The sequence below is a fragment of the Paractinoplanes ferrugineus genome, assembly GCF_016862195.1.
GTDB lineage: Bacteria > Actinomycetota > Actinomycetes > Mycobacteriales > Micromonosporaceae > Actinoplanes > Actinoplanes ferrugineus.
In genome coordinates this window covers 1-57671 of record NZ_BOMM01000001.1, presented here as the reverse complement: position 1 = coordinate 57671, position 57671 = coordinate 1, and the positions used below count along the sequence as shown (strand labels likewise).

The 57671-nt window shown below is 67.4% G+C and carries 48 protein-coding genes, 2 tRNA genes, 1 other RNA gene and 2 pseudogenes (1 of these 53 running past the window's edge); 23 read left to right on the top strand and 30 right to left on the bottom strand.

Annotated features, from left to right (window positions below):
- From Afe05nite_RS00260 to sp36, 4 genes are all read right to left on the bottom strand, one after another.
- Positions 1-2140, bottom strand: partial view of an adenylate/guanylate cyclase domain-containing protein gene (locus Afe05nite_RS00260; RefSeq protein WP_203814855.1) — the 5' portion only. The gene continues 1499 nt to the left of window position 1, outside the view; the window shows 2140 of its 3639 coding nt (coding positions 1-2140); it begins with the start codon at positions 2138-2140; its stop codon lies beyond the left edge, outside the window.
- On the bottom strand, positions 2137-2862 hold the full coding sequence (locus Afe05nite_RS00255) for an MBL fold metallo-hydrolase (RefSeq protein ID WP_203814854.1): 726 nt from the start codon (positions 2860-2862) through the stop codon (positions 2137-2139). The genes Afe05nite_RS00260 and Afe05nite_RS00255 overlap by 4 nt, the downstream gene beginning before the upstream one ends.
- A 157-nt stretch (positions 2863-3019) precedes the next feature.
- Positions 3020-3505, bottom strand: a complete 486-nt coding sequence (locus Afe05nite_RS00250) for a RidA family protein (protein ID WP_203814853.1) — start codon at positions 3503-3505, stop codon at positions 3020-3022.
- Complete coding sequence (gene sp36 / locus Afe05nite_RS00245; protein WP_157437327.1) at positions 3502-3657, bottom strand: Sp36 family protein; 156 nt, start codon at positions 3655-3657, stop codon at positions 3502-3504. The genes Afe05nite_RS00250 and sp36 overlap by 4 nt, the downstream gene beginning before the upstream one ends.
- 104 nt (positions 3658-3761) lie before the next feature.
- Here sp36 and Afe05nite_RS00240 point away from each other — a divergent pair, with 104 nt between their 5' ends.
- Genes Afe05nite_RS00240 through bagB form a run of 3 tightly spaced genes read left to right on the top strand, consistent with a single transcriptional unit; the run spans position 3762 to position 6721 of the window.
- The gene (locus tag Afe05nite_RS00240) at positions 3762-4559 is read left to right on the top strand and encodes an Rv0361 family membrane protein (protein WP_203814852.1); all 798 of its coding nucleotides are present in this window, start codon (positions 3762-3764) and stop codon (positions 4557-4559) included.
- A 23-nt stretch (positions 4560-4582) separates the two neighbouring features.
- Positions 4583-5539, top strand: a complete 957-nt coding sequence (gene bagA, locus Afe05nite_RS00235) for an ATPase BagA (protein ID WP_203814851.1) — start codon at positions 4583-4585, stop codon at positions 5537-5539.
- A gap of 24 nt (positions 5540-5563) precedes the next feature.
- Positions 5564-6721, top strand: coding sequence for an ArsA family ATPase (bagB, locus tag Afe05nite_RS00230; RefSeq protein WP_203814850.1), 1158 nt, complete (start codon positions 5564-5566; stop codon positions 6719-6721).
- On the opposite strand, the gene Afe05nite_RS00225 is transcribed toward bagB, so the two are convergent.
- Positions 6718-7020: a WhiB family transcriptional regulator gene (locus tag Afe05nite_RS00225; protein WP_203814849.1), complete on the bottom strand. Its 303-nt coding sequence runs from the start codon at positions 7018-7020 to the stop codon at positions 6718-6720. The two genes, bagB and Afe05nite_RS00225, sit on opposite strands and share 4 nt — an antisense overlap.
- A 295-nt stretch (positions 7021-7315) precedes the next feature.
- On the opposite strand from Afe05nite_RS00225, the gene Afe05nite_RS00220 reads away from it, so the two are divergent.
- Positions 7316-9742 carry a transglycosylase domain-containing protein gene (locus tag Afe05nite_RS00220; RefSeq protein ID WP_203814848.1) on the top strand — a complete coding sequence of 809 codons (2427 nt, stop codon included), beginning with the start codon at positions 7316-7318 and terminating at the stop codon, positions 9740-9742.
- Positions 9743-9804: 62 nt separating this feature from the next.
- Here Afe05nite_RS00220 and Afe05nite_RS00215 read toward each other — a convergent pair whose 3' ends face one another.
- The 3 genes from Afe05nite_RS00215 to Afe05nite_RS00205 all read right to left on the bottom strand — a co-directional run bounded on the left by Afe05nite_RS00215 (position 9805) and on the right by Afe05nite_RS00205 (position 17207).
- Positions 9805-10410 (bottom strand): hypothetical protein, encoded by a 606-nt coding sequence (locus tag Afe05nite_RS00215; protein WP_203814847.1) that lies wholly within the window; start codon positions 10408-10410, stop codon positions 9805-9807.
- Positions 10407-14801, bottom strand: a complete 4395-nt coding sequence (locus Afe05nite_RS00210) for a polymorphic toxin-type HINT domain-containing protein (protein ID WP_203814846.1) — start codon at positions 14799-14801, stop codon at positions 10407-10409. The genes Afe05nite_RS00215 and Afe05nite_RS00210 overlap by 4 nt, the downstream gene beginning before the upstream one ends.
- Before the next feature lie 75 nt (positions 14802-14876).
- Positions 14877-17207, bottom strand: a complete 2331-nt coding sequence (locus Afe05nite_RS00205; protein WP_203814845.1) for an alpha-mannosidase — start codon at positions 17205-17207, stop codon at positions 14877-14879.
- Positions 17208-17560: 353 nt separating this feature from the next.
- Here Afe05nite_RS00205 and Afe05nite_RS00200 point away from each other — a divergent pair, with 353 nt between their 5' ends.
- The 3 genes and pseudogenes from Afe05nite_RS00200 to Afe05nite_RS00190 all read left to right on the top strand — a co-directional run bounded on the left by Afe05nite_RS00200 (position 17561) and on the right by Afe05nite_RS00190 (position 18981).
- Positions 17561-17965, top strand: coding sequence for a hypothetical protein (locus Afe05nite_RS00200; RefSeq protein ID WP_203814844.1), 405 nt, complete (start codon positions 17561-17563; stop codon positions 17963-17965).
- Positions 17966-18067: 102 nt separating this feature from the next.
- Positions 18068-18403: pseudogene (locus Afe05nite_RS00195) on the top strand (LacI family transcriptional regulator); the annotation flags it as partial.
- 365 nt (positions 18404-18768) lie between these two features.
- Positions 18769-18981: a hypothetical protein gene (locus Afe05nite_RS00190; protein ID WP_203814842.1), complete on the top strand. Its 213-nt coding sequence runs from the start codon at positions 18769-18771 to the stop codon at positions 18979-18981.
- A gap of 333 nt (positions 18982-19314) precedes the next feature.
- On the opposite strand, the gene Afe05nite_RS00185 is transcribed toward Afe05nite_RS00190, so the two are convergent.
- Positions 19315-20259, bottom strand: coding sequence for a hypothetical protein (locus Afe05nite_RS00185; protein WP_203814841.1), 945 nt, complete (start codon positions 20257-20259; stop codon positions 19315-19317).
- 760 nt (positions 20260-21019) lie between these two features.
- Here Afe05nite_RS00185 and Afe05nite_RS00180 point away from each other — a divergent pair.
- From Afe05nite_RS00180 to Afe05nite_RS00170, 3 genes are read left to right on the top strand one after another with little or no spacing between them, the layout of a single operon-like run.
- Positions 21020-21493 (top strand): hypothetical protein, encoded by a 474-nt coding sequence (locus tag Afe05nite_RS00180; protein WP_203814840.1) that lies wholly within the window; start codon positions 21020-21022, stop codon positions 21491-21493.
- Complete coding sequence (locus tag Afe05nite_RS44885; protein ID WP_203814839.1) at positions 21480-22079, top strand: helix-turn-helix domain-containing protein; 600 nt, start codon at positions 21480-21482, stop codon at positions 22077-22079. Before Afe05nite_RS00180 ends, Afe05nite_RS44885 begins: the two co-directional genes overlap by 14 nt.
- A gap of 7 nt (positions 22080-22086) precedes the next feature.
- Positions 22087-22524, top strand: coding sequence for a hypothetical protein (locus tag Afe05nite_RS00170; protein ID WP_203814838.1), 438 nt, complete (start codon positions 22087-22089; stop codon positions 22522-22524).
- Positions 22525-22591: 67 nt separating this feature from the next.
- On the opposite strand, the gene Afe05nite_RS44430 is transcribed toward Afe05nite_RS00170, so the two are convergent.
- From Afe05nite_RS44430 to Afe05nite_RS00140, 7 genes are all read right to left on the bottom strand, one after another.
- Entirely contained in the window at positions 22592-22726 is a 135-nt protein-coding gene (locus Afe05nite_RS44430; RefSeq protein WP_275407431.1) for a hypothetical protein, read from the bottom strand.
- The gene (locus Afe05nite_RS00165; RefSeq protein ID WP_239117437.1) at positions 22723-23382 is read right to left on the bottom strand and encodes a hypothetical protein; all 660 of its coding nucleotides are present in this window, start codon (positions 23380-23382) and stop codon (positions 22723-22725) included. Before Afe05nite_RS00165 ends, Afe05nite_RS44430 begins: the two co-directional genes overlap by 4 nt.
- Before the next feature lie 16 nt (positions 23383-23398).
- Positions 23399-23713 (bottom strand): hypothetical protein, encoded by a 315-nt coding sequence (locus Afe05nite_RS00160; RefSeq protein WP_203814837.1) that lies wholly within the window; start codon positions 23711-23713, stop codon positions 23399-23401.
- On the bottom strand, positions 23713-24351 hold the full coding sequence (locus Afe05nite_RS00155) for a YbaB/EbfC family nucleoid-associated protein (protein WP_498371337.1): 639 nt from the start codon (positions 24349-24351) through the stop codon (positions 23713-23715). Before Afe05nite_RS00155 ends, Afe05nite_RS00160 begins: the two co-directional genes overlap by 1 nt.
- Before the next feature lie 67 nt (positions 24352-24418).
- Positions 24419-24664: a hypothetical protein gene (locus tag Afe05nite_RS00150; protein ID WP_203814835.1), complete on the bottom strand. Its 246-nt coding sequence runs from the start codon at positions 24662-24664 to the stop codon at positions 24419-24421.
- 268 nt (positions 24665-24932) lie between these two features.
- Positions 24933-25009 (bottom strand) — tRNA-Pro (locus tag Afe05nite_RS00145).
- 73 nt (positions 25010-25082) lie between these two features.
- A complete protein-coding gene (locus Afe05nite_RS00140) occupies positions 25083-25979 on the bottom strand; it encodes a metallophosphoesterase (protein WP_203814834.1) in 897 nt (298 codons plus the stop codon).
- A 25-nt stretch (positions 25980-26004) separates the two neighbouring features.
- Here Afe05nite_RS00140 and Afe05nite_RS00135 point away from each other — a divergent pair, with 25 nt between their 5' ends.
- Together Afe05nite_RS00135 and Afe05nite_RS00130 are read left to right on the top strand one after the other, a co-directional pair.
- A complete protein-coding gene (locus Afe05nite_RS00135; protein ID WP_203814833.1) occupies positions 26005-26460 on the top strand; it encodes a GatB/YqeY domain-containing protein in 456 nt (151 codons plus the stop codon).
- A 747-nt stretch (positions 26461-27207) separates the two neighbouring features.
- A complete protein-coding gene (locus tag Afe05nite_RS00130) occupies positions 27208-28299 on the top strand; it encodes a DUF4190 domain-containing protein (RefSeq protein WP_203814832.1) in 1092 nt (363 codons plus the stop codon).
- 59 nt (positions 28300-28358) lie between these two features.
- Here the strand turns inward: Afe05nite_RS00130 and Afe05nite_RS00125 are convergent, their stop codons facing one another.
- From Afe05nite_RS00125 to Afe05nite_RS00115, 3 genes are all read right to left on the bottom strand, one after another.
- On the bottom strand, positions 28359-28658 hold the full coding sequence (locus Afe05nite_RS00125; protein ID WP_203814831.1) for a hypothetical protein: 300 nt from the start codon (positions 28656-28658) through the stop codon (positions 28359-28361).
- Between the two features lie 98 nt (positions 28659-28756).
- Positions 28757-30925 carry a putative bifunctional diguanylate cyclase/phosphodiesterase gene (locus Afe05nite_RS00120; RefSeq protein WP_203815216.1) on the bottom strand — a complete coding sequence of 723 codons (2169 nt, stop codon included), beginning with the start codon at positions 30923-30925 and terminating at the stop codon, positions 28757-28759.
- 2 nt (positions 30926-30927) lie between these two features.
- Entirely contained in the window at positions 30928-32088 is a 1161-nt protein-coding gene (locus Afe05nite_RS00115) for an FIST signal transduction protein (RefSeq protein ID WP_203814830.1), read from the bottom strand.
- A gap of 92 nt (positions 32089-32180) precedes the next feature.
- Between Afe05nite_RS00115 and pyrE the strand changes: the two genes are divergently transcribed.
- Positions 32181-32699, top strand: a complete 519-nt coding sequence (pyrE, locus tag Afe05nite_RS00110) for an orotate phosphoribosyltransferase (RefSeq protein WP_203814829.1) — start codon at positions 32181-32183, stop codon at positions 32697-32699.
- 74 nt (positions 32700-32773) lie between these two features.
- Here pyrE and Afe05nite_RS00105 read toward each other — a convergent pair whose 3' ends face one another.
- Together Afe05nite_RS00105 and Afe05nite_RS00100 are read right to left on the bottom strand one after the other, a co-directional pair.
- Positions 32774-33826, bottom strand: coding sequence for an aspartate-semialdehyde dehydrogenase (locus Afe05nite_RS00105; RefSeq protein ID WP_203814828.1), 1053 nt, complete (start codon positions 33824-33826; stop codon positions 32774-32776).
- A 7-nt stretch (positions 33827-33833) separates the two neighbouring features.
- The gene (locus Afe05nite_RS00100; protein ID WP_203814827.1) at positions 33834-35099 is read right to left on the bottom strand and encodes an aspartate kinase; all 1266 of its coding nucleotides are present in this window, start codon (positions 35097-35099) and stop codon (positions 33834-33836) included.
- A gap of 164 nt (positions 35100-35263) precedes the next feature.
- Here Afe05nite_RS00100 and Afe05nite_RS00095 point away from each other — a divergent pair, with 164 nt between their 5' ends.
- From Afe05nite_RS00095 to Afe05nite_RS43555, 4 genes are all read left to right on the top strand, one after another.
- Positions 35264-36046: a hypothetical protein gene (locus Afe05nite_RS00095; protein ID WP_239117436.1), complete on the top strand. Its 783-nt coding sequence runs from the start codon at positions 35264-35266 to the stop codon at positions 36044-36046.
- 188 nt (positions 36047-36234) lie between these two features.
- A complete protein-coding gene (leuA, locus tag Afe05nite_RS00090; RefSeq protein ID WP_203814826.1) occupies positions 36235-37965 on the top strand; it encodes a 2-isopropylmalate synthase in 1731 nt (576 codons plus the stop codon).
- Positions 37966-38068: 103 nt separating this feature from the next.
- Positions 38069-38731 (top strand): HNH endonuclease family protein, encoded by a 663-nt coding sequence (locus tag Afe05nite_RS00085; RefSeq protein ID WP_203814825.1) that lies wholly within the window; start codon positions 38069-38071, stop codon positions 38729-38731.
- Positions 38731-39285 (top strand): hypothetical protein, encoded by a 555-nt coding sequence (locus Afe05nite_RS43555; RefSeq protein WP_239117435.1) that lies wholly within the window; start codon positions 38731-38733, stop codon positions 39283-39285. Before Afe05nite_RS00085 ends, Afe05nite_RS43555 begins: the two co-directional genes overlap by 1 nt.
- A gap of 106 nt (positions 39286-39391) precedes the next feature.
- On the opposite strand, the gene Afe05nite_RS00075 is transcribed toward Afe05nite_RS43555, so the two are convergent.
- From Afe05nite_RS00075 to ffs, 9 genes are all read right to left on the bottom strand, one after another.
- The gene (locus Afe05nite_RS00075) at positions 39392-40429 is read right to left on the bottom strand and encodes an ABC transporter ATP-binding protein (protein WP_203814824.1); all 1038 of its coding nucleotides are present in this window, start codon (positions 40427-40429) and stop codon (positions 39392-39394) included.
- A 15-nt stretch (positions 40430-40444) separates the two neighbouring features.
- Positions 40445-41512 (bottom strand): ABC transporter ATP-binding protein, encoded by a 1068-nt coding sequence (locus Afe05nite_RS00070; RefSeq protein WP_203814823.1) that lies wholly within the window; start codon positions 41510-41512, stop codon positions 40445-40447.
- 11 nt (positions 41513-41523) lie between these two features.
- A complete protein-coding gene (locus Afe05nite_RS00065) occupies positions 41524-42525 on the bottom strand; it encodes an ABC transporter permease (protein ID WP_203814822.1) in 1002 nt (333 codons plus the stop codon).
- Between the two features lie 109 nt (positions 42526-42634).
- On the bottom strand, positions 42635-44410 hold the full coding sequence (locus Afe05nite_RS00060; RefSeq protein ID WP_239117434.1) for an ABC transporter substrate-binding protein: 1776 nt from the start codon (positions 44408-44410) through the stop codon (positions 42635-42637).
- Positions 44411-44518: 108 nt separating this feature from the next.
- Positions 44519-45523 carry an ABC transporter permease gene (locus Afe05nite_RS00055; RefSeq protein ID WP_203814821.1) on the bottom strand — a complete coding sequence of 335 codons (1005 nt, stop codon included), beginning with the start codon at positions 45521-45523 and terminating at the stop codon, positions 44519-44521.
- A 398-nt stretch (positions 45524-45921) separates the two neighbouring features.
- On the bottom strand, positions 45922-46515 hold the full coding sequence (gene recR / locus Afe05nite_RS00050) for a recombination mediator RecR (protein ID WP_203814820.1): 594 nt from the start codon (positions 46513-46515) through the stop codon (positions 45922-45924).
- A 4-nt stretch (positions 46516-46519) separates the two neighbouring features.
- Complete coding sequence (locus Afe05nite_RS00045; protein ID WP_239117484.1) at positions 46520-46831, bottom strand: YbaB/EbfC family nucleoid-associated protein; 312 nt, start codon at positions 46829-46831, stop codon at positions 46520-46522.
- Between the two features lie 203 nt (positions 46832-47034).
- Positions 47035-50814, bottom strand: a complete 3780-nt coding sequence (locus tag Afe05nite_RS00040) for a DNA polymerase III subunit gamma and tau (protein ID WP_203814818.1) — start codon at positions 50812-50814, stop codon at positions 47035-47037.
- A gap of 54 nt (positions 50815-50868) precedes the next feature.
- An RNA gene (gene ffs, locus Afe05nite_RS00035) (signal recognition particle sRNA small type) lies at positions 50869-50965 on the bottom strand.
- 82 nt (positions 50966-51047) lie between these two features.
- On the opposite strand from ffs, the gene Afe05nite_RS00030 reads away from it, so the two are divergent.
- The 6 genes and pseudogenes from Afe05nite_RS00030 to Afe05nite_RS00005 form a co-directional block, all read left to right on the top strand.
- Positions 51048-51135 (top strand) — tRNA-Ser (locus tag Afe05nite_RS00030).
- Between the two features lie 320 nt (positions 51136-51455).
- Positions 51456-53651, top strand: coding sequence for a KAP family P-loop NTPase fold protein (locus Afe05nite_RS00025; RefSeq protein ID WP_203814817.1), 2196 nt, complete (start codon positions 51456-51458; stop codon positions 53649-53651).
- A gap of 414 nt (positions 53652-54065) precedes the next feature.
- Positions 54066-54314 carry a hypothetical protein gene (locus Afe05nite_RS00020; RefSeq protein WP_203814816.1) on the top strand — a complete coding sequence of 83 codons (249 nt, stop codon included), beginning with the start codon at positions 54066-54068 and terminating at the stop codon, positions 54312-54314.
- Positions 54315-54406: 92 nt separating this feature from the next.
- A pseudogene (locus Afe05nite_RS00015) lies at positions 54407-55301 on the top strand (IS5 family transposase).
- 583 nt (positions 55302-55884) lie between these two features.
- A complete protein-coding gene (locus Afe05nite_RS00010; RefSeq protein ID WP_203814815.1) occupies positions 55885-56496 on the top strand; it encodes a hypothetical protein in 612 nt (203 codons plus the stop codon).
- Between the two features lie 779 nt (positions 56497-57275).
- On the top strand, positions 57276-57671 hold a 396-nt coding region (locus tag Afe05nite_RS00005; RefSeq protein ID WP_203814814.1), incomplete at its 3' end, for a YaaC family protein.

Below are 57671 nucleotides of genomic sequence, written 5' to 3'. Positions count from 1 at the left end.
CGAGCGCCGCGACGCCGAGCGGAGCCACGTCGCGGGCCGTCGCGTCGGGCCGCAACCGCACCTGGTCGGCGAGCTCGACCGCGCACTCGGCGTGCGAGGCCACGAAGGCGTCCCGCTCGTTCTCGCTGAGGCTGAGCCGGCTCGCGCCGTCGTAGCCGAGCCGGTTGATCGTCTCGACCGCCGCCCAGTTCGCGAGGTAGGCGTGCCGGTCGGCGAGGTCGGCCTTGCCGATGCCGGCGTAGGCGGCCTCGCGCATCAGCGGCGTGGTGAAGGCGTAGCCGCCGCGCGCCCGGTGCAGCATGCGCCGCTGCAGCAGCTCGTCGATGGAGCGCTCCAACTCGACCGCCGCCACCGCGCCCGGCCGCGCGTCACTGGCCGCTCGCCGCTCCCGCAACGCCTCGATCACCCCGGTCGGCACGGTGTCGCCGACCACGGCCGCGTCGCGCAGGACCGCGCGTGGTTCGGCGGGCAGCGCGTCGATGCGGGCCGCCAGCACCGCCGCGAGGTCGCGGGAAAGCAGCTGGCTGCCGAGCGAACCGGCGGCGAGCTGCCACTTGCCGGCCGCGTTGGCCCCGATCGCCGGGATCAGCGCGCCCCGCTCCATCAGCAGCGTGACCATCTCGGCCAGGTAGAACGGATTGCCCTGGGCGGTGGCGAGCAGCCGGTCGGTGTCCGCCTGGGGCAACTTGCCGCCGTTGAGATAGGAGGTGAGCAGCCGGGACGCGTCGGCGCCGCGCAGCGGGGGCAGGGTGTGCACCTCGGCGTCGGCGAGCCGGGTCAGCGCCCCGGCCGTACGCACCAGTTCGGGGCGGCCCAGCAGCATCACCACGACCGGGCCCTCGATCATCGACAGGGTACGGCCGAGCGCGTCCACCGTCGACGCGGTCGCGTCGTGCAGGTCGTCGACGATGACCACGAGCGGCGCCTCGCCGGCCAGCGCGGTCAGCAGCTCGGCCACCGCGCCGGAGATGGCGTCGGCGTCGAGGCTCTTGGCCGCGGGCTGCCAGTCGGTGTGCGCGGCCGGCCCGACCGGGTTGGCCGGTGCCTCGCCGTAGCCGAGCAGGGCCAGCAGCCGGTCGATGTCCAGCGGCACCGGCCCGAGCCGGTTGGCCAGCTTGCGCAGCCGCTCCTCGACCACCACCCGGCCGACCGTGGAGACCACGTCCTTGGGCAGGCCGACCGACTTGCGGACCAGGTCGGCCAGGGGCGCGAACCGGCGCCGCTCACCGAACGCGCGACAGCGGACCCGCAGCACCCGGGCGCCGGTGTGTGCCGCGTACCGGCCGCCGCTGCCCACGTCATAGCCGGTAGCGAGGCGCTTGACCTCGCCCGCGAAGCGGGATTTGCCGATGCCGGCCTCGGCGGTCATCACCATGACCCGGGGCGTGCCCGAGTCGATCGCCTCGGCGAGCCGGCCGGCGACCCGGCCCAGCTCGGTCTCCCGGCCCACGAACGGCGCCTCGTCGCCGAGACCGGAGCGGGTGCCGGGCGCGTCGTGCAGGCCGAGCAGCTCGAACGCCGGCACCAGCTCGCGTTTGCCCTTGAGCCGAAGCGGGCGCAGCTGCCGCCAGGAGGCGACGTGCCGGGTGCCGCCGCTGGTGCGCGAGCCCGCGTAGACCGCGCCGACCGCGGCCGCGTCGGCGAACCTCGCGGCCGTGTTGACCGTGTCGCCGATGACCGTGTATTCGATGCCGGCCTGGATGCCGGCCACCACCTCGCCGGTGTTGAGACCGACCCGCAGACCGAGCGGGGCGCCGCCGCCCCGCTCGTCGTCAAGCACCCGGCGCACCGCGCGTTGCATGCTCAACGCCGCTCGCACCGCCCGCTCGGCGTCGTCCTCGTGGGCCACCGGGGCACCGAAGACCGCCATGATCCCGTCGCCGGTCAGCTTGTCCACGTGCCCGCCGAACGTCTTCACCGCGCCGGCGAGCGCGGCCAGCACCCGGTCGGTCACCGCGCCGACCCGTTCCGGGTCGAGATCTTCCGACCACGAGGTGAAATCGGACAGGTCGCCGAAGAGCACGGTCACGATGCGCCGCTCGGTGGCGGGCAGGGAAGCCGCGGCCGGCAGGGCGGCGCCGCAGTTGTGGCAGAAGCGCGCACCGGGCACGGCGACGGTTCCACACACCTGGCAGGTCACAGCCGATCCAACCCGTTCGCCCTTGTTCCTGATTCCCGATTTCTGTGACGGAGATAATCCAGCTGGGCCTTGGCCGAGAAGACGGCCGCGAACCGGACCGCCGGATCGATGTCCGGGTAGACGAGGTCGACGACCTGCTCGGGGGTCTCGGCACCGCCCGCCACGGCCGCCTCCACCTGCGCCAATCGCTCGCGTCGATGCGCCAGATAACCCCGGGCGAGGGCGGCCACGTCGTCCTGCGCCGGGCCGTGGCCGGGCAACATCACGACATTTCGGTACGCGGTGAGCGTCTCGAGGCTGGTGAGGTACGACCCGAGATCGCCGTCCGGCGCGGCCACGACAGTGGAGCCGCGACCGAGAATCGTGTCGCCGGTGAGCATCGCCGACGCATTCCCGTGTTCGACGAGAAAACACACCGAATCGGCCGTATGCCCGGGTGTCCCGAGAACACGGAGGTCGAGCCCGTCCTCGCGATGGTCGCGCAACGGCGCGCCGTGCTCGGCGGCGGCCGCCAGCACCGGCGTGCCCCCCAGCAGCTGCGCCAACCGGGCCGCGCCCTCGACGTGATCGTGGTGACCGTGCGTAATCAGGATCGAGCGAAACGGGCCGTGCTCGACTATCCGGGACAGGTGCGACTCGTCCAGCGGACCGGGATCGACCACCACCCCCAGGGCCTCCCCGGGCGCGCGCAGCACCCAGGTGTTGGTGCCGTCGAGCGTCATCGGTCCCGGGTTCGGGGCACGCAACAGCGTCACCCAGTTCGGCAGACCGTCGGCAGCTTCACCCCCCATGCGCGAAATCGTACGTCGCGCATGGGGGTTCAGCCGAGGACCGGATGTGCGATCTCAGCGGCCGCTCAGGTGACTCTGAGCAACCTTTCTACTGAACTTCGGCGATGACCTCGACCTCGACCGGGGCGCCGAGCGGCAACTCGGCCACGCCGACCGCGCTGCGGGCGTGCGTGCCCTGCTCGCCCAGAACGTCACCGAAGAGGTTCGAAGCACCGTTGATCACGGCCGGCTGACCGGTGAAGCCCGGCGCCGACGCCACGAACCCGGTCACCTTGACGATCTTCACGAGGTTGCCGAGGCCGGCCACGAACTCGATCGCCGCGAGTGCGTTGAGCGCACAGACGCGGGCCAGGTCGGCGCCCTGCTCCGGGGTCACCTCGGCGCCCACCTTGCCGGTCGCGGCCAGTTTGCCGTCGACCATCGGGAGCTGCCCGGAGACGTACACGTAGTTGCCCGATTTGACCGCCGGCAGATAGGCCGCCACCGGCGGCACCACCGCCGGCAGGGTCAGACCGAGCTCGGCCAGCCGCCCGTAGGCGTCGACGCCGCCCTCGCCCGCGATCGGGGTCGTCACGACTTCGGTCGCTTCATGTATGCGATCAACTGCTCCGGGTTGGGCCCGGGAACGACCTGGACCAGCTCCCAGCCATCCTCGCCCCAGTTGTCGAGGATCTGCTTGGTCGCGTGGACCAGCAGGGGCACGGTCACGTACTCCCACTTCTGCATCGCCTGGATACTCCCTAATCGTCGGGTACCGCGCCAGCTTAGGGCCCGCGGGAGGGCCCGCTTCGTTAGGCTTGACCACACCAAGTGAGATCACGGAGGGCGATATGACGCACCCGCAGAGCGGCTACCCGGGTCACCCGGAGCCCGCCCCGGTGCCGTCGCCCGATCCGGAGCCACCGCAGCCCGTTCCGCCGGCCGAGCCGATCCCCGTGCCGGAGCCGCCGCACGCCTGGCCGCCCTATCCGCAGCAGGCCTACCCGGATGAGGCACCGACCGACACCATGCCTGTCGTGCCGGCGGAAAACACGCAGGTCATCGGCCCTGAGGGCCAGTGGCACGCGCAGCACGAGGCACCCGGGCAGTGGCAGACGCAGCCACCGGAGCACCCCGCCTGGCCGGCCGATCCGATCTGGGCCGGCCCGCAGCAGACGATCCCCGCCCCGGCCGCCCCCGCGGGAAAGCGCCGGCGCGGAGCGGTGTGGGTCTCGCTCGCGCTCGCCGCCACTCTGCTGTTGTGCGCCGGCGGCGCCGTCTCCGCCTACTTCCTTCTGCGTGATGCCGACAACCCGGGCTCACCCGATCCGGGGACGGCGGTCAACCGTTTCCTGACCGCCGTGTACACCCAGCAGGACGCCCGTGCCGCCGACGACCTGGTGTGCCGGGAGGCGCGCGACAAGACCAAGCTGTCCGACCGGGTGGCCGAGATCAAAAGCTATTCGGACGGCTACCAGGACCCGGTCTACCGGTGGGAGGAGCCGGCGGTGGCGAGCTCGGGGGAGAACCGCGCGGTGGTGGCGGTGCAGCTCACCATGTCGACCGCGGACGAGAAGACGGCCAAGCAAGATCTCGAGTTCACCGTGATCCGCAAGACCGGCTGGCTGGTCTGCGAAGTGACCGGCTGACCGACCGCCGTACCGTTGGGGTCATGGGCGAGCACGTGAGCAGCAATTGGCCGGCGCGGCTGCATGTCGTCACCGGTAAGGGTGGCACCGGCAAGACCACGGTGGCCGCCGCGCTGGCGCTCGGCCTGGCCGCCACCGGGCGCCGCACGCTGCTGGTCGAGGTGGAGAGCCGGCAGGGCATCGCCCAGCTCTTCGAGGTGGAGCCGCTGCCCTACCAGGAGCTACGGATCGCCCAGGCGCCGGGCGGCGGGGAGGTGCGCGCGCTGGCCATCGACCCGGAGGAGGCGCTGCTGGAATACCTCGACATGTTCTACCACCTGGGCGCGGCCGGTCGGGCGCTGCGCAAGGTGGGCGCCATCGACTTCGCCACCACCATCGCCCCCGGCCTGCGCGACGTGCTGCTCACCGGCAAGGTCAAGGAGGCGACCACCCGCTCGCAGGACGGCAAGCGGGTCTATGACGCCGTCGTGCTGGACGCACCGCCGACCGGTCGCATCGGCCGGTTCCTCAACGTCACGGCCGAGACAGCGAAACTGGCGAAGGTCGGCCCGATCAAGAATCAGAGTGAAGGCGTCTCGTCGCTGTTGCGCTCGCCGATCACCGCGGTGCACGTCGTCACCCTGCTCGAGGAGATGCCGGTGCAGGAGACGCTCGACGCGATCGCCGAGCTCAAGGCGCTGAACATCTCGGTCGGCCGGATCATCGTCAACAACGCCCGCCCGGCCCTGCTGGCCGGCGGCAAGGTCACCAAGGCCGAGCTGAAGCGGGGCCTCGCCGAGGCCGGGCTGCCGACCGATCCAACCACGGTGAACGGCTTGGCCACCGAGGCCAAGGCCTATCTGACCCGTCGTGAGCTGGAGGAGTCGCTGCGCGGCGAGCTCGCCGAGGCGGGTCAGCCGGTGATCGAGTTGCCGCTGCTTCCGGGTGGCATCGACCGGGCCGCGCTGGACGAGCTTGCTTCGTCACTCATGCGGGCGTGACCTGTTACGCGTCAGTACGCTCGAATGGTGCCCCTTACGGAAGACACCCCTCGTCTAGACGTGGACGGTCTCCTCGCTGACCCGTCCACCCGGATCATCGTGTGCTGCGGCGCCGGCGGGGTGGGTAAGACGACCACCGCGGCCGCGCTCGGCGTACGGGCCGCCGAGGTGCACGGCCGCCGCACGGTGGTGCTGACCATCGACCCGGCCCGCCGGCTCGCCCAGTCGATGGGCCTCAGCGAGCTCGACAACACCCCGCGCCAGGTCAAGGGCATCGACGCCGAGAACGGCGGCGAGCTGCACGCCATGATGCTCGACATGAAGCGGACGTTCGACGAGGTGGTGCAGCAGCACACCACGCCGCAGCGGGCCGCCGAGATCTTCGCGAACCCGTTCTACCAGGCCATGAGCTCGACGTTCTCGGGCACGCAGGAATACATGGCGATGGAGAAGCTGGGACAGCTGCGGGCCACCGACGAGTGGGACCTGATCGTGGTGGACACCCCGCCGTCCCGCTCGGCGCTCGACTTCCTGGACGCCCCGGCCCGGCTGTCCCGGTTCCTGGACGGGCGGATGCTGCGCCTGCTGCTGGCCCCGGCGCGGTCCGGCAAGAGCATGTTCAGCCTGGTCACGGCGTCGTTCGGGCTGTTCTCCCGGGCGGTGCAGAAGGTCCTGGGCGCCCAGCTGCTGACCGACCTGTCGGGTTTCGTGTCGGCCCTCGACTCGATGTTCGGCGGTTTCCGGCACCGCGCCGACGAGACGTACCGCATCCTGCAGGACCCGCAGACCGCGTTCCTGCTGGTGGCGGCCCCGGAGCGAGACGCGGTGCGGGAGGCCGCCTATTTCGCGGAACGCCTGGTGGCGGAGCGGATGCCGCTTGCCGGTCTGGTCCTCAACCGGATGCACGGTTCGACGGCGGGCGAGCTCTCCGCGGCGCGGAGTGAACAGGCCGCGGCGGCCTTGGCGGCCACCGGCGAGCAGACCATGACGGCCGATGCTCTGCTGGTGCATGCGGCTTTGATGCGGCAGGCCGAGCGGGAGGTACGGGTGGCCGAGACGTTCACCGATTCGTTCCCGGCCGTCCCGACCGTGTCGGTCACGGCGCAGCCCGCCGACGTCCATGACGTCGACGGGCTGCGAACGATCGGCGCATTGCTCGTCAGGCTCGGCGACGAGGCTTAGCGAGTCGGTACCAGCACCTTGTCGGCGCTCTTCTCCTTCAGCGCGGCCTCGAACATCTTCCGCCAGCTCGCCACGTGCGGGTGACGGCGGAGCAGGGCTCGCCGCTCCCGTTCCGTCATACCGCCCCAGACGCCGAACTCGATCCGGTTGTCCAGGGCATCGGCGAGGCACTCGTAGCGGACCGGGCAGCTGCGGCAGATCCTCTTCGCCACGTTCTGCTCGGCGCCCTGCACGAACAGCGCGTCAGGGTCGCCACTCTGACATGCCGCCATGCTTGGCCAGTCGCTGATCATCCCCATCTGTACACGTCCCCCCTTGCGTTCACCCCCTGACGCCTGCCCGCTTATGTCCCCCAAGCACTGCAGACGTCCTGCGATAGCTCGCCGCACCATCATGCTCTGTAGTCGGGTGATTACGCAACGTTGTACGTCAAATACCTACAGCTCGGTCCAACTGGGCAAATGCGGTCGTGGGTAGCTCGAAACTCCGCCCGGAGCGAGGCCGAACGAGGCACAATCAATCTGGGCGAACCGTGACGTTCTCGACGCGCGGCCTCGTGGCGCCTTCGCGTACCCTGCTCAGGTGACCTCCTGGATGCGCAGAAACGATCACAACATCTTCGCTAACGCGTCGTCGTTGCTGGTCTGCGGGCTACTCGCCGGCGTCGTCGTCGCAGCCGCCGCCTTCCCGGCCGCCGCGATGTCGGGCCTCGCCGCCAAGGCCGGCGGCCAGACGTTCGCGAGTCTGCCCAGTGAGCTCAAGAGCTTCAGCTCCCCGCAGATCACCCGGATCTACGCGTCCGACAACAAGACGCAGATCGCGCAGTTCTACGACGAGTTCCGCAGCGACGTACCGCTCAAAGACATGTCGAAATACATGCCCGCGGCGATCATCGCGGCCGAGGACCGGGAGTTCTACCACCACAACGGTGTCGACCTCAAAGGCGTCGCCCGCGCCTTCGTGAGCAACAACAACGGCAGTTCCAAGCAGGGCGCCTCGACCATCACCATGCAGTGGGTGCGCATGTCGCTGGCCTATTCGGCGACCAGCGCCCAGGAGGTGATCGACGCGACCAAGGACACCCCCAAACGCAAGATCACCGAGATGAAGTACGCGATGCAGGTCGAGAAGGAGCTCTCGAAGGACCAGATCGTCGAGCGCTACCTGAACATCGCGCCGTTCGGTAACCAGGCGTACGGGGTCTACGCGGCCAGCCAGATCTACTTCAACAAGAAGCCGAAGGACCTCACGATCGGCCAGGCGTCCATGCTCGCCGGCATGGTCAAGGCACCGACCAGCTTCAACCCGACAAGCGAAGAGGGTTACGAGCAGATCCTCCAGCGCCGCAACAACTACGTCATCCCCGGCATGGTCACGATGGGCGCCATCACCCGGGCCGAGGCCGACAAGGCGCTCAAGGAGCCGATCCCGCGCCAGGTCAAGCCGATCGGCAACGGCTGCGTCTCGGTCGCCAAGAACGCGTGGGGCTTCTTCTGCGACTACTTCTACCGCTGGTGGATGGGGCGCGAGGAGTTCGGCGAGACGACGTACGACCGGGAGCGTCGCCTGAAGAGCGGTGGCTACCGCATCACCACGACGATGGACATCAAGGCGCAGGACGCCGCCCGGAAGAGCATCACCGACGAGATCTCCGACAAGAACAAGAACGCGCTGCTGATCGCCGCGGTCGAGCCCGGCGCCGGCAAGGTGCGCGCGCTCGCCGCCAACCGGCGCTACAAGCTCGACGATCCGTCGAAGCCGCAGAACGAGCTCTCGTCCGACCCGAAGAAGAAGGCGAAGGGGATTCGGGGCACCTACCCGAACACCACCAACCCGCTGCTCAGCGGTGGTGGCGACATCACCGGCTACCAGGCCGGCTCGGTCTTCAAGATGTTCACCATGGTGGCGGCCCTGGAAAAGGGCTATCCGCTGGGCTGGACGTACAACGCCCCGGTTCGCTACAAGTCGGGCTACATCATCGATTCCAGCAACCCGTCCGCCTGCGACGGCACGCACTTCTGGTGTCCCAGCAACGCGGGCGAGGGCGAGGCCGGGGTCTACAACATGTGGACCGGCTTCGGTAACTCGGTGAACACGTTCTTCGTGCCGCTGGAGGAGCAGGTCGGCGCGGAGAACGTGATCGCCGTGGCGAAACGGTTCGGCGTGCAGTTCCGGGTCGCCGACCCCGACGCCAAGTACGCGAACGACCCGGCGTCGGCCCACCAGTGGGGCGCGTTCACGCTCGGCGTCTCGGCGTCGACCCCGCTGGACATGGCGAACGCGTACGCGACCCTGGCCGGTGACGGCATGTACTGCGAGCCGACCCCGATCGAGCAGATCGCCACCCAGACCAACGAGAAGCTCGACGTCGGCAAGTCGCACTGCATCCGGGCGACGAGCGCCGACGTGGCTCGCGCCGCGCTCGACGCGGCCCGCTGCCCGGTGGGTGACTCGGCGCAGCTCGGCCAGTGCCGCGGCACCACCGCCGGACAGACCCGGGGCGTCGTGAAGCACCCGGTCTTCGGCAAGACCGGCACCACCGACCACGACAAGACCGCCGCGCTGATCGCCGGCACGACCTCGCTGGTGGTCGCCGGTTACCTGGTCAACCCCGACTACCAGGACCACCCCGACCGGATGTCGCACGGCGTCGTCAACCCGGCGGTGTGGAACACCCTCGGCGACTTCATGGACGGCAAGCCGAAGGTCCAGTTCAAGACGCCGGACAACAAGAAGATCGCGGTCGGTGACCAGCGCTCGATCCCGGACGTCACCTGCGACTCGATCGACAGCGCCCGCGATCGCCTGGAGGGGGCCGGCTTCGATGTGTCGGTGGGCGGCGACACCGACTCGTCCTGCCCGCCCGGCACGGCGGCCGGCACCAACCCGAGCGGCCGCACCATCAAGGGCGGCGTCGTGGTGATCCAGAAGAGCAACGGCAAGAACCAGCAGCAGCAGCCGACGGCCCCGGAACCGGGCGGCGTGGTTCCGCCGACAAAGCCGAACAGACCGGGCCGCTAGGCAGGCAGAAGACGAAGAGGGCGGGTGCCGTGCGGCACCCGCCCTCTCCCTGTCCTTGCCGGTCAGCGAGCGGCTTCCCGGATGGTCTCGATCCGGGGCAGCGCCGCGCACCAGTCGGTGGCGGCGTGCTCGGCGGGCAGCCGCGGCCGCACCTCCGCGCACATCGTCACCAGGGCGGCGCGCGTGCTGTCCAGCCAGGCTCGGGCGGAGGCGAGCCGCGGCCGGTCGCCGGCCCCCGCCCGCACCCGCTGGAACTCGGTGAGGGCCCAGGTCAGCGTCTCGCGATAGCGGTCGAGGTAGGCCTGCGGGTGGCCACCCAACGACTCGGCGAGATGACCGAACACCAGCTCCGGGTCGCGGACCGGGTCACCGGCCCGCTCCCCGAAGTAGTGCATCGCCGCCGCGCAGGCCATCGTTCGCCGAAGCACCGTGCCGTTGAGGCCGACCGAGGGGCGGCGGGCGGCCGCGTCCAGGGACTCCACCAGCACCGACGCCCACTCCTCGGCGTCGAACTCACCGCTCTCGGCGCCGGCCAGCCCGGCCTGGCCGACCGAGATCACCGCCGACCACCACTGCGAGTCGTCGGGCAGGTCGGCGCGGCGGACGAGATCCCGCATCACCGCGGCCGACCCGATCCGATTCACCTCGGCGAACGAAGGCACTGTCACCGGTTGGGATCCACCGCCAGCAGCCAGTCACCGGTTTCCTCCCAGCGACCGGCGAACATCACGTCGATGCCGGCGTCCTCGAACGCCTGCCGGCCGAGTTCGACCGCCCCGTCGCCGGGTTCGAAGTGACCACTCGAGTTGTTGATTTCCAGGCCGCCGAACAGATCGTCGTAGTGCCCGGTGCCGGCCGCCTTGACCTGGCCGTTCAGGCCACCCAGGACGGTGTGCGCGAGTTCGAGAACCGGCCGGCCGCCACCACCGGCGAAGGCCGGCATGACCTTGAGCTCACCATCCATCGTGATCACCCACTTGAAGTAGCCCTCGGTGCCGGGCGCCGCCTGCCGGATCGCGTCGAGCAGGCCGTTCATCCCCGAGCCCGGCCCGAGCACCACCGGCTGCACCCCGCGGTCGGTCGCCGACTTCAGCTCGATCTTCTGGATCGCCTCGGTGCGGTTGTTCGAGTAGCAGTTGTGCACCAGCACCGGAGTGCCGGCCGCGACCACATAGTACGTGTGCAGGTCGGCAACGGTGAGGTTGTGCATGAACCGGCTGCCGGTGTACGGCTGGACCGCGGTCACCGTGGCCCCGCCGCTCAGCTCGTCGCCCGTACGCAGCTCGCCGGCGTCCGTCCAGTCGTGCGCGGTGGCACTCCAGAACGGGTGGTGCTGGGTCGTGCGTACCGTCTCCTCGCCGATCTCGCTCTTGATCGTGACGTCGGCCAGGTCGGTGTCGAGGTTGCGATGCAGCTCGACGACCGGCTCGGCGAAGTTCTCGCCGGTGCTCGGGTCGGCGGCCAGCACCTGGTCGCCGACCTGGATGTCGACGATCCGGGCGGTGGTGCGGTCAGCCAGCAGCACCAGGGTGTCCGGCGCGAAGCTGTCCCGGGCACACGACTTGAGCAGGTCCTCGAGACCGTCGAGAATGCTCTTGCCGGTGGGCAGTGCGCCGAGCGCCTTCTCCACCGCGGGCAGACCCTTGACGTCGATCGCCAGTTTCAGCGCGCCCAGCTCGTCGGCGTTGAACGTGAACTTCCTCGGCATGTCGACGTTGAGCTCGAGCAGCTTGGTCAGCTTGAGCGCGCCGAGCTTCTTGATCGCGGCGTCGACGGCGTCGATGCCGATGTTCTTCAGACCGGTGAGCAGTTCCCCGGAGATCAGCTTGGCGACGCCCGCGACGATGCCGTCCTTGAGCACGTCGAGGCCCGCGGTGATCTTCCCGATCTTCGGCAGGTCGAGCGTGAGCAGGTCGATCACGGTCATACCGAGCGCCTTGGCATATTCGCCGTTGCGCCACTCGTCGAGGTGGATCAGCGACCCGGGGTTGTCGATGAGGGCCTTGACCCCCTCCTTGAGCATGTTGCAGGCCTCTTCGGAGTCCGGCGTCTGGCCGGGCGAGCCACCCGGGGCGCCGAGTGCGCAGAGGCCGGTGAGCCACGCCCCGCCGACGATGCCGAGCACCGCCTCGCTCTCACCGCGGTAGAAGTTCTTCAGCCACTCCGGGTAGTCCTTGGCGTTGAGCTTGTTCTCGACGTAGTCCTTCCAGGTCTGCATCCAGGAGGTCTGGCTGGCCCGCTTCTCCGCCTCGGCAAGATCAGCAAGCTGCTGTACGGCGGCATGCGTGTCCTGGGCGATCTTGGTCATCTGCACCGCGGTCGCCTTCATCGCGTCCGCGAACTTGTTCGCCGAGTCCGACGCCGCCTTGATCTGCTTGGCGATCGTGTCGGCGTTCGTCGCGGCGGTCTGCGCCTGATTCGCGTAGCCCCGGGCGGCACCGGCCGCCTGCCGGGCCACCGCCGCGTTGTGCCCGGCCTCCACCGCCATGCCCTGTGCGGCATTCGAGTACGCGGTGGCCTGCTGCGCCGACCGGGCCGTGTCCTTGGCGGCCGTGACCGTCGCGTTGGCCTCCTCGGCCGCGGCCCGCGCCGCGTTGATCGCGGCCTGGCTGGCCTTGATCGCCCGGTTCGCCTCCTCGGCCGCCTTCTTCGCCGCCGCATACGCCGGCTTGACCTGCTCCTGAGCCCGCAACGCCTCCTCGGCCGCGTGCACCGCGGCCGCCTCGGCCGCGGCCGCGTGCTGCTCGGCCGCCGCGCTCTGCTCCGCTCCGATGAGGATCGCGCTGTTCGCGATGTCGATCGCCATCGCCGCGTCGTTGTCGGTCTCGCCGTACTGGTCGGCAACGCTGAGCGCGCTCGCCGCCGGATCCGCGATCGCCATCGCGGACGCCCGCGCGTTGATCGCCGCCCGGCCGGCCACCCGGCTCTGGAACGACGCCACCCCGGCCTCACGCAACGCCGAGTCGGCCGCCGAGCGGGTCAGATCGGCGTCGGCCTTGGCGGCCGCCGCCCGGTTGATCGCCTGCCGGGCGATGTTCACCGACTTGCGGGCCAGCTCCTCGGCCCGCTGCGCGTCGTCGATCGCCCGGTTGGCGGCCGCCGCCGCGTCGGTGGCGAGACGTCGGGCGGCCGCCGCGGAAGCGGCCGCCGCTTCGGCCTCGGCCTTGGCCGCGGCCGCCGCCGCACCGGCCCGCTGGGCGGCGGCACCGGCGGCGTCCGCCGCCGCTGCGGCACTGTTCGCGGCGTTCTGCGCGGCTGTCGCCGCCGCGTTGGCGCCGGGCAGCTGAGCCTCGATGATCGCGGCCTGCTGCGCGGCGTACACACCCTCGGCGGTGCCCGCCCTGGCGGCCGCGTCCTGCTTGTAAGCCTCGTACTTGAGCTGCTTGGTATTGCGGTCCTCGATCGCCTTCTGGGAGCGGACCGACGCCGCCTTCGAGTCGTTGACCAGCCCGTCGAACCGGGTGATGGAGTTGGTCACCTCGTCGGCCGCCGCCTTCGCGGTGGCCCCCTTGGCGGCCGCGACGTTCTGCTGCTCGATCGCCCGCCGGGCGGCGTCGTAGGCGGCGGCCTGCTGGGCGACCGCGATCGACGCCTGCTGCATGGCGATGTTCCGCTGCGCCTTGGCGTTCAGGTAGTGATCCTTGGCGTCGGCCAGCCGGTCCCGGGCGTCCCGGGCGTCCTGCTCGGCCCGCAGCCGCTGCTTGTGCGCGTCGGCCTGGGCGGCCTGCGCCGCGGCGGCCAGCTTCTCCGCCTGGTCGGCGAGCTTCGTCGCGGCGGCGGACTCCCGTTCGGCCGCCTGGCGGTACTTCACCGCATTGTTGGCGTCCACAGTCGCGTTCTTGTCGGCGTCCAGAGCCTTCGCCGCGGCCTCGGTCGCCTCGGCCGCGTGACATGCGGTCTCGCTCGCCTGCTTGGCCGCCTCGGCCGCGTCGCCCTGCGCGTTCAGCACGGCCGACCACTCGATGCCGTGCGTCAGGCCGGTGTCGACAAGCGTCCTCGCGGCCGTCGCGGCCACTCCCGCGTGCGCGATCACCTGGTCCGCGTTCCGGGTCGTGGTGGTCCACTCGGCGCACGCGTCGGACCGCGACTTAGTGATGGCAGCCGTGTGGGTGGCCCCGCCCGACTTGCGGATCGGCAGGTCGGACGCATAGGTCGCGTCGGCCTGCTTGGCGTACCTGTTGACCAGCCCCATCGAGTTGGCGGCCACGGTCAGCGACTGGGTGGCGGTCACGCTCTCGGCGATGATCGTGGTGCGCGCGTCCGCCGCCCGGGTGGCCTTCTCGGCCAGGCTCGCCAGGTCGTCGACGGCCTTGTTACGGGCCGCGAGCGCCGCCTCGATCTGCTGCTGGGCGGTGTTGTCCCGGGCCGACGCCGCGGCGTAACCGGTGTTGTAGAAGGCGGCGATGGTGACCGCGTCCTCGGTGTCCAGTGCGGCCTGGCCGGCCCACTTCACCTCGTACCCGCCGGACGCGACGATCTGCTCGACCCGCGCCTTGATGGTCTTGGCCCGCTCGGCCGCGTTCACCTCTTCCTGCTTGTCGGCCGCGACCGCGGCGGCGTGCCCGATCGCCACGAAGTCCGCGATCTTGAGGTCGTTCTTGGTGGCGAGCACCGCCGTCGCCTGCTGCTTCACGACCGGGCCGCCGGTCGTGGCCCACTCCTGCACGGTCGCCCGGTTGGCCTCGGCGGCCCGCTTCTTGCGTTCGGCGGCGGCGGCCCGATAGATCGGCAACGCGTCGTCGAGGAACGCGGCGAACTCGGCCGGGTTGTCGGTGCGCAGCACCTCGGCCGCGGCCGCCCGGACGGCGGCGTCCTCGTCGTAGTCGGCGAGATCCTGCACCAACATCCGGTTGAGCTCGGCGTCGTCGATCGGGCCGCCCTCGGCCAGCTGCCGCTCCATCGCCGCCTCGGCGGCCTGTTGGCGGGCGATCCAGTCCTGCAGCACCGAGGTGCTGCTCTTGGCCGGCGGTGCTTGCGGCACGGCGGCGTTGGCGGCCTCCGGCAGCAGCACGACCGCCAGCAGACCCGCGAGAACCGCGGCTATCCGGTTACGTGGCATGGCGTCTTTCCCCCGTGGAATAAGACAGACCAGGCCCGGACCGTACGATCCGAGCCTGGTCTGCGCCGTTTCGCCTTACTGGGTGATGCGAAGGTCGTCGATGAACCCGCGGTAGGACCCGGTGTTGGGCGCCTGGTCGTAACCCACGTCGACCTTGACGATGCGCTTGCCGTTGGCCACCGAGCCGACCGGCACGACGATCTGCGTCCACGTGTCGAGCGGCAGCTTCCCGCACTGCTTAGCCGGGTGCAGGATGTTGCCGCGCTGGTCCTTGACGTCCGTGTCACGCAGCGAGATCGTGCTCGTCCCGCCGACCTTGTCCTCGAGGATCATGTCGACCGCGACGCATGAACTGTTGTTGCCGGTGACCGTGCTCCACTGGGTCTTGCTCTGCGGGTAGATCCAGTAGGACAGCTTGGTCGCGGCGGTCACGTATGTGTCGGTGAGGGCGAAACCCTTCATGTACGCGTACGACGCGGTGGCGCTGTTGTCCTTGCCGGAGTAGAGCAGCACGTTCGACCCGGTGCGCCCGGTGGTCGCGCCGTACTTGAGCTCCGGCCCGGTGACCGAGGAGACGATCGGCCCGACGTTCGCCGCGTTGCCCGCCGGCTTGGCGTCCGCGTCGACCGTGTTGTTCCAGGTCAACGGGGTGTCGCCGGGCTCCGCCGAGGTGCGCAGCTTGGGCGCGCTCTCCAGGTCGGTGAACTTCACCTCGTCGATGTAACCGCGGTAGCCACCGGTGTTGACCGCCTGGTCGTAACCGACGTTGATGCGGGTGACGGTGCGACCGGCCGCGACCGCGCCGAGATCCACCACCACGTCGTTCCAGGTGTCGAGGGTCAGCTTGTTGCACTGCCCGCCCGGGTGCATCAGGTTGCCGCGCTGGTCCTTGGCGCCCGAGTCACGCAGCGTGCTGCCGTCCGAGAAGACCAGGTCGATGCCCACGCACGTACTGTTGTTGCCGCTGATCCCGGCAAACGTGGCGGCGCTCAGCGGCTGGATCTTGTAGGACAGCTTGGTGGTCGGCCGGACCGAGACCTTGCTCAGCCCGTACGCCTGCAGGTAGGCGAACGACCGGGTCGTGCTGTTGTCCATGCCGGAGTAGAGAAGGACGTTCGTCCCGCCCAGCGCCCGCGGCACGTTCCGTACGCCCAGCTCCGGCACGGTCACCGAGCTGACGATGCCGCCGATGTTGGCGATGCCGCCGTTGCCCGCGGTGTTCTCCCAGTTCGGCCGGGGGTCGGTGGTCTCGAAGCTGGTGTTGAAGTCCAGCCGGCGATCCGCCGCCCGCGCCTCGTCCTGGCCCTTGAGCAGGAAGGTCTGCAGCGCGACAAGGGTGTTGGTGCTCAGCGCCGTGTTGGCGGCGGCGAGCAGCTTGGGCAGGAACCCGTCGTGCTGCGCCTCGTCCCGGATGACGATCGCCCGGGCGCGGTAGCCGGCCAGTTCCCGGGCGGCGGCCGCGTCCTCGTCCCGTTTGTTGGCGGCGGCGCCGCCGGTGAAGATGAAGTCGCTCAGCGCCTGCGCCAGGTCGGCGTCCGGCGCGTTCAGCGCCACCTGGGAGGCCAGCTGCACCTCGGGGCCCTTGGCGTTGTTGTGGACGAACAGCACATACTGCCGGTTGGGCGCGTTCACCAGTTCCTCGGTCACCCCCAGCAGGAGCAGCTGCAGCAGCGACCGCTTGGCGTTGACGAGCTGCCGGGCCCGCAGCTGGGCGGCCAGCTCCTCGTCGGCGTCCGCGATCGCCTCCCGCATGTCCTGGTCCGCGGCGGCGGCCGCCCCGACGTTCAGGAACGCGTCCCAGTCGTCCTGGTCGGTGCCGTCGGCGATGGCGTCCCGCGCCGCCGTCCAGACGTGGCTGCCGGCCGTGGCCCGCTGCCACACGCTGAAGATGAAGTCGCGGTCGGCCTTCTCGATGAGAGCCGTCTCCGACGGGTCCAGCCCGACAGTCACCGCCACCGAACGCCGCCGAGCCTTGGCCGCCTCCTCGGTGATCTTCGCCTGGGCGTCGTCCTTGGCCGCCACGAAGATCCCGGTCACGATGAACTCGTAGGCGGCGCGAGCCTCATCCGACCCGTACGCCCGAAGTGCCTCGGCCTTGACGTAGGCCCCCGCCTCGGTGCGCTCCCAGATCGCGAAGACGAACTGCTGGTCGTTGAGCACGAGCATGTCGATGCCCGGGTTGACGCCGATCGCGCCGGCCGCCTTGACCTTGTCCTCGTCGGTGGCGAGGTTCGTCGGATCGGCGAGCAGAGCGGTGCCGGCCTTGTTGGCCGCCCGCAGAGCTTTGGCGGACGACGACGCGGACGGCGATGGTTGCGGCGCCGCACTGGCCCCAGCGGGCACAGCAAGGACACCGATGACGAGCCCGGCCGCGAGCAGCCCGGCTTGCACCGTTCTTGGTGACATATTTAATTTCCCCCGTGACAAGGCAGAGCCCGGCCTGTCGCACGACCGATCGCCGCCCAGAGTGGACCCTTACGGTCGCCAGCCCAGCCTGCGCCGGGTAGCGACGGTCGCAAATATAGAGGAAACAATCGCTCCGCGTGACCCCGTCACGCCGCCCGCGAGCGCCCCGCCAGGCGGAGCCCCTCTCCCAAGCGGGCCTGATCCGGTCCCGGCCGCGAGAGATCTGGCACGTGACCGTCCGCCTGTACCGCAACGAACTTCGGCGGAATGGGCGGTGGGCAGACAAGCCGAAACGTTCGAAAATCGGACTTTCAAACGGTGCGAGCTAACTGGGTATTACCCAGAGAGGGCCCATGATGCGGGGTCAGGAAAAACCAACAGTACGGCAGCGGCCCAATGGTGATCATGTCGTCGGCGACATGGATCGAGCCGAGCGTCTCTACGCGGCCGGCACCCCGCCGATGCACGGTTTCTCGGCGAAGCACCCGATCTCGTCGAAGGTATCGAAGATCAAGATCGGCGATTCGCTCATTGTGCTCAGGAGAGACAAGGTCTGGGTCGCGAGCAACAACGACGGCGAGATTGGGACGTTGAGGTGGACGCCGGCCACTGATGGCAAGGCGCACGCAGTGACCAGCGACATCATTCGGCTGCCTGCAACCGGGACTCTTCATGTGTGCCAGGTCGTGCAACACCTAGGAAGCGTGAAGGACATCATGGGCTATGTCGTACCGACCAATATCGAACCGACAGGATGACGCCCTTCCGTGTAAGGAATGATCGTGACGGATTGACCTGCACCTGCACCGTTGCTGAGCTGCTGTAACGGTCCACGACGTTCCATGCCCGTCCATCGCTGCGACACGTTCCCGGGTGTCCCGGGCCGGGGCAGAGGTGCAGCGAGCCGTGGCGACTCCTGTTGGGTTCCGATCGCCAGGGGACTGACTCCGCACGGGCTACGGCACTCGCACAAAACGATGATGGAAGAGATCGGCGTACCGAAGAAGTTGCAGGACGACCGCATGGGCCACGCGGACGGCTCGGTTCAGGCCCGCTACTCACACATCACCGCAGCTATGCGGCAACGGCTGATGGACGACCTGACCGGTCAATGGGAGACAGCTCTCCGTGCCCGAAAGATCATGTCGTCAGGCTCGCCAGTTCGGGCACTCGACCTGCTGTTGCGGGCGGTCTAGCGCACCATCCCAGCAAGATCTTCTCCCAAATTTTCTCCCAAACGACAGGGAGAAGCAGTCAGGGCCGGTCTCCCTCAACGGGAGACCGGCCCTGAACTGGTATTTCGTTGGTCGGGGTAGCCGGATTTGAACCGACGGCCTCTTCGTCCCGAATTGGGATCATGACCGGTCGGCATCCTGCGCTCCATCCAAAAGCCCAGCTCGCGACGTTGACGCGCGTCGGGATGAGCAGGCCTGTGGGGGGTCACCTTTTCAAGGTCCACTCCCCGATCACTCCCAAGAGGGAGCTGGACGGACTGGCCGATGAGTAGGCTGCCTGACTCGTCACCCAGCTAGAGTCGCTGATCTCGACGACGGAGGAGCGCATGGATACAACCAACGGGAGCACCGATCCGGAGTACCTGTTACGGATCGAACGACTCTCGCATGCCATCGTCGAGGAGGCCGCGCGGGAAGGATGGCTGGCCTTCGACTCCGCGAAGGGAGTCGGCGCGACGCCGCTTCAGTCTGCCGTCAACGAACTTGCACGCCACCTTCGATTCGTTCACTTCCGAGGCGACGGCTGCGTGGAACATTGAGGCACTGCAAGGGCGCCATAGCGTCAAAGATCGTAGGCCGTCTGGCGATATTTGATCGTGGGGTCACCAACCTGGTGTGCGTGTCCGCTTGTGCCCGCTGAGGGCCCGAGGAGGAGGCTGCTACTGGCGCGGACGACGACCTCCTGATCCGTAGATTTGCGCCGTCGTGTTCCAGCGGTCCGGATCCGTTCGGATCATGCGGTCAACCAGGGCCGTAGCGTTCGATCTTGTACATACCGGTCCGCGCCAGATCAGCCTGGTGGCTCCCTGCCGCGACCATCATCGCGGTCGACCGAGGGCTCGGGCCCCAAATCTCACGGGTAGACGGCGAGCCTAAGGCTGCCGCTGGATGATGCCTGTGGCGAACCAGGTCACCAAAGTGCCGGCGAGATGCACTGCGGCGCGGGCTTGCTCGACCGTCTCCCACACTGTGGGACGCTGTCCTCCATGCCGCGACGTCTGCCCCTTCCAAAGCACATCCATCATCGCGATCACACTTTCGATGCCAGCGGAGGTGCCGGGCTGCCCTACGCCCGCCGTGAAACGATACGGCAGTTTTCGCAGCTCACCAAGCATGGTGCCAAGGGTCGCCTTAGTATTGCTGGGCTCCACGACTGAGTGCGCTGCGGCTTCGACGGCTTTGATTGCGTCGCTGTACGCCCGGGGAGCATCCGGGTGCAGAGCACTTGTCGCGGTCCAAGCTGAACGGAGGAAGTCTGCAGCCGAGCCCGATGCGGGCATCTGATCAAGCGCGTTACACGCATCATCAAGCGCTAGTGCACTTGCGGGGTCTGTGCGGCGTACTAGACGACGCCCGTCCTTCGAGATGGTGTAGATCAGTCTGGCGTCGTTGAGGTGCTGTTGCAGGTTCTTGCGGTGGTCGGGCTTTATCGCTGACATCGCTGCGACGATGCGAAGCGGCATCGAGTCGGTAGCCTTTGGCGCAGGCGAGCGAGCAGGGAGCAAGTCAAGGTACGCATCGACCAGATCAAGTAGGGCGCGGTCCGGCGCAACGCTGGCCAAGGAATGAGAAACCCGGGTGCGGCGGTCGCGGAAAGTGGGCGGGTCGCTGTCCTCGTCGTACGGCCCAGGCTCCCAGTCCACCCGGAGGCCCAGCCGCACAGGTACGCGCTCAAGGTCTGATCTGTCTACGTCATGACCGGCACGGAAGAGCCACTCCCGTAGCCCAGTGGCCAAGGCCGGGGACACCTTTTCGTACCACTGCTCGTTCCCGCTTTGACGAGCAGACAGCGGCTGCCACAGTTCAAACGTCGACACAGGAAGACGGTAGCGCTCCGGATCGACGCGACGCTACGGAGATGCCGCGTGCCCCTGGTGCCCACGCGGCCCGACCGCTGCCGCCACATGACCCAGTGCCCTTGCCGCCATCCCGTCCGCCGTCGACCCACGCCCTGTGGAGTGGGCCTGGCCCAGGGCGCCAAGGTGGAGCGCCCTACTGGACGTACGACCTTGGCGCCCTGGGCCAGGTCTGCTCGGCTTCGCCTGGGTGGACGGTGGACGGGATGGCGCACCATCCCAGAAGCCAGAAGCGCCCCCGCCGGAGGTGAGGACTGGGTCCAGCGCAGCCAGACAGCCTTGGCCGGTGCGCCGGCCGATGCCGGCCGGAGGCCGCCAGCAGGCCGAGCGCGTCCGGCCGCGCCGCGCTTGCGCGGCGCCTTGATTCAGAAGAGATCAATTCGGCAGTAATCCGCGGAAACAACCAGGCAGATAGGCCCGATGGAGCGGCTGGAATCCTGACCGCCGCCGTAGACACGCCAAGGCTACGGACACGCGGTCCGCTGGCAGGTTTGCCCGACCGGGCAGAGTTCGCACCGCCGAAAGTACGGTACCGTGTCGTCCGCATCGACAAAGATCGCTGCCCACAACGGCTGCTTCGAGCGATTTGTCCAGGCCTAGGTGTTGACTCTCCGGAGCGAAAAGGGCACCGTCGGTCGCAGATCAGGGCTGCGTATCCGAGGCGGGGGGTTTACAGTTGGCTAAAGTGACGCGCCGACCGATCTGTGAAGGGGAGTGCTACGTGATCGAGTGCGCGGTTCGAGCCGACGGCGTCACCTCGCCTGCAGCAGCCTTCCTAGATCATCTTAGTCAAGGCACCTGGATCGAAGATCCAGACTTCGGGGACGACTTCCCAGACGACGCGCAGATCAGCGACTACGACAAATTGCTGACATTCTTTCGAATGCTAGCTGATGAAGGTGAACCGCCCTACACTGGCGCGGTTAACGACCTCGACGATGGGATCTGGGAATTTAAGCTGGGAGCTAAGCGCTTATCGTTCTTCGACACTCCAGGTGATGGGACCTTTAACCCTAAGCCGAGACCTGATAGTGCAGGCAAGGCGAGTCGCGGTAGATATTACTGGTTTCCCGATTTTGATGAATACGTTCGTCTTGGACATGCGTTTCCGAAGACTGGCCAACGCACGACGGACGACGATCTAGACATGACGCTCATCGTTCGAGAGGAGGATATCGAGCATGACAAGCGATAACCCGACCGTCTCCTTCTACGAGGAGCGAGCCTCAACACCCCAAGGACGTCTGGGGCTGGCGGCCGCAGCAGCTGCCGCTGGTATCACGCGCCTGCTACACGCGGCAAAAGCCGCGTCCGGCTTAACCTCGAAAGAGGTAGCGGCGGAGTTGGGCGTGACTGAGGGTCGTGTATCTCAAGTATTTTCAGGAGACGGAAACCTACATATCGCCACGATTGCTCGTTTCGTTCGCGCAATGGGCTACGAATTGACGATCGGCGCTGTGCCTGCAGAAAAAAATCGACCGCCACTAGATCTCCGAGGCCGGCGTTCCCGAAGAAGGGCAGCCGAGCAGGCCGAGAAGACCTTCGAGGTTTTCGTTCAGACCTTCTTGACCCATGAGGGTCCCGTGACAGTTCCCATGGTGGTAGCTGCCGATGACATCCTCCGTACGACGCCGCACGGAGCTCCCTCACAGGTCGCACGCGTAAGTGTCTCGCGGACGGGTCATGTTAGGCGCCTTCCGACATCACCTCGTTCAGATAGTTGGACGACGGGAGCGGTTGAACTCACCGGTTCGGTCGAAGCAAACCGTACGGCTTCGTGAGAATACGATGACAGATACCGTAAGCACACTTGTTGACCAGTTAGCGCTGGAAACGCTATTCCTAGATGAATGCCAAGTGGTTCGTGGGGACGCAGATGATGCCACTCCGGGCAAGGTTGATCAGAGCATCGAGGTTGAGTTCTCACTCCAAGAAGCTTTTGTCTTCACCGTCCGTACTAGCTTCAAATTCCTGAATTCAAATGGTGCACTGGTTGCCCAGATCGACGCTAGCTTTGTAGCTTCATTTTCGCACGGTGGCGAAGAACCTGAGCAAGAGGAGATAGAGAAGTATGCAAAAGGTCCTCTCCTCCTTACAGTCGTGCCATTCATACGCGAGTTTTTAGCATCGACGACGAACCGTCTTGCCCTTCCACCGTTCTACCTGCCACTGTTTGCACATCGTGGGGCTGTTCTTCGCGCTCGGGCCCAAAGCGGTGGGGCATAAAGCACCAAAGGTACGGCCATTCTTTGCGGTAGCGATAGCCTTGGCTGAGATTCCCACGGCCAAGGCGTTATTGCTTTCGCAGTGACCAGTCGGCGTCGCCGTCTTTGACGGTGGCGTCGTTGTACTGGGTGGTGTTGGGTTTGGGCCAGGTGCCGGCGGGGAAGCTGGTGGGGTCGACTGCTTCGCCGTGCAGGGTGATCATGGCTGCGGCTGGGCGCCAAGAAACAGGGCGAGCGTTGAGGTTGCGGTGACGATAATTCCGGTGTTAACGCTGGCTTCTTCGAGGACGATCGCGGCGCCGGCCCAGGAGAAGACGGCGGAGCCAAATGCGGCGATGGCGGCGACTGTCGCGGCGATGAGTTTGGCGAGGACGCCGGCGAGGACTATGTAGAACCCCAGCCCGGCCGCGGCGCAACCCAGTAGGTAGCCGGTGGTGTTACCGGCTATGGAGCCGATGCGGGCGGCGGACGTGGATTGGGCGCCGGCGGCAGCGAGGTAGGCGTCTCGGGCGGTGCCGGACCAGTGGGTGTCGTCGACGATGAGGCTCTGGGTTGTCAGGTCGGTGGATACGCCGTTGGCTTTGCCCTTGATGTCCATCCAGCGGTAGGAGTCGATGAACATCCAGATGGGTGCGGTGGCTCCCTTGAGCAGGTCGCGGATCCACCGGAGGATGCTGGTGCCGACCTCGACGGTTTCCTTGGCGATCCAGTTGATCGCTTCGGCTGCTGGTGGGGTGATCCACCAGTGGTTGGTGGGGGAGTGTGCGGCGGGGCCGACCTCGGCGAGTTTGGCTTCGAGGGTCGTCGTGCCGTTTTCGAGCTCGCGGATCACTGCCTCGTACTGCGCTTGACTGAACATCGCTGGGCTTCTTCCGTCAGTAGATGTTCTTGATCCGGTGCATGGCGGCTTTGTCCTCGGCGTCGTAGGTGTCTGCGACGGTCCGCAGCGTCTGACCGATCTGCGTCATCGCGGTGGCACCTTCCTTGGTGCGCGCGGCGACGGCGTTGATGACGTCGTTGTAGGGGCCGACCAGCAGTTGGAACAGTCCGGCTTCGAGCCGGCCAAATTCCATGTCAGTCGCCCTCGTGCTGACGTTCGCTATGGTCGCGCTCTGGGTGTCCCACTCGCCGGCTTCGCTGCGCAGCGCGTTGGTCGCGACCGCGACTTCCTGTGGGCTGGGCTGTGTCATCAGTCCTCGCTTTCGGGCGTCGGCTGGCGGGTCAGAGCGGACAACGTGGCAAGAGCATCGCCCAGCACGCCGTCCAGATCTGCTCCGGATTGGGTAGTGGCGGCGGCGCGCTCAGCGGCGGCGCGGACCAGGGCGGCGGATACGGCCGCGGTGATTGCGGCGCCCTCGTAGCGGGCTGCCCATCGTGGGTCGATGGTGCATCCGGTCAGGCCGCCCAAGCCGAGCTGGACGCTGACGTGCGCTCCGTCGTCGGTTCCCGTGTACTCGGTGGGTTCGGTGGCTGGTGATCGTTGAACCTGCTGCAACGTGACGAGGACTCGTTCGGCAAGCTCGGTGGCCTCGGCTACCTGGCCGTGCGGTAGACGTTCGGCGTCCTCGCTGTCGGGTCTCTCGGCGCGGTGTTGCTGTCGATTTTGCCCTAGGTCTGCGGTCCAGGCGGCAACGGCTCGTTGTACTGCATCGTTCTTGGCTTCGGTCACCGCCGCCGCAAGTTCGTCCGGCTCGCGGAGTCGTCGCCAGCGGTCCAGGATCTGGATCTGCGTGGGCAGACCATCGGCGCCGATAGTGACTTTTACGCAACCTGTCGAGTCGGTGCCTTGCGACGGAGGCGGGGTGGCGTTCGCAACGGCCCGCGCGATCTGCCCGATGTGCTCGACGTGGCGTTGGAGCTCTAGCAGCCCTGGAGGGAACCTTGGGGTGCATCGCTCAGCCCTTCGTCCTGGTCGGCACGCGCAGGGCAGCTCGCGCGATCAACGCGACGAACAACGCGGCGTGGGCCAGCAGGAACGCGAAAATGATGGTGGTGCTCCCGCCTGTCAGGAAGAATAGGGCCATCAATGCGATGACACCTGCACCGGCGGAAACCACGACCGCCACGATGACCCGAACCGTGCCGGAGGTGCCGATCTGGGCAGCCACCGCGCCAGCGAGTGTGACGACGGCGAGCGCCACGGCCACCGCGATCGTGCCTCACCCCGACCATGCGCCTTCAGTTCCTCTCCCAACTGACAGAGCTGTGGGGAGCTGCGTTGGACGAGCGGCTCGCTATGGCGTCGCATTCGCCGGTCGTAGTCCTGGACCGGCTCCTGGAAGCTCGCCGCAAGGAGGTCGGGGAGTGAGTTTGCAAGATCCACTCCCAGATCACTCCCAGACGCGAGCCGGGGAACAAATCAGGGCCGGTCCCCCTTGCGGAGAACCAGCCCTGAGCTGGTGTTTCTAGTGGTCGGGGTAGCCGGATTTGAACCGACGGCCTCTTCGTCCCGAACGAAGCGCGCTACCAAGCTGCGCCATACCCCGAGCTGCCAGGAAATAGTATCCGACGCCGACGCGATCGGCGAAATCGGTATCCCCCTTACGGCAAAACCGCAGGTCAGCGCGGTATCAGTGTCAGCACCGAGGCCTCCGGGCGGCAGGCGAACCGGATCGGGGCGGTCGGGTGGGTGCCGAGGCCGGCCGAGACGTGCAGCCAGGTGTCCGAGCCCGGCCACCGGTGCAGTCCGCGCGCCATCGCGGTGGGCAGGTCGCAGTTGGTGGTCAGGGCCCCGTAGAACGGCACACAGACCTGACCGCCGTGCGTGTGGCCGGCCAGCAGCAGCCCGAACCCGTCCGCGGCCATCGCGTCGAGCACCCGCGTCGCCGGCGTGTGGGTCACGCCGATGTGCAGGTCGGCGCCGGTCGAGATCGGGCCCGCCACCGACTCGTAGTCGTCCCGCTCCACGTGTGGATCGTCGACCCCGACCAGCTCGATCGAGCGCCCGCCGGCCTTCAGGACCGTACGCGCGTTGTTCAGGTCGGCCCAGCCGGCCTCCACGAACGCCGACCGCAGGTCCTCCGTCGGCAGGTCGACGCCCTGCACGTACTCCCGCTCGACCGGCAGGACATATCGCAACGGATTACCCCAGACCGGACCCTGGTAGTCGTTCGACCCGAAAACGAACGCCCCGGGCACCGACAGGAACGGGTCGAGCGCCCGCAGCACGCCCGGCACCGAGTCCGGGTCGGCCATGTTGTCGCCGGTAACGACCACCAGATCGGGGTCGGCACCGATCAGCGAGGCCACCCACGCCTGCTTGCGCGCCTGCGAGGGCATCATGTGCAGGTCGGAGATGTGCAGGATGCGCAGTGGCTCCGCGTCCGGTTCGAGCACCGGCACATCGAAGCGCCGCAGCGTGAACATGTTCCGCTCGATGAGCGACGAGTAGGCGAAGGTGGCGGCCCCGGCCGCGGTGACTCCGGCGGCCAGACCGATAAAGGAGCGCTTGCGCATGACGGCAAGAGTAGTTTCTCCGTCCATGGGAACGCTGAAAGACCGCCTGAACGATGACCTGCACACCGCGATGAAGGCCCGCGACGAACTGACCACCGCCACGCTCCGGATGACGCTGGCCGCGGTCCGCAACGCCGAGGTGGCCGGCAGTGCGGCCCGCGCGCTCTCCGACAACGAGGTGCTGGCCGTGCTCACCAAGGAGTCGAAGAAGCGGCGCGAGGCAGCCACCGCGTTCGCCGACGCGGGCCGGTCGGAGCAGGCGTCCAAGGAGCGTTCCGAAGGCGAGATCATCGACCGCTACCTGCCCAAACCGCTCACCGACGCGGAGATCTCGGAGCTCGTCGCGGAGGCATTGGCGGCCGGCAACTTCGTCGGAAAGGCCCAGCTGGGCCCGGCCATGAAGGCCGCCCAGGCGGCCATCGCCGGCCGCGCGGAAGGCGGTCGAGTGGCGGCTGAGGTGCGCAAACAGCTGGGCATCTGAATCGTACGCGCGTGCGTCGTCGCCAACCGCAGCCGTGGTTGCCCGCTGGCGCACGCGTGAAAAGCAGGCAGTTCTCAAGTGCCGCCGGAAGCAACCGATGTGCTCCCCAGGACTACCCCTGGAGAGCACATGAACTGCGTCAACTGTGGCTCGACCCAACCATGGCCGACCCCCTATTGCGGCACGTGCGGCCAGCGGGCGTCCTCCCTGCCGCCCCCACCCCCGTCCGCACTCCCGGCCACAGCTCCACCCTCACCTCCGCCGCCTCCTCCGTGGCCCCCCATCCAGCCCGGCCCGCCCGCGCCCGCCGCCACCCCCGCCGCGCTCGCCGACACCCCGGCCGCGCCCGCCGCCACCTCGGCCCCGCCCACTGGCACCCCGGCCGCGCCCACCCCGGCCCAGCCTGTCGGCGTCTTCGGCACCGCCCGCCCCTATGGCATCCCCGGCGGCCACCCGTTCGGCACCGCCCCCATGCCGCTCTCGGTCACCCCGCTGTACCCCCCGCTCAGCGAGATGTCGCTTGGCGGCCTACCCCCATTCCCCCTCCCAACCGCCCTCCTTGAGCACGCCGGCGACCCCCCGATCGCCACCGCACCCCTTGCTCCCCCACTGAACCAAGCGCCCCCCAGCCCTCCACCCCACGAGCCTGCGCCCCAAGGGCTCGCCCCCGACCAGGAGCCGGCGCGTCCCCCCATCGCCGAACCCGCATACCCCCTAGCCAGCGAACCCGCGCCCGCATCCCCCCTGATGGACGAGCCCGCGCCCACCTACCCCCAGGCGGATGAGCCCGCACTCGACCACGAGCCGGCATACCCCTCGACCCACGAGCCTGGGCCCCACTACGACTCGGCCGACGAGCCGACGCTCGACTACGAGCTGGCATACGACACGACCGAAGAGCCACCGCCCAGCCACGAACCAGCCGACGAGCCCGCGCTCGACTACCAGCTGGCATACGACACGACCGAAGAGCCGGCACTCGACTACGAGCTGGCATACGACCCGAACGACGACTTGGCGCTCGGCTACGACCCGAACGACGAACCCCCGCTCGACTACGAGCTGGCATACGACCCGACCTACGAACTGGCGATGGGGGAAGAACCCCCGTACCCGCAAGACGGCGAGTCAGGGTTCGATCACGATCCGGTATATCCGCCGTCGAGTTGGCTGTCGTTCGGCACGGCTCCGGTGTCTCCGTCGCCGGGGGGTGTCCCCTATGCGTCCGAACCGATGGCGCCGGCCTCGGGCGACTTCGTGCCGACGGGCGGGGCGATGGACAGGACGATGGACAGGACGGCGGGCGGGCCGGCGGGCGGGCCGGTGCTGCTTGACGGGCCGGAGCCGATGGTCCCGGCCTATGAACAGGTCGGCGGGGGTGTGGCGCTGGCCGTGGATCCGTTTGCCGACCAGCAGACGCTCGAGTTTCCGGCGGTCTCGGTGGCCGTGGCCGAGATGGCCGCTCTCACCGACCTGGCCGCGCCCACCGAGCTTGCCCCGTACACCGGACCGACCAGCCTGCCGGAACAAGCCGCTCTGACCGAGCTGGCCCCACCTGTCGAAAAAGAGGCCCAGCAAACCAGCGAAGCCGAGCTGGCGGCGGAATCACTTCAGCTGGCGGCAACAGCACAAAAAAGCGGCCGTAATGACAAAAGAGACGTCTTAAGCGTCGCGACATTCATCCTGGCCGCGGTGGCGATCCTGTTCTTCCCGATCGGGGCGGCCGCGGTCGCCTGCGGTTTCCTGGCGGGGCGCCGGGCTGAGCAGCTCGGTTCGATTGCGGTCAACGTGGCGGCGGCCTGCACTGTATTCGGGGTTGCGTTGTACGCACTGTCCTGAATGTGCGGAGACCCGGGGACGGCTTTACGCCGTACACCCGGGTCTGTGGAATGGGAGATCTAAAGGGCGAGTTGCGGTCGCACCGGAACCGAAGCCACCGCCGGTCCGACCGTGCGGCCCGGCAGTTGTTGCTGCGGCACGGCGTAGGGGCCGAGCATGGTTTCGACCGCGGGCGCGATGGCGGGGCGGCCGTTCAGTTGGATCAGGCGTGCCGCTCGGGCCAAGGAGCCGGTCTCGCCGTCGCGGAAGCCTTCCCGATATCCCTTTTCGTAGCGTTCGCCGCGGCCCAGAGCACGGCCTAAGGCGAAGCAGGACGAGCCGGCGAGTGCGATGAGGAAGAACAATGCGAAGGGTGTCACGGAATGTTCCTTCCGAGTAATTAGCACCATTTAGGCGAAAAGTACCCCAAAAGGATCTCCGATGTAGTAGACCGCGAATCAAGTACGCGGACGGGTGATCATCGGTGCTCGACCAGCGCCGTGAGCAGGCGCGATGGCACTTCTTCGGGATCGGTCGGCCGACACAGATGGTAGCCCTGGCCATAGCCGCAGCCCAGCCCGCGCAACGCCAGCAACTGGGCCGCGTTCTCGATGCCCTCGGCCACCGTACGCAGGCCGAGGATCTGCGCGAGCTCGACGATCGTGCGCACCAGCGCCAGGTCCTCACCGGTCAGCTCGGCCCGCGCGATGAAGGCCCGATCGATCTTCAGCTCGTCGACCGGCAGCTCACGCAGATAGGCGAGCGACGAGTAACCGGTGCCGAAGTCGTCGATGGACAGCTGGACACCCAGACTCCGCAGGGTGTGCAGGGCGGCCTTACCGAGGTCGGGCTCACTCATCAGCACCGACTCGGTCAGTTCCAGGGTCACCGCGCTGGACGGCAGACCGGCGATGGCCAGCGCACGCATGACGTTGTCGGCGAAGCGCGGGTGCACCAGTTGGTGGCCCGAGACGTTGACGTTCAGACCCAGGTCGGGGAACTCGCGCCGCCACGCGGCCACCTGGCGGGCGCTGGTCTCGAGCGCCCATTGACCGATCTCGACGATCAGGCCGAACTCCTCGGCCATCGGGATGAAGTCGACGGGCGACACGAGACCGCGGGTCGGGCTGTGCCAGCGGATCAGCGCCTCGACCCCGGCCGGCACCCCGTCGGCGAGCCGGACCAGAGGTTGGTACTGCAGGCGGAACTCGCCCTCGCGCAGCGCTCGTTGCAGGTCACCGCGCAGGCTGAGGTGGTCGAGCGCCTCGGCGTGCATGTACGGCTCGTAGACCAGCACCCGGCCCGGGCCGTCCTTCTTGGCGCGGTACATCGCGACGTCCGCGTTGTGCAGCAGGGCCTCGGACTTCTCCGCGGATTCCCGGGACACCGCGACGCCGACGCTGGCACCGATGAAGATCTCCCGACCGGCCACCCGGAACGGTTCCTTGATCGCGGCCACGATCCGGTCACCGACGATGGTGGCGGCCTCCTTCGGGGAGTCGTGCAGGATCGCGGCGAACTCGTCCCCGCCGAGTCGGGCGGTGGTGTCGGACGCCCGTACGCAACCTCGCAGCCGTCTCGCGACCAGCGCGAGCAGTTGGTCTCCGGCCTCGTGGCCGAGGCTGTCGTTCACCGCCTTGAAGCGGTCCAGATCGATGAAGAGCACACTCGTCGGGTCGGTCGAGATGACCCGGGAAGCCAGTACGCGGTTGAGGATCTTGAGGAACAGGGCCCGGTTGGGCAGGCCGGTGACCGGGTCGTGGTGCGCCTCGCGGACCGCCTCGACGGTGCGGGCGTCGGTCAACGCGAGACTCACCTGCTGAGCGAACGCGTCGAGCTGGTCGCGCTCCTCGGCGTGTTGCTCGGTGCCGCCGGGCAGGTGCGCGACCAGGCAGCCGGCCATCTCGCCGGTGACCCGAACCGGGGTCGCGATGAGGGTCCCGGTCTCGTCCGGCTGGATCAGCACCGTGCCGGAGGTCATCGCCGCCCGCGCGGTGGCCTCCGGAAACAGCTCGCCGCCGCAGTTGGAGGCGATGGTGAGCCGCCGGTCCGGGCCGCCCTCGGCGAGCAGCAGCGCCACCGTCGCGCCGGCCAGCAGCTCGGACGCGCCGCCGGTGACCGCGTCCAGGATCTCCGGCAGCGGGCGCCGGGCCGAGATCGCCCGCTGGATCGTGAGCAACGACTCGACCAGCCGCTGCCGGGTCTGCGCGGAAGAGGCCTGCCGTTCCTTCTCCGCCCGCAGATGCCGCTCGGCCGACAGCACCCGGATGCTTCGCAGGGCCAGACCGAGCACCTGGGCCATGCCGAGCAGCAACTGCCGTTCCTCGGCCCGGAACGGCCGGCCCTGCCGGGCCACGATCAGCGCGTCCGCGTCGCCGCTGCCCAGCGGGCTCGGCACGGCATGCAACTCGCCGATGCCGGCGACGTCGAGCAGGTTCTCGCCGGCGGCCACCCCCAGCAGCCGGGCCTGCGGAACGTCCGGCCCGAAGCCGTACGCGCCGAGGACCTTGCCGTCGCGTACGACCGCACCCACCTCGGCCTCGACCATCTCGGTGGCCAGCTCGACCGCGCCGGAGATCGCGTCCCGCTCGTCCTCGGCGGCGTTGACCGCGGTGAAGAACTCGGTGAGCAAACGCGTCCAGGGCATCGTCACGCCAGGGCGAGGGTGACAAGGGTGAGGTGATGCAGGCCACTCGCGCCGCGCACCCGGGCGATCTCGCCGGACGTGTAGAAGCCGGCGAACGGCGCACCCTTGAGCGCGTCCCGCATCACCGCCATCTCCTCGTCCACCCCGCCGTCCATCAGGCCCGCCCGCCGACCGGCGCAGTCGAACGCGATGACGCCGAGCGGGCTGAGTCCGTCGAGCCGGGCCAGCGCCTCGGTGCACGACCAGGTGGCGCCGTCGAGCAGCGCCTGCCGGTCGGCTTCCATGAGCCAGACCAGCGCGCCGTGCGGCACGTCGGCGGTGCCCCATACCGAGCGGGCCTCGTCGTCGCCGGCGTGGATCACCCGGATGTCCTCGCCGTTGCGCCGGGACAGTCCGAGCGGCTGCAGCGACCGGCCCAGGTCGAAGAACTCGTCGGCGGTCCCGGTGAAGTTGTTGCGGCGCAGCAGGACGTCCAGGGCCGGCTCGCCGTCGAGCTCGAAGATGTGCGCGCCGTGGCTCTTCGAGACGATCATCGGCGGTTCCTTGCGGCGCCACCCGTGCGCGACCCCGATGCCGATCGGCCCGTCCGAGCCGAGCGCCAGGCCGACCACCGAGTTGGTGAGCACCTCGTCGCCGTGGAACTGGTAGGTGCGCTCGAACTTCCGGTCGTCCGCGCCGAAGCCGCCGACCAGCGGAACGGTCGCGCCGACACTCGAATAGGCGCCCCGGACGATGTCGTGCGGATGCCCGGTCAGCCCGTCGCAGAGCAGGATCAGCACCTTGTGGTCGTCGTGCAGGCCGCGCAGCGACTCGGCCGCCGCCGCGCCGGCCGCGCGCGGATCCGACTCGTGGATGTGCGCCGCCCGGGTGTGCACGGTGAAGCCGTCCCCGCCGAGCGCCGCCACCGCGACCCCGCCCACGGTCAGCCCGGCGTTGCCGATCTCGCCCATCGTGCTGCTGCCGACGATCGCCGCGTCCGGGCCGGCCTGCTCACGCACGCCGGCGAGCAACGCCGGCAGGTCATGGGCGACCGAACAGAAGACCAAGACCGCTTTGGGCGTACGGCCACCGATCGCCTCCGCCGTGGCCTCGGCACCGGCCTTGGCGGAATCCGCGGCACTGCTCTGCCCGGCGCCGAACCAACGGTGCGGGATGCTCTGCATAACCCTCCAGTCGGCACCATTTGTCGGTTGCTGAGTGGTTGCGTGTGGGGTGCTGTCATCCGTCCCCGAGCGGCCTGACAGGCTTGTTACTTGTGACTTCCTCTGAAGACCTCGCCCGGCAGGTCCGCGACGTCAGCCGGCTCACCGGCGAGTTCGTTCTGCGTTCCGGCCGCACCGCCACGGAGTATTTCGACAAGTACCAGTTCGAGGCCGACCCGGAACTGCTCGACCGGTTGGCCGAGCGGATGGCGGTGCTGATTCCGGAGGGCACCGAGGTGCTGGCGGGACTGGAGATGGGCGGCATCGCGGTGGTGACCGCGCTGGCCCGGCACGCGAAGCTGCCGACCGCCTTCGTGCGCAAGGAGGCCAAGAAGTACGGCACGGCCCGGCTCGCCGAGGGTGCCGAGGTGGCCGGCCGCCGAGTGCTGGTGGTCGAGGACGTGGTGACCTCCGGCGGCCAGGTCGTCATCTCCACAGGTGAGCTGCGCAAACTCGGCGCGCACGTGGACCACGCGCTGTGCGTGATCGACCGTCAGGAGGGCGGCTCCGAGGCGCTGTCGGCCGAGGGCATCCAGCTGCGCGCCCTGCTGACCCGCGAAGACCTGAGCTGATCGCGGCCGGTCCGGCTAGCTGTTCCGTGCGTGCGGGGCGACCCCGAGTTCGCGGTCGTCCCGCCCCGCGGTGCTCACTTCTTCTCCGCGGCGATCAGCTCGGCGATCTGCAGGGTGTTGAGGGCCGCGCCCTTGCGTCGGTTGTCGCCGGTCACGAACAGGTCCAGGGCCCGGGGGTCGTCCATCGCCCGGCGGATGCGGCCCACCCATGACGGGTCGGTGCCGACCGCGTCGATGGGCATCGGGAACTCGCCCGCCTCCGGGTCGTCGACCAGGATCACGCCCGGGGCGCCGCGCAGGGCCTGGCGAGCGCCGTCGGCGGTGACCTCGGACGCGAAGACGGCGTGCACGGCGATCGAGTGGCCGGTGACCACCGGGACCCGTACGCACGTGGCCGAGACCTTCAGCGCCGGCAGCCCCAGGATCTTGCGCGACTCGTTGCGCAGCTTGAGCTCCTCGGAGGACCAGCCGAGCGGCTCGGGGAGGCCGGACCAGGGCACGACGTTGAGCGCGAGCGGTGCCGGGAACGGACCGAGGTCGTCGCCGACCGCCTGCCGAACGTTGCCCGGCCGGGAGCCGAGCAGCCGGTCGCCGGCCACCTTGCTGAGCTGGTCGTGCAGGGTGTCCACGCCGACCTGACCGGCGCCCGAGGCGGCCTGGTAGGAGGCGAGGACCAACTCGCGCAGGCCGTACTCCCGGTGGAGCGGCCCGATCGCCATGATCATCGCCAGCACCGTGCAGTTGGCGTTGGCGACGATGTCGCGTGGGCGGTGGCGCAGTGCTTCCTGGTTGACCTCGGGGACCACCAGCGGGACGTCCGGCTCCATCCGGAACGCGGCCGAGTTGTCGACCACGGTCACGCCGCGCGAGGTGGCGATCGGCGCCCACTCCAGCGACACGTCGTCGGGCACGTCGAACATGGCCACGTCGACGCCGTCGAAGGCCTGCGGCGTCAGCTCCCGCACCGTGAGCTGCTCGCCCCGGCAGCTCAGCACCTTGCCGGCCGAGCGGGCGGAGGCGAGCAGCCGGATCTCCCCCCAGACGTTGCGCCGGGAGGAGAGCAACTCGAGCATGACGGTGCCGACGGAGCCGGTTGCTCCGACGACGGCGAGCGTCGGCTGCGCCATCGAGGACTTACCGGCCGGTTCCGCCGTAGACCACGGCTTCCTCGGTGCCACCGAGCTCGAACTGGTCGTGCACGGCGCGAACGGCGGTGTCGAGATCGGTGTCGCGGCAGACGACCGAGACCCGGATCTCCGAGGTGGAGATCATCTCGATGTTGACGCCGGCCTCACCGATGCAGGCGAAGAAGGAGGCGGCGACGCCCGGGTGCGAGCGCATGCCCGCGCCGATCAGCGAGACCTTGCCGACGTGGTCGTCGAAGAGCAGGCTCTTGAACTTGATCTTTTCCTTGATCTTGTCGAGGGCGGCCATCGCGGTCGCGCCGTCCGCCTTCGGCAGGGTGAAGGAGATGTCGGTGCGGCCGGTGCCCTCGGTCGAGATGTTCTGCACGATCATGTCGATGTTGATCTCGGCCTGGGCCACCGTGTTGAAGATGTGGCCGGCGGAACCGGGCTCGTCGGGCACCCCGACGATGGTGATCTTGGCCTCGCTCCGCTCGTGGGCGACCCCGGTGATCAGCGCTTGTTCCACAGAAGGGTCCTCCATCGATCCGGTGACCATGGTGCCGGGCTTGTTGGAATACGAAGAGCGTACGTGGATCGGCACCTTGAAGCGGCGGGCGTACTCGACGCATCGCAACATCAGCACCTTCGCCCCGCCGGCGGCGAGCTCGAGCATCTCCTCGTAGGTGATCTGCTTGATGTGCTGCGCGTTCGGCACGATCCGCGGGTCGGCGGTGAAGACCCCGTCGACGTCGGTGTAGATCTCGCAGACGTCCGCGTGCAGGGCCGCCGCCAGCGCGACCGCCGTGGTGTCCGAACCGCCGCGGCCAAGCGTGGTGATGTCCTTGGTGTCCTGCGAGACGCCCTGGAAACCGGCCACGATGCAGATCGCGCCCTCGTCCAGCGCCGAGCGCAACCGGCCCGGGGTGACGTCGATGATCCGCGCCTTGCCGTGCACCGAGGTGGTCAGCACGCCGGCCTGCGAGCCGGTGTAGGACCGCGCCTCGTAGCCCAGGTTGTGGATCGCCATCGCGAGCAGCGCCATCGAGATCCGCTCACCGGCGGTCAGCAGCATGTCGAGCTCGCGTCCCGGGGGCAGCGGGCTGACCTGGTTGGCCAGGTCGAGCAGCTCGTCGGTGGTGTCGCCCATCGCGGACACCACGACGACCACGTCGTCGCCGGCCTTGCGGGCGGCCACGATGCGCTCCGCCACCCGCTTGATGCGCTCGGCGGTCGCCACGGAGGAACCGCCGTACTTCTGCACCACCAGTGCCACGGGTAACCAATCCTTCGGCTTCTTCAAAACGCCCGGTCAGGGCAATCCGCCACCACAGTAGTCGCGCCGGAGCCGGAGGCCGACAGCTGATCCCAGAATTCGGCCACGCGACACGCCAGACACGCGAGACGGCCGGTTCGGCACTTGGAGGCGAGAATGTCTCGGTGCGCCCTTGCTCCCGCCTTCTGTCCGCCCTTGCCCTGATCATGCTGGGCTGCGTCGCGGCCTGCGGTGGGACGCCCAAGGCGACCCCGACCCAGTCGGCCTCGCCGACCCTGGCCGACGACCCCGCCCTGGACGCGCGGGTCGATCTGGCCGGCAAGGCCGCGGCGGCGCAGGACAAGGCGTACGCCGCGCTCTACTCGCTCGACGACGACAGCGGCGGCCGGCAGCACAACGTCGTCGCCACCATCGCCGCCGACGGCACCTGGCGGGTGGACGTGAGCAAGGCGATGCTCGGCGGCACCACCGACGTGTCGATCGTCTCCACCGCCGCCGGGGTCTACCAGTGCACCGTCTCCTCGCCCAGCAACCCGATCACGCCCGGCTGCGTGAAGGTCGCGGCGGCCGGCAAACGGGTGCCGAAGGACAACTCCCCGCAGGTCGAGCGACTGTTCCGGCAGTGGCTGCCGGTCTTCCGTGACCGGCAGTCGCCGCTCTCGGTCACCGAGGTGAAGCCACTCGCCGGGGCGCAGGGCACCTGCTACTCGGTCGACTCGATCGCCGCCTCCATCCAGGCGCCGGTCGACATCGGCATCTACTGCTACGCCACCGACGGGGTGCTGACCGCCGCCCGGGTCGGCTTCGGCGTGCTCAAACTGGTCAGTCAGGTGGTCGGGCCGGCCACTGTGCAGCTGCCCGGCCCGGAGACGACGGGGCCGGCCATGGGCCTCGACAACCTGCCGCCGACGGTCGGGCCACCGGCCGGCCCGCTGCCCTCCGCCTGACCCCGGCGTTCCCACGATCCGGGCGTTGAGTTAGCGACCTCCGGGTTGATCACGTAGGGTGATTTCGACATGTGGCAGGCACTCCTTCTCCTTCGCTGCCGCGACGAGGCTTGATCCCAGGCCGGCACCTCGTCGCGGAGTTGACGCGCGCCGCCTGTTCGTCTCGCTTCCCGTTTGGAGCAGCCTCCATGTCAACCGACAACCCCTTCGCGACGCAGCGGTCCAGCGCAATGCCCTACCAGCGGTACGCGCCGTACGAGAAACAGTTCAAGGTCGAGGTAGCCGACCGGCAGTGGCCCTCGCGGCACGTCGAGGCGGCCCCCCGCTGGTGCGCGGTCGACCTGCGGGACGGCAACCAGGCCCTGATCGACCCGATGTCCCCCGAGCGCAAGAAGCGCATGTTCATGCTGCTGGTGCAGATGGGCTACAAGGAGATCGAGGTCGGCTTCCCGGCGGCGTCGCAGACCGACTACGACTTCATCCGCCAGCTGATCGAGCAGGACCTGATCCCGGAGGACGTCACCGTCCAGGTGCTGACCCAGTGCCGGGAACACCTGATCGAGCGCACCTTCGAGTCGCTGCGCGGGGCCAAGCGGGCGATCGTCCACTTCTACAACTCGACGTCGGTGCTCCAGCGCCGGGTCGTGTTCGGCCTGGACAAGGACGGCATCACCGACATCGCCACGAGCGGCGCGCGGTTCTGCCAGAAGTACGCGGAGATCCACACCCCGGACACCGAGATCTTCTACGAGTACTCCCCCGAGTCCTACACCGGCACCGAGCTGGAATATGCCCTGGAGGTCTGCTCGGCCGTCATCGACGTCATCGACCCGACCCCGGCCCGGCCGCTGATCATCAACCTGCCGGCCACTGTCGAGATGGCCACGCCGAACGTCTACGCCGACTCGATCGAGTGGATGCACCGGCGCCTGCCGCGGCGCGATTCGGTGGTGCTGTCGCTGCACCCGCACAACGACCGCGGCACCGGTGTGGCGGCGGCCGAGCTGGGCCTGCTGGCCGGCGCCGACCGCATCGAGGGCTGCCTGTTCGGCAACGGCGAGCGCACCGGCAACGTCGACCTGGTCACCCTGGGCCTGAACATGTTCTCCCAGGGCATCGACCCGATGATCAACTTCTCGAGGATCGACGAGATCAAACGTACGGTCGAGTACTGCAACCAGCTGCCGGTGCACGAGCGGCACCCGTACGTGGGTGACCTGGTCTACACCTCGTTCTCGGGCTCCCACCAGGACGCGATCAACAAGGGTTTCGCCTGGCTGAAGGCGGATGCCGACGAGGCCGGCGTCGAGGTCGACGACTTCACCTGGGGCGTGCCCTACCTGCCGATCGACCCGAAGGACGTAGGCCGCAGCTACGAGGCGGTCATCCGGGTCAACTCGCAGTCCGGTAAGGGCGGCGTGGCGTACATCATGAAGGAGGAGCACAAGCTCGACCTGCCGCGGCGGCTGCAGATCGAGTTCTCCGGCGTGGTGCAGCACCACACCGACGAGGAGGGCGGCGAGGTCTCCCCGCAGCAGATGTGGGACATCTTCGCGGGCGAATACCTGGTCGACCACCAGGTCGCCGCGGCCTTCAAGATCGAGGGCTACAGCACCGCCACCGTGGACGGCAAGGTCGAGATCGACCTGGAGGTCTTCCACCGCGGGGTACGCCGTCCGCTGGTCGGTGTCGGCAACGGCCCGATCGACGCGTTCGTGCAGGCCGTGGCCCCGCTGGGAGTTCAGGCCCGAGTTCTGGACTATCAGGAGCACGCGCTCACCGCGGGTGGCGACGCGCAGGCCGCGGCCTATGTCGAGGTCGAGGTCGGGGACCGGGCGGTGTGGGGCGTCGGCATCGACGCCAACATCGTCAGCGCCTCGATCAAAGCGGTCACCAGCGCCATCAACCGCGCCCGCTGATCTCATCCCCGCGTGCCGCCGTGTCACCCGGCGGCGCGCGGGATGATCCACCCACGAGGGACCGACTCGGGCAGACCGGGCGGAGCACTTCTAGTCTTAAGGCGTGCCCCCTCACACTCCTCGCTGGACTCTGTTCGTCGCCGCCGCCGCCCTGACCCTCGCCACCACCGCGTGCGAGAACGTCTCGGCCGGCGGCGGCTCCACCAACGCGCCGACCACCACCTCGACCTCCGGTTCCGGTGGCGGTAACGCCACCGCCCAGTTGGGCCGGCTCAAGGTCGCGGTGGCCGGCTCCATGAAGGGCTACAGCCGGGAGAAGTTCCCGCACTGGAAGAGCACCGGGACCAACTGCGACGTCCGTGACTCGGTCCTCAAGCGCGACGGCACCAAGGTCAAGCTCTCCGGATGCAACGTGGTGGCCGGCACCTGGAAGAGCATCTACGACGGCAAGACGATCACCTCGCCGACCCAGATCGACATCGACCACATGGTGCCGCTGGCCAACGCGTGGCGTTCCGGCGCGGCTGCCTGGACCACCCCGCAGCGGGAAACCTTCGCCAACGACCTGGACGATCCTCAGCTCGTAGCGGTGTCGGCGTCGTCCAACCGATCCAAGGGCGACCAGGATCCGTCCACCTGGAAACCGACCGACTCCAGCGCGTGGTGTGAGTATGCGACAGACTGGGTGGCGGTGAAGACCAAGTTCAAGCTGACGGTCACCACTGCCGAGAAGAAGGCCCTAGTCGACATGCTGGAGAAGTGCTGATGAGCGACGCCGCTCCCACCGGCTCCACCCCGAAGCCCGCCGCACCCAAGCCGGCTCCGCCCAAACCAGCCCCGCCCAAGGCGGCCACCACGCAAGCGACCCCACCCCCGCCGGCCCCACCCCAGCCGGCCCCGGCGCAGCCGGTCGCCGACAAGCCGGCCGAGGACAAGCCGGCCGAGGACAAGGCGGCGGGGTCCGGACCGCTCGCGGCAGCGGCGGCCAAGGCAGTGGCCGCGGTGGACGCCGCCGCGGACAAGGTTGCCGCCATCGTGAACAAACCGGCGGAGCCCGCTGCGGCGACTCCGCCGGCGGCGCTCACCACCGACATCACCGCCGGGCAGGGCGGGGTGATGACCGACGAAACCGGCGTGATCACCGGTGAGTTGACGCTGAAGACCGAGGTCAGCGGCAACGACGTCGTCGTGCGGGTGCAATACAAGGAAGCCGACGAGTGGTACGCGGTCACCGGCGCCAAGGCCACCGTGAAGGACCCGGCCGACGCCGAGGCGATCCACAAGGTCGCGGTCGGCATCCTGAACCGCCCCGAGGGTTAGGCGGTCGCCGCGGCACGCGGCTTGCCGTCATGAGAGCTCGCGCACCCGTCGGGCCGGGAACTGCCCCGGTCCGGCGGGTGCGACGCACCCTCGTACCTCTGCGGATTTAAGCCGGCGCCGAAGCCGGCCGCCGGCCCGCCACCTGTTCGTCGTCCACGATCGGGAAGTGACACGCGGTCTGGTGGGACTGCGGGTCGTCGAGGCGGGTGACCAGCGGGGGCTCCTCCGTCGCGCAGATGTCCTGGGCCTTCCAGCAGCGGGTGCGGAAGCGACATCCGGACGGCGGGTTGATCGGGCTGGGCACATCGCCGGTGAGCAGCACGCGCTCGCGCTGCGCGCGGTCGCGCCGGACCGGGTCGGGCACCGGCACCGCCGACATCAGGGCGACGGTGTACGGGTGGCGCGGGTTCTTGTAGAGGTCGTCGCGGTCGGCGATCTCCACTACCTTGCCCAGGTACATGACGGCGACCCGGTCCGAGATGTGCCGGACCACCGACAGGTCGTGCGCAATGAACACGTAGGTCAGGTCGAACTCGCGTTGCAGGTCGTCCAGCAGGTTGACGACCTGCGCCTGGATCGACACGTCGAGCGCCGACACCGGCTCGTCCGCAACGATCATCTTGGGGCGCAGGGCGAGCGCGCGGGCGATGCCGATGCGCTGGCGCTGGCCGCCGGAGAACTCGTGCGGATAGCGGTTGTAGTGCTCCGGGTTGAGACCGACCAGTTCGAGCAGCTCCTGCACCGCCTTCTTGGTGCCCTGCGGGGTGGGGATGCTCTGGATCTGCAGCGGCGCGGCGATGATCGAGCCGACCGTGTGCCGCGGGTTCAGCGACGAGTACGGGTCCTGGAAGATCATCTGAACGTCGCGGCGCAGCGGCCGCATCTGGTTCACCGACTTGTGGCTGATGTCCTGACCCGCAAAGAGGATCTTGCCGGCTGTCGGCTCCAGGATCCGGGTGAACAGCCGGCCCGCCGTGGACTTGCCGCAGCCGGACTCGCCGACCAGGCCGAGCGTCTCGCCGGCCCGCACCTGCAGGTCGATGCCGTCGACCGCACGCACGGCGCCGACCTGCCGCTTCAGCAGGCCCTTCGTGATCGGGAAGTGCTTCTCCAGCCCGGTCACCTCGAGCAGGTTCTCGCTCATGTTCATCAACTCCGCTCAGAGGTTCGGTAGCACTTCCTGCTGGAAGATCTTGGTGCGATCCTCCTTGGGCAGGTGACAGGCGACCATGTGCCCATTGCCGACCTCGGCATCACGCAGCAACGGCACCTCGGTGAAGGATCGAGTGCCGTTGCGGCCGGCGAAGGGACAGCGGGGGTGGAAGGCGCAGCCGTCCGGCAGATTGATCAGGCTCGGCGGGGTGCCCTTGACCGGGGTGAGGCGGTCGCGGACGGCACGGTCCAGGCGCGGCATGGAACCGAGCAGACCCCAGGTGTACGGGTGCTGCGGGTTCTGGAACACGTCGACCGCGTTGCCCTTTTCGATGATCTTTCCGCCGTACATGACCAGGACGTCGTCGGCGAGCTCGGCCACCACACCCAGGTCATGGGTGATCATGATGACCGCCGACCCGAACTCCTCCTGCAGATCGCGGATGAGGTCGAGGATCTGCGCCTGCACGGTCACGTCGAGCGCCGTGGTGGGCTCGTCCGCGATCAGCAGCTGCGGGTCGTTGATCAGCGCCATCGCGATCATGGCGCGCTGCCGCATGCCGCCCGAGAACTGGTGGGCGTAGTCGCTGAAACGCCGCTCCGGCTGCGGGATGCCGACCCGGGCAAGCATGTCGATGGCCCGTTCCCGGGCCTCCTTCTTGCTCGCCCTGGGGTGGTGCACCCGGTAGGCCTCGACGATCTGCGACCCCACGGTGAAGTACGGGTGCATGGCGCTCAGCGGGTCCTGGAAGATCATCGCCATCTTGCCGCCGCGCAGCAGGCGGACCTTCTCGTCGGTCGAGGTCACCAGTTCCTCGCCGTCGAGCCAGATCTCGCCGGTGACCTTGGCGTTGCTGCGGGTGCGGTGCAGGCCGAGGACGCCGAGCGAGGTGACGCTCTTGCCCGAGCCGGACTCGCCCACGATGCCGAGAGTCTTGCCCTTCTCCAGGGAGAAGGACGAGCCGCTGACCGCCTGGACGATGCCGTCGTCGGTCTCGAAGCGGATGTTGAGATCTTTGACCTCGAGGTACGGCCGTGGGTTGGCACCGGCGACGGACTCAGGGGTGGTGGTCATGGAAGCCTCCCTCAGCCCAGCCGGACGCGCGGGTCGATGACGCCGTACAGCAGGTCGACGATCAGGTTCATGATGACGATGAAGAACGCGGCGAACAGGGTGACGCCGAGAATGGTCGGCAGGTCGTTGGTGCGGATGCCGTTGAGCGCCCAATATCCCAGGCCGCGCAGGTTGAAGACAGCCTCGGTGAGGATCGCGCCGCCGAGCAGCGCGCCCAGGTCCAGGCCGAAGACGGTCACCAGGGGCGTGAGACCGGAACGCAGACCGTGCTTGCCGATGACGGTGCTCTCCCGCAGACCCTTGGCCCGAGCGGTCCGGATGTAATCCTCGCCCAGGGTCTCGAGCATGTTGGCCCGGGTCAGTCGGGCATAGGTGGCGGCGAACAGGAACGCCAGCGTCACCCACGGGAGAATCAGGCCGGAGAACCACTTGGCGGGATTGTCGACGAACGGGGTGTACTCCGGGTTCGGCAACCAGTCCAGGCCGTACACGAAGATCGTCAGCGCGAGCAGGCCGGTGAAGTAGATCGGCAGTGAGACACCGGCCAGCGCCACCGTCATCACCCCTCGATCCCAGACCGAGCCGCGCCTGAGTGCGGAGATCACGCCGAAGAGGATGCCCATCAGGACCCACAGCACCGCGGCGCCGATGGCGAGCGAGATCGTGACCGGGAGGGCCTTGATCAGGATCGGCCAGACCTCCTGGTTGGTCTTGAAGGTGTAGCCGAGGCAGGGTGCCGAGCAGTGCGTGACGTCGGGACCATTGGCGTAGTCACGGCCGGCCACGATGCCCTTCACGAACTTGCCGTACTGCACGATGATCGGGTCGTTGAGCCCGAGCTTCGTCCGGATGCCTTCGACCGCGACCGGGTCGGCCTGCTTACCGATGTAGAGCAGGGCCGGGTCGCTGCCGGTGGCCTTCGGCACGAGGAAGAAGACGCCGAACGTCACAAGGGTGACCACGAGCAGCGTCACAACGGCGTTGAGCAGCCGCCGGATGAGATATGCCAGCACGACTTTCGGCCGAACACCGGGCGGGTGCCGAGCTCTCGCGAACCCGGCACCCGCCTGGCGGGGGCGGCCTTCACCTGCCCTTCGATTTACCCGTTGCTACAGCGACTGGTTACTTGCCGTCGCTGACGCCGAGCGACGCGAAGTCCACCATGGCCAGGCCGGAGTGGAAGTACACGTTCGTCAGCCGCGGGTTGTAGTAGTTGAGCGCCTTGTCGAAGACGAACGGCAGGTAGTAGAAGCCGTCCATGACCTTCTTGTTGGCTTCCTGGTAGTCGGCACCCGCCGCGGTGGCGTCCTTCTCGCTCAGGCCCTTGGCGAACAGTGCGTCCACCGACGGGTCCTTGATCTCGGGAAGGTTGTAGTTGCCGTTCGCCACCAGGAACTTGCTCGAGGCGAGCGGGGCGAGGTATCCGTAGCCGGTCGGGAAGTCAGCACCCCAGCCGGCGATCATGATGCCGTAGCCCTTCTGGTGCACGTTGTTCGGCGAACCGACAACGGTGGCGATCTGCGAGCCGTCGTACTGCTCGATGGTCGCGTTGATGCCGACGGTCTTCAGCGACGCCTGGAGGGCGGTCGCGGTCGCGATCTCGGCCGGCTTGTTGTTCCGGACCGCGATCTTGGTGCTGAAGCCGGTGGCTTTGCCACACGCGGTCAGCGCCGCCTTGGCCTTGTCCACCTGCGGCTTGCCCTGGGCCCGACCGTACGGGTCGTAGCTCTTGTCGGCGCCGAGGATGTTCGGGGGCAGCATGTTGGTCGCGATGTCGCCGCCGGCCACCGGGCCGCCACGGGCGGTCTGCAGCGTGGTCGGGTCGGACGCGTAGACGACCGCCTTGCGGCACTCGATGTTGTCGAACGGCGCGACGTTCTGCGAGATCGCGGCGTAGCGGATGAAGCCGTTGTTCGGGTTCGCCGCGTTCGCCTTGAGCTTCTCGTCGGTCAGGATCTGGGTGCGGGCCTGGGTGGCCACACCGCTCTGGCTCGCGTCCATGTCGGCGGTGCCGGCCAGCAGACGGGAGTCCATGTCCTCAGCGTTCGTGGTGATCGTGAGGGTGATCTTGTCCGGCAGCGCCTTGCGGTTCGGGTCGGTCGCCGCGTCCCAGTTGGTGTTGCGCACCAGGGTCGCGCCCTTGCCCGGCTCGATGCTCTCGAACTTGTAGGGGCCCGAGGAGGCGGGGGCCAGGCCGTACTTGGCACCGGTGTCGCGCTTCTGCGGAACCGGAGCGCCACCCGGCAGAGCCAGCTCGTACGGGAAGTTCGCGTTCGCGGCCGCGAGCTTGAAGACGATCGTCGAGTCGTCCGGCGTCTCGACGGTCTTCAGACCCAGCTTGTTCGGGTCGGTGTCCTTGTACGGGCCGGGGTACTTCTGGCCCTGGTCCAGTTCGTCGGTCAGGTACAGCGGGCCGCCGGGGACGACGTCCTGCGCGAAGATGCGCTCGATGCCGTACTTGATGTCCTTCGACGTGATCGCGGTCCCGTCGTCGAACTTCAGACCGCTCCTCAGCTTGAAGGTGTAGGTCTTGCCGTCGGCGCTGACCTCGGGGGCGGCCTGGGCCAGGTCCGGAGTCAGGATGAGGCCGTCAGCGCCGGGCTTCGGCGTGTAGGTCATCAGCGTCCGGCTGTAGAGCCGGTTCATGTTGATCGTCCAGGCGTAGTAAGAGATCGCCGGGTCGAACGAGTCAGCGTCCTGGGGGCTCCACAGGTTGAGGGTGCCGCCCTTCTTGTCGCTGGCGTTGACGACCTTGGTCGCCGCCGCGTTGAAGGCCGCGCCGGTGTCCGACGAGCTCCCGTTGCTCTTGTTGTCATCGGAGCCGCCACCGCATGCGGCGGTCAGCCCCAATGTGAGAGCGGCCGTCGCGGCCACCATCACCTTCGTCTTGCCTGCCACCTAAACTCCTACCTCCTAGAACGGCGACCTGCGGGTGTCGCCGAGACTCATGCGTTGGAACGCTCCGTTGCCGGAGGGGTCTTGCTCGTTCCGCGGGCCGACGGACGCTTACCGGGCTTTTGGATCCAGGGCGTCGCGCAGACCGTCGCCGAACAGGTTGAACGCCAGCACGGTGATGAAGATCATCGCGCCTGGGATGATCATGAACATCGGGTCGTACCGATAGAACTGGAGCGCGTCCGAGAGCATGCCGCCCCAGGATGGGAAGGGCGGCGGGATACCCACCCCGAGGAAGCTCAAGGCCGCCTCGGTGAGGATGTTCGTCGGGATGATCAAGGTCGTGTAGACCAGGATCGGGGCCGCGAGGTTGGGCAACATCTCGCGGAACAGGATGCGCGGCGAGCGGGCGCCGAGGCTTCGAGAAGCCTCCACGAACTCGCGCTCCCGCAGCGAAAGCGTCTGGCCACGGACGATCCGACCGATGTACGGCCAGCCGAAGAACCCGATCACCACGATCAGCACGATCGTTCGCGACCATCGGGTGTTGAAGCCGAACATCGACTGCGGCAGCACCGACACCAGCGCGATCGAGAACAGCAGCTGCGGGAACGCCAGCAGGAAGTCCATGATGCGGCTGATCACCGAGTCGACCCAGCCGCCCAGGAAGCCGGCGCTCATGCCGAACAGCACGCCGAGGAACGTCGACAGGAAGGCCGACAGGAACGCGACCGTCAAGGTCGTCTGCGCGCCGTAGACGATGCGGCTGAAGATGTCCCGGCCGTTGACCGGCTCGACCCCGAGGATGTAGTCCTTCGAGAGACCGCCGAGCTTGCCGAGCGGCAGGCCGAGGGTCGGATCGATCCGATCGTTGTGGTATTCGTCGAACGGATGCCCGAGCAGCTTGATCAGGAGCGGGGCGATTATCGCGATCACGATCAGGGCGATGATGACGACGCCGCCGCCGACCGCGACGCGGTCCTTCTTCAGACGTCGCCAGGCGATCTGCTTGAGCGACCGACCAGCGATCGCCTTCTCGCCCTTATCCCGAACCTGAGCCGCGTCGGCGGTGGGCGTCGTCTCGTCATGCAGCGACGTCTCCGGGCCAAGCGACATCTAGCGCCGGTCCTCTCCCGGTGACCGGCGCAAAGCGGGCAGCTCACAGCCCATCAGCACGCCGTCGAGGGGCGGACCGTAGGCGATGGCTCCCGCAGCGTCCGGCAACCGATCGGTTGTCTCGTGCCTCGAGTGCCGACCCTCGTCGCGGCGGTCAGATGAGCCCGCAGCACGAAGGCACTCGACGGCGGGGGTGCCGCCATCGGAAGGAACATTCACCTAATGCGGTGCCTCGGTCAAGTTCACCGACCGCACACGGGCAGTTCCGTGTCTCCCTCGTGATGTGGCTGTGACCTCTGGCACCGACCAAACGGAAACTACCGCGTCAGATGGATCGGATCTAGCTATTCCGGACTAAACACGTGCGAGCCGTTACAACCAAGTTACGCAATGTCGATCTAGATAGCTCTGCGTCCCTCGAAAGCACGACCCAGCGTGATCTCGTCCGCGTATTCGAGGTCTCCCCCGACCGGCAAACCGCTCGCCAGCCGAGTGACGGAGATCCCCATCGGTTTGATCATAAGAGCTAGGTACGTCGCCGTGGCCTCACCCTCCGTGTTCGGGTCTGTGGCGAGAATCAACTCCTTGACCTCGCCCGTCCCGAGCCGGAGAAGCAGCTCACGGATGCGTAGCTGGTCCGGTCCGATGCCCTCGAGCGGGTTGATCGCCCCGCCCAGCACGTGGTAACGCCCCCGGAACTCATTGGTGCGCTCGATCGCCACCACGTCTTTCGGCTCTTCCACCACACACAGCACCTCGCCGGTGCGGCGGGTGTCCCGGCAGACCCGGCACTGCTCCGACTCGGCCACGTTGAAGCACGTGGTGCAGAAGCGAACCAGCTCCTTCACCTTGCGCAGCGCGGTCGCGAGCCGGTTGACGTCGGCCGGGTCGGCCGAGAGGACGTGGAAGGCGATCCGCTGGGCGCTCTTCGGGCCCACGCCCGGGAGCCGCCCCAACTCGTCGATCAGGTCCTGGATGGCGCCTTCGTACACCGGCTCAGAACCCCGGGATGCCCAGGCCGCCGCCGAGACCGCCGGTGGCCGGACCCATCTTGGCCTCGGTGAGCTCCCGCTGCTGCTCAGCGGCGTTACGGATGGCGGCGAGCACCATGTCCTCCAGCGCCTCCACGTCGTCCGCGTCGACAGCCTTGGGGTCGATGCGCACGGACTGGACCTCGCCCAGGCCGGTCATGACCACGCTGACCAGCCCGCCACCGGCCGTGCCGGTCAACTCGGCGGCGGCCAGCTCGGCCTGCGCCTGAGCCACCTGCGCCTGCATCTTCTGCGCCTGCTTCATGATCTGCTGCATGTTCGGCTGTCCACCGGGCCGCATCGCCACGTCTCCTCGAGCTAAAAGTCGCCGATTGACCACTCGACGCCCAACGCCTGTCGCGCCGATCGCCGCCCAGCGTAGCCGCCCCACCGGCTGCCCCAGCCACACGCCACCCACCAGCCTCGACCCGCCCAGCCGCCCGCAGCCCCAGCCGTCGCGGGCCCGCTCTCACCGGCGCGTCAGCTCTCGCCGATCTTCTCCGCGCCGAGCAGTTCCCGCAGGAGTCTCATGGCCTGTTGTTCGCCGCTTTCCCGGGCCGCCTTCTCGTCGAGCACGTCATCAAGCGGCTCGTCGCCCGGGTCGAAGCCTTCGAACGCGCTACCTCCCGACGCTCTGGCCCCCGACGCGCCGGCCCCCGCAGCTTTGGGCCCCGCCGCCCTGACGCCGGACGCTTTGCTCCCCGACCCGTTGCCCCCGGGTGCCGGCGGCCCGTCGAACTCGGGGTCGTAGGGCGCTTCCTCGGTAGGCGAACCGTCGGCCCAGTTCCCGTTCCGGGCCGCGGCCGCTCCGCGACCACCGTTCTGCCGCCCGGCGGCCGCGGCGGCCGCTGCCGCCTTGGCCGCGGCAAGACCCCCACCGGCGTTCCGGGCGGCCGGCGCGGCCGTGGCGGCACCTCCCGGGGCGGAGGGCGCTTCAGCGGGCGCTCCGGGCGCCGTTTCAGCCGCGGACGTCACAGCGGAGCTGACCGCCCCAAGATGAGTCGGTGCCGCCGCAACGGAGTCGGCGACCTCGGCGCGGTCCGGCGCGGACGCAGCGGAGCGGACAGCCTCTGGGCTCCCTGGTGCGGACACCGTAGGGCTGCCGGTTTCAAGATGGGCCGGCGCGGACCCGGGGCCGGCTGACCCGGGACCGGGCGGTGCTGACGCAGCGGGGCCGGCGTCGACCTCCGACCGAGCCGTTGGCGCCATGGTGGCGCCTGCAGCTGCTGAGCCGGCCGGCGCAGAGCCGGGCGGCACAGAGCCGGGCGGCACAGAGCCGGGCGGCACAGAGCCGGGCGGCACAGAGCCGGGCGGCGCAAAGCCGGGCGGGTCGGCGGCTTCGGGACCTCGCGCTGTCCGAGACGGCTCGGGCCGGTCTGCGGAGCCGGGATCGGCTGCACCGCCACCCCCGGTGGCAGCTGGGGGCATTGCGGCTGCGGGCGTCGTCGCTGGGGGCGTTACGGCTGCGGGCGCTGTGGCGGCCGGCTCGCCGGGGCGGGCGGTGGCCTCGGTCGCGTCGTCGGCGGGTCCATCGACCGGCTTGTGGGTGCTCGGAGCGACTCCGCCGACCGGGTGTACCTCCGGCCAGTCCTCCTCGTCGTCCTCGACCGGGGCCGCGGAGGACGGCGTTGCCAGGCCGCCGGGTTTGGCCGGCTCAGGCCAATCGTCGTCGCCACCGGCCGGCGTCTCGGTCTCCTGGCGCCGAGCCTGCGGTGGGCGGGCCGCCGCGGCCTGCGACTGGTTCGCGCCCGGTGCCGGCCGGGAAGGCGCCGTGACCTGGGCGCGCGCGGCCGACTCGCGGGGGGCTTCGGTGCGCGCGGGCGCCCGGCCCCCGCCGTTCGGCGGCGTGTCCCGGCGTGCGGCGACCCGGGCCGCCGGCACGTTGCCGCCGCTACCCACCTCGCAGCGGATCTGCCAGCGAACGCCAAGCGTCTCGTAGAGCGCGTCACTGATCAGCGAGATGAACCGGGAGATCCGCTCGACGAAGCTCGGGTGCTGGAAGACGAGCACCAGGGTGTCGCCCGCAAGAGCACGAACCACCGCGCTGGCCGCCATCGGCCCCGCGATCTTGCCGCCGGACTGCTGCTTGATCGCCGTGATGATCTCCGGCCAGGCCTCCCGGACGTCATCCACCGTCAGCTGCCCGGGGATGTCGGCGACGGCAGCGGCGCCCGGCTCTTCCGGCGCATCGGGCAGAAGCCCGACCGGTTCGGCGGACGACGCTCGAGCACCAGCCACCGCCGGCTCCGCGGACCTGTCGGCCGCTTCGCCTGGGTGGGACGCCGCGTTCTCGGCAGACGCCGCGCTGCCGGCCGCTTCGCTCGGGCGAGACGCCGCGTTCTCGGCCGCTTCGCCCAGGTGGGATGCCGCGCTGTCGGCGGCCTCGCTCGGGCGGGAAGCCGCGCTGTTGGAGGCTGGGTCCGCCTGCGCCGGGCCTGTTTCCGGCCCGTCCGCGGCGGCCGCTGGAGGACCCTGGTCGGCGACGGGCTCGTAGTCCGGCTCGTCGTCGTCCCACGGCGGTTCGTCTTCGTAGTACTCCGGGTCGCCGGGCATGCCCTCGTTGGCCAGCCGCTTCGCCGCGGCCGTTTCCGGCTCCGACCCGCTCGGTCCGGACAGCGCCTCAGCGGTCCCCGGCGGCGGCGCGGTGGGTTGGGACGCCGCCACGGCCTCAGCCGGCTCAGGCGCGACCACAGGCGATGCCGACCCGGACAATCCGTGCCCGGAAGCAGCCGACGCAGGTGCAGGCGCAGCCGACGCAGGCGCGGGCGACGCAGGCGCAGCGGACACGGGGGCAGCGGAGGCAGGCGCAGGAGACACGGGGGCTGCGGACACGGGGGCAGCGGACACGGGGGCGGCAGGTGGCGCGGACCCCGGCTGGCCGGCCGGTCGGCGGCCGGCGGCGGACTTTCGGCTGGCCGCGGCGGCGGCAGCGGCGCGAGCGGCGGAGAGTCCGCCACCGCCCCGGGCGGCCGCCTCCGAGGTCGACTCGGCCGCGGCCGGCGTCAACTCTGCGGCGGGGACGCCGGAGATCGGGGCGGAACTGGTCTGGGTCGGAGCGGGTGGGGCGGGCTCACCTCGTACGGCAAGGAGGTCGCCGCCCTGCGCGAGTCGCCTCTCCATGCGTTCCAAGCGCTGCAGGAGCGCGCCGGTGGAATCTTCCGCGCCGGGCAGCAGCATGCGGGCCGTGACCAGCTCCAGGAGCAGGCGGGGGGCCGTTGTGCCGCGCATCTCGACCAAGCCGTTGTGCACGATGTCGGCGCAGCGGGAAAGGGTGGCCGGGCCCAGGCGGCCGGCCTGGGCCGTCATGGTTTCCAGCTGGTCCGCGGGGCCGTCGATCAGGCCCTTGGTGGTGGCGTCGGGGATCTGCTGCAGGATGATCAGGTCGCGGAAGCGCTCGAGCAGGTCGGAGGCGAAGCGGCGCGGGTCGTGGCCGGCCTCGGCGACGCGGTCGATCGTGCGGTAGGCGGCAGCGCCGTCACCGGCGGCCAGGGCGTCGCACATCTCGTCGATCAGGGCCACGTCGGTCACGCCCAGCAGGGCGACGGCACGCGAATAAGACACACCGTCGGGGCCGGCGCCGGCGATCAGCTGGTCGAGCACCGAGAGCGTGTCCCGGGCCGAGCCGCCACCGGCCCGCACCACCAGCGGGAGGACGGCGGGCTCGACGTGGACGCCCTCGGCCTCGGTGAGCTGCTGGAGGTAGGGGCGGAGCACGGCCGGCGGAATCAGCCGGAAGGGGTAGTGGTGGGTGCGCGAGCGGATGGTGCCGAGGACCTTCTCCGGCTCCGTGGTCGCGAAGATGAACTTCACGTATTCCGGGGGCTCTTCGACCAGCTTGAGCAGCGCGTTGAAGCCGGCCGACGAGACCATGTGGGCCTCGTCGATCACGTAGATCTTGTAGCGGCTGTTGGCGGGCGCGAAGAACGCCTTCTCGCGCAGCTCGCGGGCGTCGTCGACACCACCGTGCGAGGCCGCGTCGATCTCGATGACGTCGATCGAGCCGCCGCCGTCGTTGGCCAGCGAGCGGCAGGAGAGGCAGACGCCGCACGGCTCGGGCGTGGGTCCCTGCTCACAGTTCAGCGAGCGGGCCAGGATGCGAGCGCTGGAGGTCTTGCCGCAGCCACGTGGGCCGGAGAACAGATAGGCGTGATGCAACCGGCCGCTGCGCAGCGCCTGCGACAGCGGTTCGGTGACGTGTTCCTGCCCGATCACCTCGGCGAACGTCCGCGGACGGTACTTGCGGTACAGAGCGAGTGACACTACCCCTCCTCAACGACCGCGCCATTGTCCGTCGGGGGTACGACAAGAACCAAAAGAAAGGACCTCTCGTGCACCCGTCAGAGCCCGCTTATCCTTGCTGCCTTCCGGCCCTGGGGAGGTTCACGAGATACACGCCGCACGAGAGGCTGCCCAGAAGTCTAGCGAACCCGGACGGCCGCCCGCGCGCCGACCCGCACGAGACCCGGGCAACCGGCGTCTGTATCCTGGCCGACGGAGGATTCGCCTAGTGGCCTAGGGCGCACGCTTGGAAAGCGTGTTGGGGGAAACCCCTCACGAGTTCGAATCTCGTATCCTCCGCCAGCCTGAGGAGGGCGAAGCGTGAAGGCCGGACCGACAGGTCCGGCCTTCGCTGTACCTCCGTCTCAGTCCTCGTCTCAGTGAGGGCGCTGGCCAGAGCGGCGGGCACATACGTTGCGCGGGCTTGCCATCAGCGGTGGGCGCCTGATCCTGGGGCCAGGCCAGGGCCACCCCTTGCACCAGTCGATGATGCTGGATCGCCACGAGACCGATCCTCAGGGCCTGGCCATGAAAAAGCCTAGTAGAAGAACACAAAGCTGGATTACGCCTATCAGATTGCCGACTATCGGCCTTCTACATATACGATCCACTACCATACCAATGTGTTCAATGGAAAATTCTCAGACGATCCCATCACAACGAAGAATGAAGATCGACTAGACCGGGCCGACTTCGCAGATCACGTCAGTGCTCTTTGCCGTAAGTTACCTGAGCAAGGGCCGTCCTCAGTAATCGCACTGGTAGGACCATGGGGGAGCGGAAAATCATCACTTTTATCAATGATTCGAGAGAATTTCATTGCGGATGACACCTGGCTCGTTACTGACTTTAACCCTTGGCTATTTTCCGATCTCGAATCCCTTGTCTTGAGCTTCTTCGGGGCCTTGAAATCTGGTTTGCCCAAAACGATGAAGGCGAAGGACGCCCGCGAGAAACTTGGCAAATACACGGAAGCCGTAGCTCCGCTGGGAACACTTGGAGCCCTGTTCGGCTTGAACGCTGCCCCTGCGATGCAGAAAATCGGAGAGTTACTCAAGGGCGACGTCTCGGCGGACGCACTACGCATTCAGCTTGAGGACTCGCTCAAGAAGCTCGGCCAGAAGGTACTAGTAATCGTCGATGACCTCGACAGATTGGATCCAATTGACCTTCTACTGGTATTAAAACTGATTCGACTGGTAGGACGACTTCCCAACGTCTTCTATCTGCTTGCATACGATGAACGCACGCTGATTGACGTTCTGCGCCGTTCCGACCTAGCCTGGAACGAGCCGGGACGAGCACGTAGTTATTTAGAGAAAATAATCCAGGTCAGACTGGATCTGCCCGAGGTGCACCCTCGCGAGATCGAGGAGATGGTCGATGCAGGGTTCTCGGCCCTCTCTGCTGGCCACAAGGTCGCCCTCACGGGGAGCGACCAAAGCAGACTAGGGAGTTCGTACGTCAAAGTCATGCGAAGGTACTTAAGCACCCCTCGCGCCATCAATAAGTACTTCGCACAAATTAATGCGACCTACCCTCTCGTGGAAGGTCACGTCAATTTCATCGACTTTGCTCTCGTTAGCTTCCTCCGGACATTCGAATCGTCCGTATACCGCATGATCTGGGAGAACCGCGACAACTTCATCAGGACCGACCGCCATAGGATCCCACGAGCCAAACCGGAGCCTAGCGAGTCGCTGGTCTATTGGCGCAATAAGATAATTGAATGCGGTATCACCGAAGACAGCACGCAGCCGATGCTTGACTTTTTGAAGATGCTTTTCCCTGCATTCGGCTCAACCCTAACGGATAATGGCTCCTTCATCGACACCGAAGGATTGGAGGCTCGCCATTCAGTCGGCAGCGAACACCACTTTGACCGATACTTCCAATTCGGGATAAGCAAGTTTGACCTGCCAGACGCCACCATCATCAACGCCCTAGCAGAAATCGATACCCAGCGGCCTGCCGAGAACGCTGCACTTCTGGGAAACATGTTCGAGGTTTCCTCCACGTCGGCCATCACCAAGACCTCTCGCCTAGTACAGGCCCATCGTCCGTCGCGGCCTGGTTTGTTGGTGGACTACCTGTCAGAAATCTATCCAAAACTAGACAACACCTTCAACCTGACCAACATATCGAGCAAGATTTCTCTGCGCCAACTAGTTTTCTCGATTTTGGACTACATCGCTGACGAAGTTAAGCTACGACAGGCACTTTCAGATATATCAAGTAATGAGGCCACGTTCTTGCTACTAGAAATCTCAAGAATGATCAGTAAATCTGGCGAGGAGATAACGTGGGGAAGCACGCTAGTCTCAAACGTCCTCCTTAGGGCCATGACCCTTGCCCGCGCTACTGAAAGCGTTCCATTCGAGCAGGTCGACAAGCGGGTACTTCAGCTCGTTCGCTTTTGGCATCAACACGAGCCTGATCGGTGCAGGTCTTGGATCTGGTCGCCAATTAACGACGGCACTTGGCCTCTGACAGAATTGCTGGTTTGTCTCGTCCAAGAGGCTGTTATGATGAGTGCCGATGCATCGCGCACGATAGCTGGTTTCGATACAGAATTTGTGACGCAAATTCTGGGGCTCGATGAAGTAGTCTCAGCACTCGGCGAAAACCTCACCGAGGCTGAGCTCCCTGAGAACTTCGAAGACATATGGAATCCGTCGGCAGAACTGAAGAAGGACTATGCAATACGAAAGATCATTGATCTTTCTCACGTGCACGGATCTGCCGACTTGGCGCCTATCGAAGAGCCTCCAGAGGTGCAACTCGACTCGGGTGAAATTCCAGACAATCCGCACCGCTAGGCAACAGCTATTTGGGTTATTTGGGGCCTGCGTTCAAGACCACATAAATCTATTTACTGAAGGTCTCACGATTGTGCTACAAGGGCCAGGGACAGTCTCTGACCCTTGTAGCTAAGCATCTTCAAGCCGGCACCTTCGCCAAGACCCAGCAGACTCGGCATATAGTGAATTTTCCGGACCGCCTCTCCGCGGTCAAGTACTCGCGTGCCATATAAGTTCTCCGACCCGCGACATCGTCCCGAACTGGATCGGTCACGTGCTGATAGCACGCGGCCATGCCGGTAGTAGCCCAACCCATGACGTCCATCGCCAGGCGTTCGTGGACTCCGAGAATCATGAGCATCGTCGCGCCGTATGCCGCGCGTCGTGCAACCGAGCGTTCCTCACGCCAGCCGCCTTCGACCTTTTCCACTCATGAAACTATGGAACCTGCGCCTGATCGCCAGCCTTGGCCAAGATTCGCAGCTCTGGTCAACGCTGTCCTTCACAAGTCCCGCCTACGGCCACACGGTTCAGGAGATATTCACCCTTGCATGCACGACCGAGGCGATGATCGACCGCACTTTGATCAAGATTCTCATCAAGGATGACCTCGCGAAGGCCGAGTTGGTGGCTGACAAGCTCCTCGGCCCACTAAGGCCTGTTTCAGAAGTCGGTGGCTGATGTGAAGGTCACGGCGTGGCGGTGATCAATAACTGAAGAGGTCTCCGGTAAACGGTTCTGCGACCAAGCAAGAACTTCATACCGGAGATCTCGTGGCCACCTTAACGGTGACGAGGCGGCATGACCTGACCGATAGGCGGTGGGCTGTGCTGGCCCCGCTGCTGCCTGCCGCGTCGTCGATGGGTCGGCCGCCGAATTGGGAGAAACGGCAGCTGATCGACGGGATCCGGTGGCGGATCCGCATCGGCGCACCCTGGCGGGATGTGCCGGCCGAGTACGCGCCTTGGCCGACTGTCTACGGGCCTTTCCGGCGTTGGTAGCGCGACGGAACCTAGGATCGGATCCTGTCGGCGTTGCAGGCCCAAGGCGATGCGGATGGTCGCATCGACTGGACGGTCAGCGTTGACTCCACGACCAGCCGCGCCCATCAGCACGCTGCAGGTGCCCGCACCGACGGGCATCTGCAGAAGGAATCACCCGGTGGGGTCCACGACGAGCCGGCCGATCATGGACTGGGCCGATCTCGTGGCGGGCTGAAGACCAAGACGCATGTGGCCTGCGAACAAGGTCAGAAGGTGTTGTCCCTGATCGTCACCGCCGGCCACCGTGGCGACAGCCCGCAGTTCATCCCGGTCTTGCGCCGCATCCGGGTGGACCAGCCCGGTGTCGGCCGGGCCTGATCGCGTCCTGTGCTGGTGCTCGCTGATAAGGCCTACACCAGCCGCGGCAACCGCAGCTACCTGCGCAAGCACGGAATCAAAGCCTGTATCCCCAGCAAAAGCGACCAGGACGCCCACCGCAAAGCCAAAGGCTCCCGCGGCGGGCCGCCCGCCGAAGTTCGAACCGCAGCTCTACCGGCTACGCCACGCCATCGAAAACGGCATAGCCCGACTCAAACGCCACCGTGGTATCGCCACCCGCTACGACAAGTTAGCCGTCCGCTTCCAAGCCGTCCTGACCATCACGATCATCAGCGAGTGGCTCTGACCGCCCTTATGAAACAGGCCTTAAGGCGCGAGCGAAAGGTGACTTTGCTTCGGCCAGCGCTAAAAGTTGAAGGCGCCAGCGATGCCGACGAGCTGTCGACCAGGTCAAGACGATCTTTCACCTCCTAGCCAGGCTCGTCCACGGAGCCGTCACGGACGCCCTCGGAAGCGGAACCAGTATCCGTCTCTCTGTCTCACAGCGAGGAAGGACGGCGATGGTAGATCTCGACCTTGAGGATGCTCTGCGCGTGGTTGAGGAAGGTGGCCGCACGCTGGACCGACTCGCCGAGATTGCCGATCAGAAGCCGAGCTAGTCACCAATGACCCCCCGATGCCGTAAAGCCTCCTGAGAAGCGCGCTCGCGGATGTTTCCACTGGCGTGGAGGAGAGGGCCGGGTCGAGGCAACCCGCAGGCGGCGTCCAAGTCAAAGCAACCCATGGCTCGCACACCCGGAATCCGAATTACAAAGCAAAGACACAACACCACAGATAGAATTCTGGCTACCCCAGCAACAACCTTGTGCCCGGAATCCGATTGGAGAGATTTTATGTGGCCCGACCTATGCGTTCGATCATGGCAAGGCGTGTTGGCGGCGAGGCTTCCCCCCGAGGACCTCTACGATGAGGGCGCCACGGATCATCTTCTAGAGGCTGCAGAGGCCCGACGGCTTCATGAACTACGGGGCCTATTCTTATCTCAGGTATCCGAGATAGAAGACCTGATGACTCAAATAGTTCAGCATGTTCACGATAGGCAACCAAATCTAATCGGGGGGAAGATCGACAAAATTCCTTTAAGCCGCGCGATAAATGTCGTTCAAGAAGTCACAAAGGAGCTTGATTGCAGCGAGATCGCGGAGAGCGACTTTCCGATGTTCTATTGGATGGTTGCGAGGCGCAATCAACTTACCCACTCCCGCGTCTCGATCGGATACTCCCAGGTCGACTCTCGCGCTCCGCGAGAAGCTGTGATTGCTCTTCTTTACGAGATTCAACCGGGGCGAAATCCAGTCCCCTGGAACGATGCGCCGAAACTCGACGGATATCGCAACCCCGACGACTCCGGATGGACGGGCGACGACGGTGATTTCAGTGAACACGACGTCGAGGTTGACCTCCGGAGACTGTACGTCTGCTTGGAGGTTGCGGTTGACATCCATGAGGCTATCCGGCGAAAGTTGGAGCTTGGCAGTTGACCACGATACCTTCATTTCGGCTATTTGAGATCATCTGGCCACACCGTTACCCCGAACGAGCGACCCATCTCGACGAAGAACCTCGTTAGTGCCTGATCTGCCCCCGGTCCGTCTTTTCGCATCGAAACCACTATCACTCATCACAAAGTTTCGAACCGTCGGCCCAGAGTTTTATTTCTAGTTTCTCTTGATGACATCCGACAGTGAATATCTACTCCCCTGCACGGCGCCCTACACAAGATCAAGATCACCAAGACTCGGGATCTCAAGCGGCGCGGATTCTGGATTCTGAAGATGCCCCGTCTCACGCAACCGATCACGCACTGTCGCCTGCATTTCCGGATGGTTCGGAAAACCCTCAGTGTTCACAACAATAGGATAAAATCGACAAGCACCTTGTGACGGTACGAAATTTCCGATCCGCGCCGGCGATTGTCGATCGTCACAGCGACCTGGCGCACCTCTTCAACAGCCAATTCGCTGTTTTGTTCCAAGCCACGCGGCGAAGCAGCATTCACAGTGTCCCGAGCGGCTTGGCCGGCTGTGACCACTACGACGACCCATGCATCACCGTAATCAACGACGAATGATCGTTTTTGCGGTACGTCTTCGGGAACTCCGCCCGAACGATGAGCCCCGCTTGGACGTGTTGTCTGCGTCCGCCGGGACGAGGAGCGCCGACTGCCTAACCATGAGCTTCCGCGTGTCGCCCGTGCGCCTCGCCGTGTGGGCCGCGATTTCCACTTTTCGTAGCCGAGATTTGACGGTATCAAGACCTGGTGATCGCAGAAGTGTGGCGCGATATCCGCGCCCTACGAGCCCAGCCCACCGGGCTCGCCGCCGCTGACCCCGACCGGGCGTCCTGGTTCAGAGCGGCTCTACGCCAAGCCGAAGATCTCGCCGTTGCGGCAGATGCCACTGACTACGCGACCAGCCCGCTCAGCCTGTTCTACGCTGTAGAGCAGGCTGGCCAGGCCATCGTTCAAGCGCGGAAGCCAGACGTCAGCGAAACCGCAAAATCCCACGGGCTTTCCATCCGCATGTCTTCCGGCGGGCTGCTTACGTCGATGATGTGCCCACCACGACTTCGGGAGAGCGCGACGCCAGGGAGGTCCGGCGGATTTCAGGACGTATGCACAACCATTGGCTCGCCGGGGCTCGCCGCTTGTACGGAA

Coding starts and splice junctions, on each gene's coding strand:
- Afe05nite_RS00220 (WP_203814848.1), top strand. CDS start 7,316: ATGCGCAGAAACGATCACAACATCTTCGCTAACGCGTCGTCGTTGCTG.
- bagA (WP_203814851.1), top strand. CDS start 4,583: ATGGGCGAGCACGTGAGCAGCAATTGGCCGGCGCGGCTGCATGTCGTC.
- sp36 (WP_157437327.1), bottom strand. CDS start 3,657: ATGCAGAAGTGGGAGTACGTGACCGTGCCCCTGCTGGTCCACGCGACC.
- Afe05nite_RS00165 (WP_239117437.1), bottom strand. CDS start 23,382: ATGTTCAGTCAAGCGCAGTACGAGGCAGTGATCCGCGAGCTCGAAAAC.
- bagB (WP_203814850.1), top strand. CDS start 5,564: ATGGTGCCCCTTACGGAAGACACCCCTCGTCTAGACGTGGACGGTCTC.
- Afe05nite_RS00130 (WP_203814832.1), top strand. CDS start 27,208: ATGGACGAGCCCGCGCCCACCTACCCCCAGGCGGATGAGCCCGCACTC.
- Afe05nite_RS00140 (WP_203814834.1), bottom strand. CDS start 25,979: ATGCGCAAGCGCTCCTTTATCGGTCTGGCCGCCGGAGTCACCGCGGCC.
- Afe05nite_RS00210 (WP_203814846.1), bottom strand. CDS start 14,801: ATGCCACGTAACCGGATAGCCGCGGTTCTCGCGGGTCTGCTGGCGGTC.
- Afe05nite_RS00045 (WP_239117484.1), bottom strand. CDS start 46,831: ATGCAGCAGATCATGAAGCAGGCGCAGAAGATGCAGGCGCAGGTGGCT.
- Afe05nite_RS00120 (WP_203815216.1), bottom strand. CDS start 30,925: ATGCCCTGGACGCGTTTGCTCACCGAGTTCTTCACCGCGGTCAACGCC.
- Afe05nite_RS00205 (WP_203814845.1), bottom strand. CDS start 17,207: ATGTCACCAAGAACGGTGCAAGCCGGGCTGCTCGCGGCCGGGCTCGTC.
- leuA (WP_203814826.1), top strand. CDS start 36,235: ATGTCAACCGACAACCCCTTCGCGACGCAGCGGTCCAGCGCAATGCCC.
- Afe05nite_RS43555 (WP_239117435.1), top strand. CDS start 38,731: ATGAGCGACGCCGCTCCCACCGGCTCCACCCCGAAGCCCGCCGCACCC.
- Afe05nite_RS00075 (WP_203814824.1), bottom strand. CDS start 40,429: ATGAGCGAGAACCTGCTCGAGGTGACCGGGCTGGAGAAGCACTTCCCG.
- Afe05nite_RS00190 (WP_203814842.1), top strand. CDS start 18,769: ATGGATACAACCAACGGGAGCACCGATCCGGAGTACCTGTTACGGATC.
- Afe05nite_RS00070 (WP_203814823.1), bottom strand. CDS start 41,512: ATGACCACCACCCCTGAGTCCGTCGCCGGTGCCAACCCACGGCCGTAC.
- Afe05nite_RS00160 (WP_203814837.1), bottom strand. CDS start 23,713: ATGACACAGCCCAGCCCACAGGAAGTCGCGGTCGCGACCAACGCGCTG.
- Afe05nite_RS00225 (WP_203814849.1), bottom strand. CDS start 7,020: ATGGGGATGATCAGCGACTGGCCAAGCATGGCGGCATGTCAGAGTGGC.
- Afe05nite_RS00170 (WP_203814838.1), top strand. CDS start 22,087: ATGACAGATACCGTAAGCACACTTGTTGACCAGTTAGCGCTGGAAACG.
- Afe05nite_RS00055 (WP_203814821.1), bottom strand. CDS start 45,523: ATGTCGCTTGGCCCGGAGACGTCGCTGCATGACGAGACGACGCCCACC.
- Afe05nite_RS00200 (WP_203814844.1), top strand. CDS start 17,561: ATGATGCGGGGTCAGGAAAAACCAACAGTACGGCAGCGGCCCAATGGT.
- Afe05nite_RS00135 (WP_203814833.1), top strand. CDS start 26,005: ATGGGAACGCTGAAAGACCGCCTGAACGATGACCTGCACACCGCGATG.
- Afe05nite_RS00255 (WP_203814854.1), bottom strand. CDS start 2,862: ATGACGCTCGACGGCACCAACACCTGGGTGCTGCGCGCGCCCGGGGAG.
- Afe05nite_RS00240 (WP_203814852.1), top strand. CDS start 3,762: ATGACGCACCCGCAGAGCGGCTACCCGGGTCACCCGGAGCCCGCCCCG.
- Afe05nite_RS44885 (WP_203814839.1), top strand. CDS start 21,480: ATGACAAGCGATAACCCGACCGTCTCCTTCTACGAGGAGCGAGCCTCA.
- Afe05nite_RS00020 (WP_203814816.1), top strand. CDS start 54,066: ATGAAACTATGGAACCTGCGCCTGATCGCCAGCCTTGGCCAAGATTCG.
- Afe05nite_RS00115 (WP_203814830.1), bottom strand. CDS start 32,088: ATGCAGAGCATCCCGCACCGTTGGTTCGGCGCCGGGCAGAGCAGTGCC.
- Afe05nite_RS00105 (WP_203814828.1), bottom strand. CDS start 33,826: ATGGCGCAGCCGACGCTCGCCGTCGTCGGAGCAACCGGCTCCGTCGGC.
- Afe05nite_RS44430 (WP_275407431.1), bottom strand. CDS start 22,726: ATGATCACCCTGCACGGCGAAGCAGTCGACCCCACCAGCTTCCCCGCC.